We start from the raw sequence: 57,671 nt of genomic DNA, 5'->3' as shown, positions 1-57,671 counted from the left end.
AGGAGCCCGACGCGCTGTCGCCGCGGGGCCGCGAAGCGGTGGCTGGTGCCATCGCGGCCGTGGGCTTGCGGGGTTTCGAAGCGCGCCCCGCCACCGAATTGTCGGGCGGCGAGCGCGCCCGGGTGCTGCTCGCCCGGGCGCTCGCCACGCAAGCTCCGGTGCTTCTCGTCGACGAGCCCGTGGCGGCGCTCGATCCGCGCCACGAGCTGGTGGTGCTCGAGGTCCTGAAAGCCCAGGCGGCGGCGGGCGTAATGGTCGTCGCCATCATGCACAACCTGACCCTGGCGGCGCGCTTCGCCGACGACGTGGTGCTGCTGGATGACGGACGCATTCGCGCTCACGCGGCGCCCGAGGAGGTTTTCACACCCGGCCTTCTCGCCGCGAGCTTCGGCATCGCCGCCCACGTCACCCGCGAACCGGGCGGGCTGGTGATCGTCGCCGAGAGGCCCCTCGACCAACCGTAACGCAACGTTAACCCGCAACCCTCTCAGATTGACAAAGGTCCCCCCGCGGCAGATACCCCGCTCTCAGAATTCGACATGGGCTCATGACTCGCCAGGATCTCAAGAAAACCCTCATCATCGCGCATGATCTCGTGATGACGGCTTTTGCCGTCGTCGCGACCTTCTACGTGCGCTTCGACGGCTTTCTGCTCACCCAGCATCTGCGCCAGTTGCCCTATGTGCTGCCGCCCTTCGTGCTGTTTGCCGGATTCGTCTACTGGTTCTTCCAGCTCTACCGCTCCAAATGGCGGTTCGCGTCGCTGCCAGATCTCTACAACATCTTCCGCGCGTCGAGCGTGCTGGCGCTCACCCTGCTGGTGGTCGACTACATCCTGGTCTCGCCGCAGATTTTCGGATTCTTCTTCTTCGGCAAGATCACCATCGCGCTGTACTGGCTCATCCAGATGTTCTTTCTGGGCGGCCCGCGCCTCGCCTTCCGTTACGTCAAATATGCCCAATCCCGGCAGACGCTGCAGCGGCATGCCAACACCCCGACGCTGTTGCTGGGGCGTGGCAGCGACATCGAGGTGATGCTGCGGGCGATCGAATCGGGCGCGGTCAAGAAGCTTCAGCCCCAGGGTGTGCTGTCGTACCGGGCGGACGATCTCGGCCAGTCGATTCGCGGCGTACCGGTGCTGGGCACCTTCGCGGATCTAGACCAGGTGGTGCAGGATTTCCAGGAGCGCGGCGTGCCGATCCGCCGTCTCGTCGCCACCCCGAGTGCGCTGGCGCCAGAGGCCCATCCCGACATGCTGATCGCCCGCGCGCGCCGTCTCGGCCTGCCTCTGGTGCGCGTCACATCGCTCGGCGAAGGCATGCGGGATGCCGAGCTTGCGCCGCTCGAAATCGAGGACCTGCTGTTGCGGCCGACCGTGCAGATCGACCGCGCGCGGCTGGAGAATTTCATCCGGGGCAAACGCGTTCTCGTGACTGGCGGCGGCGGCTCCATCGGGTCGGAAATCTGCACCCGCGTGGTGGCGTTCGGCGCCAGCCACCTGCTGATCCTCGACAGCTCGGAGCCTTCTCTCTACCAGATCCTCGAAAATCCCACGATCCTGTCGAGCGACACGGAGGTTGAGGGCGAGATCGCCGATGTGCGCGACCGCGAACGCGTCCGCGAGGTCATGAACGAGTTTTCGCCCGACGTGGTGTTTCACGCCGCGGCGCTGAAGCATGTGCCCTATCTGGAAAAGAACTGGACCGAGGGTATCAAGACCAACGTGTTCGGCTCCCAGAACGTCGCCGACGCGGCCGTCGAGGCGGGGGCCGCCGCCATCGTTATGATCTCCACCGACAAGGCCATCGATCCCGTGTCGATGCTCGGCGCCACCAAGCGCTTCGCCGAGATGTACTGCCAGGCGCTCGATGCGGAGTTCATGGGCCGTGGCGGCTCGACGCGTCTGATCGCCGTGCGTTTCGGCAACGTGCTCGGCTCCGTCGGCTCCGTGGTGCCCAAGTTCAAGGCGCAGATCGCCCGCGGCGGACCGGTGACGGTGACCCATCCCGACATGGTGCGCTATTTCATGACCACCCGCGAAGCCGCCGATCTGGTGCTGACCTCCGCGTCGCATGCCGACAAGGAAGGCCGCGTGCTGCATGACGGCTCGAACCGCGACCAGCGCGCTTCGGTCTATGTGCTGAAAATGGGCCAGCCGGTGCGCATCATCGAGCTTGCCGAGCGGATGATCCGGCTTGCGGGGTTCGAGCCCGGCGAGGAAATCGAGATCGCCGTGACGGGAACCCGGGCCGGCGAGCGCCTGCACGAGATCCTGTTCGCCCGCGAGGAGCCCCGGGCCGAGATCGGCATCGACGGCGTCATGGCCGCGAAGCCCATCTTCGCCGACCGAGAGCGCGTCGACGAATGGCTGGATATTCTCGGCCGGGCGCTCGCGACCAATGACCGGCAGGAAGCCGAACGCGTGTTCGAGGAGGCGATTCCGGAATTCAGCCGCCGGGCGAAAACTCTCGAGCCAGACGTGCCAGTCCGTCTCGCGTCGAACTGACCGGCTGCCAGCCCAGGTCGATCAACGCATCGGGCAGCGCTACCAGCGAACCCGCCACCCGGTCGAACGCTTCCGACTTCCCCGCCAGCATGGCGCCGAGGCGCAGCAGGACCGAGGGCACCGGCACGAGGCCCGGACCGCGCCCGAGCCCCGAGCGCAGGGCGCCGACGATCTCGGCGATATTCAGCGGCTCTGGCTCGGCGACGATCAGCGGACGGCGCAACGGGCCCGGCGCGCGCAGCACCGCATCGACCGCGGAGGCGAGGTTGTCGAGGGAGAGCAGGGAGCGCCGCGCCCTCAACCCCCCCAGCGGCAGCGGCCAGGGCGATTGCGCGAGGCTCACGAGCGCCGCCATGTTGCCCTTGACGCCCGGCCCGTAGACCAGCACCGGACGCAACGCCACCCAGTCGATTCCCAGTGTTTCCAGGCCCTGCTCGGCTTCGAGCTTCGAGCGGCCGTAGGCGTCGGTGGGGTGCGGCTCATCGGCCTCCGTCACCGGCGCCAGGGCCACCGGTCCGGTCTGGGCGCGAATGGAGGACAGGAACACGAAGCGCTTCACATGGGCGCGCTCCGCCGCGCGGGCGAGGTTCAGCGTGCCTTGCGTGTTGATGGCGCGATAATCGTCCTCGGGTCTGCCCGACATGGCGTGGGCAAGGCCCGCCGAATGCACCACCGCATCCACGTCGCGCAACGCCGCCGCCATGTTGTGCGGCGACGCGATATCGCCGATGACGGCGCCGCTCGCGCCCTCCGGCACATCGGCGGGACGGCGCAGCAGTACGCGCACGCGATAGCCGCGCTTCGTCAAATCCGCCACCAGATGGCGGCCGATGAATCCGGTGGCGCCGGTGAGGGCGATGAGCGGGCCGTTCATTGCGATTGCTCCGGACGCTTCGTCGCAAAACGCCGCAGCAACGCGCCGACGAGGGCGCAGCCGATGAGGAGCGCTGCGACCTGCACGAACGGCGTGGGAGTGTGGATCGTCCAGGCCGCCAACGCCGCCAGCGCGAGATTGAGCCCAAACACATGCGCGCTCACCGCCATCACCGAATAACCGTTTGTCGTCGCCTGCTGGTAGAAATGGCTGCGATGCGCCTCCCACACCTTCTCGCGCCGCGCGAGGCGGCGCAGCAGCGTGATGGTGGCGTCCGCCAGATAGTAAAGCGGCAGCAGGATCGCCGCCGTAAGCGCGCCGGTGCCGGCAAGTTGTAGCAGAAGCCAGCCGACGCCGAGGCCGATGGGCAAAGACCCGACATCGCCGAGAAAGAGTTTCGCCACCGGCTTGTTGAAATACGCAAACCCGATGAGCGCGCCGCAAAGGGCGGCGGCGAGCAGCGCGGGAAGCGGCGCGAATCCCCACAGGCCGAGAACCGCCAGAAAGCCGGTGATGGGCACCATTTCGGCGACGGTGATCCAATCGAGTCCGTCCATGAAATTGACGAGGTTCACAAACCAGACGCCGCCGAGCAACAGAAAGGCGCGCTCGACGACCAGCGGAACCGCCTCGGGCAAGATGCGAACCTCCATTGTGAAGAGCACGGCCACGACCGCCATCACCTGGAGGAGAAGCCGCGGGCGCGCGGGCAACGGGCGAATGTCGTCGATGCCGCCGACGAGACCGAGCGTCACGAGAGCCACCGCGACGATCGCGAACGGGCCTGGCGATGCGCCGGCCCACAACAGCGCCGTCGCCGCGACCGCGAGCGTGGCCGCCATCACGGCGATGCCGCCACCCTGCGGCGTCGGAATTCGGTGGCTCGAACGCGCATTCGGGCGCGCCAATGCGTAGCGTAAGAGGAGCGGTTTCATCAGGACGATCAGCAAGACCGACATGAGGGCGGACGCGACGAGGGTGAGGACGATCAGCATATCAGTTGCCGTGATATCCCCGGTACCATTCCACGAACCTCCCGATGCCGTCCTCCAGCGAAATCGACGGCGCGAAGCCCACGGCGCGGTGCAGGGCCGACACGTCGGCGCGGGTCTCCAGAACGTCGCCGGGCGGCAGCGGGACATCGACTCGGTTGGCTTTTCGCCCGAGCGCTTTCTCGATCAGCGCGATCAGGGTGTTGACCTCCTCGGGCCGGTCGTTGCCGATATTGTAGAGCCGGTAGGGCGCGCTGCTGGTCGCCGGATCGGGCGCTTCCGCGTTCCACGAGGGGTCCGGCGTCGCATCGTGGAACGCGAGGCGCACGATGCCTTCCACGATGTCGTCCACATAGGTGAAATCACGCCACACCTTGCCCGCATGGGCGACGTTGATCTGGCGCCCCTCGGCGATGGCGCGGGTGAACGTATAGACCGCCATGTCGGGCCGGCCCCAGGGTCCGTAGACGGTGAAGAAACGCAGGCCCGAGACCGGCAATCCGAACAGATGCGCATAGGAATGCGCCATCATCTCGTTCGCCTTCTTGGTCGCCGCATAGAGGCTGATCGGATGATCGGCGGCGGCGTGTTCGCTGAATGGCAATTGCCGGTTGGCGCCATAGACCGAACTCGACGACGCATAGACCAGATGCTCGACGCCGCCGTGCCGGCAAGCCTCCAGCATGTTGGTGAACGCCACCATGTTGGACGCCACGTAAGGCTGCGGATCGACGAAGCGCACTCCGGGCTGCGCCGCCAGATGGATGACGCGCCGGAACCGGTGCCGCGCGAACAGGTCTCGCGTCGCTTCGGCATCCGCCAGATCCAACCGCTCGCCCAGGAAGGTGTTGTGCGGCAGGAGACGCGAAAAGCGCGCTTCCTTGAGGCTCAGGTCGTAATACGGCGTGAAGCTGTCGACGCCCACCACCTGATGGCCGTCCCGCAGGAGCCGCTCGGCCACATGATAGCCGATGAAGCCGGCCGCGCCGGTGACCAGGATGGGTGTTGGCATGGTTCGCCCGCTCGACGAAGGAGATGGTTGCCGGGTTTCCGGAGCACGATGCCGACACCGGCGACGGCCCCCGCGCTCTAGTGAGCCGGCACCTTAGCGGGAAGTGGCCGATCCGCAACCGGCTCGTCGGGTGCGAGCGGCGCGAAGGCGAGGGATTGCCGCTCCCGCGCGACGAAGGCGGTGGGCATGGCGAGTTGCATCTCGGCTTCGGCGGTGCACAGGAAGGCGTCGTCGTGGCCGGGAAAGATGTGGAAGATCGCGAGGGACTTCACGCCGGCGGCCTTCGCCAGTTCGACGCCCTTGTGCCATGTGGAATGGCCCCAACCCTGGCAGCGGGTGTATTCGGCATCCGAGAACATGCCGTCATAGATCATCAGGTCGGCATCCCGCACGAAACGGGTCAGGGCGGGATCCGGCCACGGTTCGGTGTGCTCGATATCGCTGATGTAGCAGACGACCCGGCCGCCATGGGTGAAGCGGTAGCCTGTCGCGCCGCCCGGATGGTTGAGGAGGTGCGTTTCCACCCGCGTGCCGTCGGCGAAGGACAGCGTGTCGCCCGCCTTGAAGCCGTGATGTTCGAATTGCGCCGGCAATTCGTCGAGAGTGACGGGAAACAGCGGCGGGGAATAGAGGCGGTCGAGCGACGCCTGCGCGCTCTCCCCGTCGAGATTGCCGCAGAAGGTGCGGATGACCCGGTCGGTGCTGAGAAGCGCCGGCTTGAAGAACGGCAGGCCGCTGATGTGATCGAGATGCAGATGGCTGAACAGAATGTCGACGGTGGCGGGCGCCGTGTTGGCAAGATGGGTCCCGAGCGCCGCCAGCCCCGTGCCCGCATCGATGATGAAAAGCCGCTCGCCGCAGCGAATCTCGATGCACGGCGTATGGCTGCCGAACGCGACGAATTGGGGACCCGAAGCGCAGGTCGAACCCCGGACTCCCCAGAATCGGATCTGGAGGTCACCAGAGGATAGGGCACGCCTCGTCATGTCGTGATCATCACCGATCCGGAAGCCATCGCATGTGCGCTGGCACACATGAGCAGATGGGGCCGGATGGTCAAGCGGCAATGCCTCATGCGCTCAAAGCCTCCGCGGGCGCCGCCGCCTGGCGCTGTTCGACCCGGGGCACCCCGCGTTCGAACCGCACGACGGCATCGAAGGGCGGCTGTTCCATTGCGGGGGTGATCTCCGGCGTGACGAGGACGAGGCCGCGCCCGATCAGCGAACGGCGCAGGTTCGTCACCAGCGCCTCGGCCGCTGCCGTGGGCAGGCCTTCGAGCGCCCGCTGCACCACCAGAATGTCGGGCCGCCGCACGAGACAACGCACCAGATCGATCATGGCGATCTCGCTCAAGGTGAGGTCGCCGCCCGGCAGGTCGATGGGCGTGTTCAGCCCGATCCGCGCCACTTCGGCGTCGAGGCCGCGATCGGTGAGGACCCGGCGGATGACCTCCTGGATCGCCGATTGCGCGCCCGCCTGATCGGCCGCCACGCGCCCGAACAGCAGGTTGTCCTGAACGCTCGCGGCGGCACAGAGGCGGGACGCATCGTAGAATTCGATGGCGGGCTGGAGGCTCACCGGCAGCATGCGGGCGAGATCCGCCCGCGCCGTCACGATGCGCGCCTCCAGGGCCTCCTCCACCAGGCCGAGGCGGTGGCGGCTTTCGTTGTAGCGAAGCGCCAGCCCGATCAGGCGCTCCTGGTCGCGTCCGGTCTGCACCCCGCGGCGATTTTCCCGGCGGCGCTCCACCAGATCCTCGAAATAGGGGCGGTCGGAGGCCGAAAAGAAGGAGAACCGTTCGAAAAGCGGGTGCCCGTCCGGGATCTCGGCGAAGATCTCGATCATGCTGGTGGCGATGGAAAGTCCCATGCGCGCCAACGGCTTGGTGAGGTCCTCGGCCTCCAGAATGGCCCGGATGAACGGGTGGCCGGCCAGCCGGTCCTCGCGGAACGTGTCGCCGATGGCCTTCCCGAACAGGAGGTTCTCGCCCACCGTCGCGTAGCGGTTGTAGCGATCCTTCTCGAACGGATCGACGAAGCGATCGAGGTCCTGGGTCACCAAAGCCGCCTGCACCGCGCGCCTTCCCTCCACGATGGCGGCCGCGAGCTTCTCCTCCCGCTTGGGGTCGAGGGTCCCGGAGAGACCGCGCGCGTGGGTCAGGCGATCGAGGCCCGTCGTCGCAACGGCCTCCGACAGACGGCTCTCGCCGTCCTCGTCGACGGCGCCATAGAGGAGATTGTCCCGCAGGGTGCCGGGGATCAGCACGGTCTCGCCGGCCACCGCGATGCGCCTTGCCCGCTCGGTCGCCGGTACGGCCGCCAGGTTGATGCCCCCGAAGGTCAGGTGGCCGGTCGACGGCGAGAGCCCGCCGCCGAGGACGGAAGCCAGCACCCGCGGGCCCACGTCCCCGTCGCCGGTCAGCGCCATGTGGGCGGGGAACGAGACCCGCAGGTCGAGGCCGGCAATGCGGGAGCCGGTCGACGGATCGAAGGCCGAGACGCCCTCGGCCACCAGCGCGCCGCTATGGGGCAGGGTCTGGGGCACGAGGTCGCGGAGGCGGGGCCGGATCGAGGTCAGCATCTCGCTCATGCCGGTGAGGAGCGCCTTCGTGCGTTCGACGACGCGGCGCCATTGCACGGATTCGCGCAGCGCAAAGGCCGCAAGGGCCGCCGCCAGCGAACTCGCCACGAGGGAGCCGGGGCTGGCGGACAACGCCGCCGCGTACCAGGCCGCCGCTGCGAGGACCGCCGTGGGGGCCAGAATGATCATCGCCACCGACAGGGCCTCGACGGCTGCGAGCCGGCGTTCGAGACTCTCCACCGGTCGGTGGCGCGAGGCGAGGGTAGTGGCGAGCCGTTCCCGCTCCAGCGATGCGGTGCCATGGGCGCGGATCGCCGGGACCCGGTGGCGGAGCTCCGCGAAGGTGCGGTCGATCATCTCGCCTTCGCGATCCCGCAGGCGCCCGATATCGATGCGAAGGCGAAGCCGGTGGGCGTTGAGGGCGGCGCCGAACAGGAGGACGAGCGCCAGCGCGAGGCCCGAATGCCAGTCGACCAGCAGCACATAGGCGAGGGCGAGCGCCACCATGCCGGTGAGGCGCACGGCCACCAGGAGCGCCGCGCCGAGTGCGCGACCCTCCCGCGACAATTCCTCGCCCGCCGCGTGATGCAGGGCCGCGACCTCCGTTTCGTCGGAGACCGAGGCCGCCAGCGACGCATCGAGCACCGCGGCGCGGATCCGCGTGATGACGTTCGCGCCGATCCCCACGATCAGCCAATCGATCAGGATGGCGAGAAACGCCATGACGAGCGGGATGATGACGATTCCGCCAATGGCCACCAGGGCGAGCGCGTCGGGCCTGAGCGGAAAGCCTTCGAGAACCACCAGCGGTCCGGCGGCGATCTCGCGCGGGAGGGGGATGGTGAGGCGCAGGAACCCCGCCGCGTCGGCGGCGACGTCCTCGGCCCGCATGGCGATATCGGTCGCGACCCGGATGAGATCGAGGCCGAACAGCAACACCAGTCCCGACAGGGTCAGGAGCCCGAACCCAAAGACGTGCCGCCAGGGGCTGGTCTTCCAGGCCAGGCGCAGTGGATCGCGCTCCATGATGTCTCCGTGGATCCAGACGGCGCAAGGTTAGCGAAGCTCGACGGTAAGGGCCAGAGCGGGCGGCCGGAAGCTTGACCTCTTCGCGCGCCTTCGCGCCACTATGCACGACCCCGTCCGGTCCGAAAGGTCGCGCCACCCCTCGTTTCCGGGGTTTTCGACTCTATCTTTGTGCCGTAACCGGTTTTTGTGTCGCGGTCGCGCGCCAAGGATTTTAAACAAGCCACGATGATTTCCGCCCGAACCCTCGACCCCGTCTTCCACCTGATCCTGGACCTGTCGGCCCACAAACCCGCGCCCGGCGTGCCGACTCGCCTGCGGGAGCTGTTTGGCGAATTGTCCGAGGTTGCGAGCGCCGAGGCGGCGCAGGAGGTCGAGGAGCTGATCTGGACGCTGTGGACCTCGCACGAGGATCGCGACGCCGAGGAAATCATGGCCGAGGCCATCGAGGGCATGGAAGTGGGCGCGCTCGACGCCGCCCGCATCCTCCTCGACGACCTGACGGAGCGCTATCCCGAATGGGCCGAGGCCTGGAACCGCCGCGCCACGCTGTGCTTCATCGAAAAACGCGACGTGGATTGCCTGGCGGATATCGAGCGCACGCTGGCGCTGGAACCGCGCCATTTCGGCGCCATCTCGGATTTCGGCCATGTGTGCCTGCGCAACGGTCATCTGAACGAGGCCCGCGCGGCGTTCCAGATCGCCCTGTCGATCCATCCGCACCTGGACGACCTCAGCGAGATCCTCGAGGACCTCGCCCCCCGCAACCTGATGCTGCACTGACGGCCGGCCGTCGCGGCCAAGCGCGACAATCGCACCGTTGAAAGGAGTGTCCGTCGGGGTACTCTGCCCGGATGTCCGACCTCGACTTGTCCGATTCGACGGCCCGCGATCCCGCGCAACAGGGCGCGCCGCAGCCGATCCTTCGCCCCGACGGCCGCCAATCCGCCGTGGCCTTGAAGGTCCAGCGCGGCGTGCGGCGGCTTTTCGCCCAGCTCGGGCACGCCACGCTGCCGGAGGTAACGCTTGCCAATGGCCGCCGCGCCGACGTGCTGGCGCTGTCCTCGAACGGCGTGCTGACCATCGTGGAGATCAAATCCTGCGTGGCCGATTTCCGCGCCGACCGGAAATGGCCCGATTACCGGGATTTCTGCGACCGTTTCTATTTCGCCGCGCCCGACACCATGCCGGTCGAGATTCTGCCGGAAGATTGCGGCCTGATCGTCGCCGATTCGTTCGGCGCGGCGATCATCCGCGATGCCTGCCACCATCCGCTGCCGGGCGCCCGCCGCAAGGCCGTGACCCTGCGTTTCGCGCATTCGGCGGCGCTCACGCTGCATCGCCTCGCCGACCCCGAATCGATGCACCAGGGTGGGTTCTAGGGTTTCTAGCGCGGCGCGCGCTTGGCGAGGATGCGCTGCAGGGTGCGGCGGTGCATGTTGAGGCGGCGGGCGGTCTCGGAAACGTTGCGGCCGCAAAGTTCGTAGACGCGCTGGATGTGCTCCCAGCGCACCCGGTCGGCCGACATGGGATTTTCCGGCGGGGTGGCGCGCTCGCCGGGGGTCGCCATCAGGGCCGCGTGGATTTCGTCCGCGTCGGCGGGTTTCGCCAGATAATCGAAGGCGCCCATCTTCACCGCCGTCACCGCCGTGGCGATGTTGCCGTAGCCGGTGAGGATAACGCCCCGCGATTCGGGGCGGCGGTTCTTGAGGCGCTCGATCACGTCGAGGCCGTTGCCGTCCGAGAGGCGCATGTCGATGACGGCGAAAGCCGGAGCTTCCGCCTCGATGGCGCTCAAACCCTCGGCGACGCTTTCGGCGACCCGCACCTGATAGCCGCGAGCTTCCATGGCGCGCGCCAGCCGGGTCGAGAACGGACGATCGTCGTCGACGATCAACAGGCTTTTGTCGGCACGCTCTTCGAACGCCAGCGGCGCGTCGGCCATCAGAACATCTCCCTGCATGTCGCCAAGCTCCTGTACGCACAACTCAGACGGTTGGATCTCCCATATGGGAATTGTTGCTCTCGTCCGGGAGAGTTCCCTTACGGTCGGCCTGCGGCGAAATTGCCGCACCTCTTTCAAACGCCTGGCGAAGCCAAACGATCCGCGCGACCGCGCCCGATTCCGGGAAACCCGCATTGGACAAGGTCAATTGCGCGCCCGAGCGCTCCAGCAGTGTCTTGGCGATGAAGAGCCCGAGGCCCAATCCGCCGCCTTCCTCGCTGTCCCCGACGCGGTCTGCCGCGCTGCGCGTGGTGACATAAGGCTCGCCGACACGCAGCAGGATGTCGGGTGCATAGCCCGGCCCGTCATCCCTGATCTCGATGACGACGTCGCGATCCGTCCAATGCGCCTCGAGGCTGACGAGGCTTTTTGCGAAATCCGCCGCGTTGTCGAGAATGTTGGACAGGCCGTAGACCACGCCGGGATTGCGCCGGACCATCGGCTCCGGGCCCTCCCCGCCGATCTTGACCGTGACCGCGAGGTCGAGCGCCCGCTGCGGCTCCACGAGTTCCTCCACCAGATGGCTGAGCGAGATGGTCTCGAGAAACGCCGAATCCTCCTGCCCCATGGAGGTGAGCTTGGTGAGGATGCCGCGGCAGCGCTCGACCTGTTCGCGCAGGAGCCGCAGATCCTCGGCCACCGCCCCGTCCTGGGGCAGGGAATGGTGCAGTTCCTTGACGACCAGCGCGATGGTGGCAAGCGGCGTGCCGAGTTCGTGGGCCGCCGCCGCCGCGAGGCCGTCGAGCTGCGAGAGATGCTGCTCGCGCGACAACACCCGTTCGGTCGCCGCCAGCGCCTCGGCGAGCTGGCGCGCCTCCTCGGCGACCCGCCACGCATAGATGCCCGTAAACACGGTGCCGAGCAGGATCGCGGTCCAGATCCCCGTCACATAGAGGAACGGCAGCGTCAGGGTCTGGCCGGGATACCACGGCAGGGGACGGTGGGTGAGGGCCAGCACGGTCGCCAATCCCACCGCCAGCAGGCCGAGCCCCAGGGTCCGCTCCGGCGTGAGCGCCGTCGCCGAGATGAGAACGGGGGCGAGAAACAGGATCGCGAACGGATTGGCGAGCCCGCCGGTGAGATAGAGCAAAGCCGCCAGCTGCAGGATGTCGAAGGCGAGGAGGATCGTCGCCGGATTGTCCCCGAGCCGGTGGCTGGCCGGAAACTCGATGCGCAGCAGCAGGTTGACGAAGGCCGACGCGACGATCGCCACGAAGCAGAGGCCGAAGGGCAGCGGAAAGCCGAGACCGAACCGCACGAGAGCCACCGCGAGCGCCTGTCCGGCGATCGCCAGCCACCGCAGGCGCACGAGTGTATCGAGGCGCAATTGCCGGGCATTGCGCGTCAGGGCCGTCGGTCTGATCTCTTCCATTGCCCAAGAGGATAGGGCCTTTCGGCGCGACGCCAAGAAAGACTTGACCGTTGGAAGACTTGACCGTGACGCGACTCGCCGGCCTCGGCCTGGCGGTCAGATTCGCTCCGATGCCCCGTGCGCCAGCCTGCTGTCGGCCGGCGCCTCCCCGCGATCGTCGAGACCGTAATCGCGCAGGATCGCGGCGACGCGCAGCCGGTAGTCGCGAAACACCCCGGCCCTGCCGGCGGCCTGCGTGCGGCGGTGCGACGGCAGGTTGCGCCATTGGCGCACGGCCTCCTCGTCGCGAAAGATCGACAGGGACAGGAGTTTTCCGGGCTCGGTGAGGCTCTGGAATCGCTCGACGGAGATGAACCCGTCGATGCGCTCCAGATCGGCCCGCAAGGCCGCCGCCAGTTCGAGATAATGCTGCGTGCGGCCCTCGGCGGGCCAGACTTCGAAGATGACGGCGATCATGGAATCACGAGCTTTCCGTGCGGCGCGGAGGCGAGGCGGAGGAAGATCCGGTCCTCGCGCCGGATGAAGTTTTCGGCCTTGGCGAATTCATAATTGGCCCGGCCCTCCGGATCCTCCTTCAGGCGGGCGCGGTAGCGCTCATATTCGGCAAGGCTGGCGATATTGTAGACTCCATAGGCGGTGGTTGCCGAGCCTTCATGCGGGGCGAAATAGCCGATGAGATCGGCGCCGCAGCGCGGGATCGCCTCGCCCCAGACCCGGGCGTAGTGTTCGAAGGCCGCCACTTTGAACGGGTCGATTTCGTAGCGGATGAAGCAGGTGATCATGAGAGTTTCTCCAACGATGAGGCGACCTCTCTAGCCGGTTGATCGACGACAAAGCTTCGGTTAACGTCGAAGTATGAAAGAAGGCCCCGTCATCGCTTCGGTCGCAGCCCTGCTGGGCGATCCGGCGCGCGCCAACATCCTCACGGCTCTCATCGATGGCCGGGCTCTGACGGTGAGCGAGCTGGCACGGGCCGCCGGCGTCACGATCCAGACTGCGAGCGGCCATCTGGCAAAGCTTGCCGATGCCCATCTGCTGGTGGGGGAAAAGCAAGGCCGCCACCGCTATTTCCGCCTGTCGGGGCCCGATGTGGCGCAGGTGCTGGAGGCTCTGATGGGCCTTGCCCAGCGCACCGGGGCGGTGCGTGTGCGCGTCGGCCCGACCGACGAGGCCCTTCGGTCGGCGCGGATATGCTACGACCATCTGGCGGGCGAGCGGGGCGTCGCCATGCTGGACAGCCTCCGCCGACGCCGCCTGATCGCCGGTGACGAGGACTTGGCGCTGACGTCGTCGGGCCGCGATTTCTTCGCCGATTTCGGCATCGACCTGCCGAGACTGGAGCGGGGCCGCCGACCGCTCTGCCGCGCCTGTCTCGACTGGAGCGAGCGGCGCAGCCATCTCGGCGGCGCGCTCGGCGCCGCGATTTTGGCGCAGCTGATGGACCGCGACTGGGCCCGCCGGGACGGGCGGACCCTGCTTTTCAGCCATGACGGCCTTAAGCAATTCGTCGAACACGTCGCGCCGCCGGATTAAAGTCGCGGGCACGTCCCCATCGCGAATCGGCCGATTTTCGGACATCGGCGGCAGATCACGGTCTTTTGGCGTCAATCCTTAGGAAAATTTGGGAAACTTGCTTTTGGATGAAGGAACTTACATTTTAGTCATAGGGTTGAGAATAAGCTCGAATCGCGTTGGCGACGAAATAGGGTGCTCTTCCCGCGGGGACATTTTAGATGAATCTTTCTTATTATTGGTATGAAACCGCCCATTGGTTGCTGGGTCCCGCGCGCGCAGCCTCCGACGCCACAAAATCCCTCATGGAGATTCCCGGCAATCTTTTGGGCGAAACGCCCTATGGCCGCACCGTGACGGCCGCCTGCGAATTGTTCGAGCGGACCACCCGGCGCTACGGCAAGCCGGCCTTCGGGCTTCCCACCACGACGATCGACGGAAAGGACGTGAAAGTCACCGAGCGGATCGTCTGGGAGCGGCCCTTCTGCGACGTGATCGCGTTCGATCGCGACCACAAGGCCGCGAAAAGCCAGCCGCGGCTTCTCATCATCGCCCCCATGTCGGGCCATTATGCCACGCTCCTGCGCGGCACCGTCGAAACCTTCCTGCCGACCCATCAGGTCATGATCGCCGATTGGGCGGATGCCCGCATGGTGCCGCTGGCCGAGGGACGCTTCGACCTCGACGATTACATCGATTACCTGATCGAGATGTTCCGCGCTTTCGGGCCTGACCTGCACGTGATGGCGGTCTGCCAGCCCGCCGTGCCGGTCATCGCCGCCATCGCCCGCATGGAGGCCGAGAACGACCCGAAGATCCCCCGCTCGATGATCCTCATGGGCGGTCCCATCGACACCCGCCGGTCACCGACCGCCGTCAACCTTCTCGCCGAGGAACGCGGCATCGCCTGGTTCGAGCGTCATTGCATCATGCGGGTACCCCCGTCGCATCCCGGGTTCTGGCGGAGCGTCTATCCGGGCTTCCTGCAGCTTTCCGGCTTCATGGCCATGAACCTCGACCGCCACGTGACGGCCCATTGGGACATGTTCAACCATCTGGTCGAAGGCGACGGCGATTCCGCCGAGAAACACCGGGATTTCTACGACGAATATCTCGCCGTCATGGATCTGACGGCCGAATTCTACCTCCAGACGGTCGACAAGGTCTTCGTGCGGCATGAATTGCCGAAGGGCGACATGATGCACCGGGACAAGCCCGTTGACCTTGTGTCGATCCGCCGTTGCGCCATCATGGCCATCGAAGGCGAGCGGGACGATATTTCGGGCGTCGGCCAGACGCTCGCGGCCCTCGACCTCACGCCCAATCTGCCGGCGGACAAGAAACTCTACCACCTTCAGAAGGGTGTGGGCCATTATGGCGTCTTCAACGGGTCGCGCTTCCGGTCTGAGATCGCTCCTCGAATCGCTGACTTTATTCGGCAGCATGCCGATTCAGAGAAGGCCGGACAGGTCGCCGCCTAGCCGTCAAGCCCCGGAGGACCCTCCCGGTCGGTTCCGCCCAGCGGCAAACGGCTGCGCTGACAGCGCGCCGCCGGCGGGGCAGATTGCGGACATGAAATTAGCCCTGTTCCGCCGGATCCCCGAGGATCCACTTCATCTCAAGGTCGCCCATGAAGGGCGCAACCTCAAGGTTGCGCTCAAGCGCCGTCCGACCGCCAAGCGCATCACCCTGCGGGTGTCGAATGCGTCGGGGGAGGTCGTGCTGACCATCCCCGAACGCACCAGCATCGACATCGCCCAGCGCTTCGCCGACAGCCATGGCGGATGGATCGCCACCCGCCTCGCCAAGGTGCCGACCCGCGTGCTCTTCGAGCCGGGCGCCCTCGTGCCCCTGCGGGGCGTGCCGCACCGGATCGTCCATTGGTCGGCCGTGAGGGGCGTCACCCACGCCACCACGGCGAGCGACGGCAGCCCGATCCTCGCGGTCTCAGGCGAAAGCAGCCATGTGGCCCGCCGGGTCCAGGACTTCCTGGAAGCCGAGGCCCGGCGGGATTTCGCCGCCTCGGTGAAACGCCACACCCAGACCCTCGGCATTCCCGCCAAGCGCATCACCGTGCGCGACACCAAGAGCCGCTGGGGCTCCTGCTCTGCCAACGGCGCCCTCAACTTCTCGTGGCGCCTCATCATGGCGCCGCCCTTCGTGCTGGATTATCTCGCGGCCCACGAGGTGGCGCACCTACGCGAACTCAACCACTCCCACCGCTTCTGGAAACTCACCCACCAGCTCTGCCCCCGCACCGAAGACGCGGAGAAATGGCTGAAGACCTATGGAGGGGCGCTGCACCGGTTCGGGTGAGGGCGTCGAAGGCCCTCGCGGGGAGTTTCATCCTGAAGCCCGACCCCTATCCCCGCGAGCCCATCGGCCTCGGTCTGTCTGGGTGAGCGCATGATCTCGCGGCTGACGGGTAGCCAACGTTACCCGTCCATGCTGTAGAGCCAAGCCGCACACCGGCGTTCAGGCCATGTCCATGCTCAAGCGCAACACGCTCGCTCTGACAATCGTCCTCGCGTTTCTCACCGCTTTGGGCCCGCTCTCCACCGACATGTATCTGCCGTCGTTGCCGTCGATCGCACAGGATCTGTCGGCGAGTGCCGGGCAGACGCAGCTGACGCTGTCGGTTTTTCTGTTCGGGTTCGCCGTCGGGCAGTTTTTCTACGGGCCGATTTCGGACCGGATCGGGCGAAAACCGGTGCTGCTCTTCGGGCTCGCGTTGTTCACGCTGGCAAGCCTCGGTTGCACCCTGGCGCCCGACATCCACACGCTGATCGGCGCGCGGTTTTTTCAGGCGCTCGGCGCTTCGGGGCCGATCGTGCTGGCCCGCGCCATCGTGCGGGATCTCTACGAGGGTTCGCGGGCCGGGCGGGAACTGTCCCGCATGGCCTCCATCATGGGCGTGGTGCCGGCCGTCGCGCCGGTGATCGGCGGATTGCTCGCGCCGTTCGGCGGGTGGCGCGCGACCTTTTTCGTCGCCATCCTGTGTGGCGTGGCGCTCACCGTCACGGTGGCGTTCCGCTTGAGCGAGAGCCTGCCCCGCAAAGCCGCGCAGGCGGTGTCGTTCGGGTCGATCCTGCGGGGATTCCGCAGCCTGCTCGAGCATCCCGGCTATCGGGTCTACGTGATGCTGTCGATGCTGGCCTATGGGGGCCTGTTCGCGTTCATTTCCGGCTCGTCTTTCGTGTTGCAGAACGTCTATGGACTCGCGCCGCTCGCCTTCGCGTTCTCCTTCGCCTTCGTGGTGGTGGGCTATATCGCCGGCACGTTCGTGGCGCAGCATTCGGTGGGCCGGCGCGGCCTCGACGGCACGATTCGCATCGGTGTCTCGTGCCTGGCGCTCGGCGGCGGCGCGATGATCGTGCTGGTGGCGGCGGGCGTCTCGTCGTTCCTCGCGGTCGTCGGCCCGATGGCGATCTATTGCGCGGGTGTGGGGCTCACCATGCCGCAGGCCATGGCCTCGGCCCTGATGCCGTTTCCGGACCGCGCCGGCACTGCCTCGTCGCTGCTCGGCATCTGCCAGATGAGCTTCGCGGCGCTTCTCGGAATCGCGCTCGGCCAGCATCTCGACGGCTCCGCGCTGCCGCTGCCGCTCGTCATCGCCAGCACGGGCTTTCTCGCGCTGGCGGTGTTTCTCGCAACGAAACGCGCGCGCACCCGCTAGGGTAGGACGACACGCGGCGCGGGAACGCCCCCAAATCCTCCCGGGACCCTCTTTCGCCCGGGATCAGATGATAATGAAATCTGCGTGGGAGATCGTCTTGAGGCCTTTGCTCATCGTGGCGATCTGCACTGCCGCGTGGCCGCCGGTCCCGTCGACATCGTAGAAGAGATTGCCCTTCTTCGAATCGAAGACGATGCGGTCTTCGGCATCCTTCGCCTTGGTGCCGATGACGAAAGCGTCCTTGTCCAGCATGCCCTTCTTGCCCACCGCCTTGAAGATGGACCGGGCCAGGTGGATGGTGTCGTCCGCCACGGAAAAGTCCAGCAGCGTGTCGATGTTCTGCTTGCTTGCCTTGCTGGAGAACACGAACACGTCCGCGCCCGCGCCGCCGCTCAGCACATCCTTGCCGAGGCCTCCGGTCAGAACGTCGTTGCCGTCGGCGCCCGAGAGCCTGTCGTTGCCACCGCCGCCCGAAATCGTATCGTTGCCCGCGCCGCCGCTCAGGTCGTCCACACGGCTGCCGCCGATGATGACCCGCCCGGGCTCGGAGGCCGGGGGCGGAGGTGGCGGCGGAGGCGGTGATGTCACAGGCACGTCCGCCACCGTGACGGTAACGCTCGACGAGGCCGTGTCGGTGCCGTCCGACGCCACGATGGCGTAGCTGAATGCGCTGTCGGCCGAGACCTGGATCAGGGCGTGATCGCGCACCCGGATTTCGTCGCCCACGATAGTGAAGCGGCCATCGGCGCTGACGAGACCGTTGGAACCCGCAAACGTGAACGACACCGCGTCCTCATCGGCATCCGAGGCCGACAAGGTGCCGATCGCCGCGCCCGTCGCAGCCACCTCGGTGATCGCACCGCCCGACAGAACCGGCGCGGTCGGCGCRTGGTTCACCGGCGGCGGCGGGGTCTCGTCCACATCCGTCACCGCGATGGTGAAATTCTTGTCGAACGTCCCGCCATGGCCGTCGCTCACCCGCAATGTGACCTGATGCTGCTGCGCCGTCTCGTAATCGAGCACCGCGCCGTCCGCCACCACCAGCGCGCCGTTGCGAATGGCGAAGCGGCCGCCCGCATCGTCGACGAGCGTGTAGGTCAACACGTCGCCGCTATCCGCATCCGTTCCGCTCAAGGTGCCGATCGCCGTGTTGCCGCTCGCGTTCTCCGCCACCGACGCGGCGCTCAGGCCGATATCGGTCGGCGCATGGTTCACCGGCGGCGGCGGGGTCTCGTCCACATCCGTCACCGCGATGGTGAARTTCTTGTCGAASGTSCCGCCATGGCCGTCGCTCACCCGCAATGTGACCTGATGCTGCTGCGCCGTCTCGTAATCGAGCACCGCGCCGTCCGCCACCACCAGCGCACCGTTGCGAATGGCGAAGCGGCCRYYCGCATCGTCGACGAGCGTGTAGGTCAACACATCGCCGCTATCCGCATCCGTCCCGCTCAAGGTGCCGATCGCCGTGTCGCCTTGCGCGTTCTCCGCCACCGACGCGGCGCTCAGGCCGATATCGGTCGGCGCATGGTTCACCGGTGGCGGCGGGGTCTCGTCCACATCCGTCACCGCGATGGTGAAGTTCTTGTCGAAGGTGCCGCCATGGCCGTCGCTCACCCGCAATGTGACCTGATGCTGCTGCGCCGTCTCGTAATCGAGCACCGCGCCGTCCGCCACCACCAGCGCGCCGTTGACGATCGCAAAGCGGCCGCCCCCATTGTTGAGCAGTACGAAGCTCAGCGGGTCGCCCGGGTCCGCATCGACGCCGGTCAACTGACCGATGATCGTGTTTCCGTTGGCGTTCTCCGCCACCGACGATGCGCTCAGCACGATATCCGTCGGCGCATGGTTCACCGGCGGCACGTCATCGGTCACCGTGATGGTCACGTCCGTCGGGGCGCTCAAGCCGCCTCGACCGTCCGAGGTCCGCACCGCATAGGTGAAGGTCGTATTCTGCGTTACCTGGATCAACGCATGATCGGCGACCTGAATCTGGCCGCCGACAATTTTGAAGCGTCCGTCACCGCTAACAAGGCCGTCGCTGCCCGAGAGCGCATCCACGAACAAGAAGCCAAGCGCGTCGCCGTCCACATCGGTCGCAGCAAGGAGGGCAACGACGCTATCGGTCGGCGCCGTCTCATTGACGGAGCCGCCCGACTGTTGAGGCGCGGTCGGTGCATGATTCTCAGGGGGCGGCAGATCCTCCAGGACGCTGCCGTCGCCGACAAGAATGACGTTCTCGATATTGGCGAGCTTGGTACGGCTGTAATTGGCCACCGACACATAGGCAGTGTCGACGCCATTGGCGGATGACCTCTCGAGCTCGGTGACGACATCGTCGAGCGAATCGACGTAATAGACGTCGTCTCCAGCGCCGCCCGCCATGGTGTCGCCGCCGAGGCCGCCGTCGAGCGTGTCGTCGCCGTCGCTGTTGTCCGACAGGATGTCGCCGCCGCTGCCGCCGAGCAGGATGTCGTTGCCATATCCGCCGTCGAGGGTGTCGTCTCCGTCACCGCCATCGATGGTGTCGCTGCCGGCGCCTCCGGCGGAGATCTTGTCGTTGCCGCCGAGGCCTCTGAGAACCTCCGAGTTGGCGTGACCGTTTATCTGGTCGCCGAAATTGCTGCCGATCAGCGGGCCGATCTTATTGGCCTTGTCGAGGGAATAGCCGTCAGGACCGTGTTTGTACACGTTGAAATCGCCCAAGTTGGCGATGATATATCCGTTGCGATTCTCGTAGCTGAGCGTGGTGCTCCAGTTTCCGTCGATGATGTCGTTGCCCTTGGTCCCCATGACCGTGTCGGAGCCGATAGTCGCCACGATCCTGTCGGTGCCGGCGCCGCCGATGATGTAATCGTTGCCCGCGCCGCCATCGATCGTGTAGGCGTTGCCCACGCCACCAAGGAAGATGTCGTCGCCGGCGCCGCCTTCGAAGTAATAGGTCAGATAGTTCATTCCGCCGTAGAACACGTCGGCCTTGGCCGTGCCGACGATCTTTTCGACCTGCACGTAGGTGTCGACATTGCCCGAGGTGTCGGTACCAGTGCCCGCCTGATAGGTGACACCCTCATAGGTCCAGGCCTGCGCGCTGAGATTCACTCGGATGCCCGCGCTGCCGGTTTCGGTTGCGTAGGAGACGGTGTCGGTTCCGTTGCCGCCGTTCAGAATATCGCTGCCGGCGCCGCCGAGGAGGGTATCGTTGCCGTCGCCGCCATTCAGGGTATCGTTGCCGCCTGCCCCGATGAGCGAGTCGTTGCCGCCCAGGCCATCGAGCTGATCGTTATCCGCACCGCCGGTCAGCGTGTTGTTACCTGCGTCACCGGCGACCACCGCGAGAGCGCTGAAATCGCCCGCGAGGGCGATTCTGGCATCGATGGGAGAGCCTGTGTTGTCGGCAGCCATGAGAATACCCCTTCGTGTGCAGAGCCCGTCATTGAGTGGACGCGAGGGCGCTATGGTTTAGATATGATGGATCATAACTAAACGGTCACGACTGGGAGCTCTTCAGACAGAGGGGAGTATTGAATTTCCGTAACGGCGTGTGATCGGTACACGTTAGAATGGAAAATATTCTACAGTAAGTGCAGTGTGAGGGCACAACCAAAGATAGAATATCGGTCCGCTTCGCACCTTTTTGCTTTTTTACAAAATGCCGTCTGCTTTTTTACAATCCGAAGAGCTTCTCAAAGAAATTCTTTTCCTGCCGTCCGCCGCGGCGCGGCTGCTGCGGCGGGATCCAGGCGGTCTCGCGTTGGGTGCCCGGCTGCGCGCCGGCCTCCGCCACCGGCACTTCGCCGGGCCGCAGGAATCGCTCGCTGCCCGGGAGAGCCACCGGCTTCTGGTCCTTCAGGGCGACCTTCATGAAATTGTGCCAGACTTCGGTCGGCAGGTTTCCGCCCGTCACGCGCTTCGTCAGCTCGCCGTCGTCGTTGCCGAGCCACACGCCCGCCACGAGATTGCCGGTGAAGCCGACGAACCACGCATCCTTGTAATCGTCCGTCGTGCCGGTCTTGCCGGCGAGCGTCCAGCCCGGAATCTGGGCTTTCCGGGCGGTGCCGATCACGAAGGTGCTGTGCATCATGTCGTTCATCATCGCGACCGTCATGGGGTCCATGACGCGCCCGAGCCCGCCGCCGTTGGGACGGCGGTAGATCACGCGGCCGTCGGCGGTCTTCACCTGCGCGATCACGTACGGAATGACGCCCTCGCCGCCATTGGCGAAGGCCGCATAGGCGCTCACCAGCTCGAGCGGCGTCACCTCGGAGGCTCCCAGCGCGAGAGACGGCACGGCTTGGAGCGGCGAGTTGATGCCGAGCTTCTGCGCCACTTGGACGACTGCCCTGGGCCCCACCTCGATGGCGAGCTTCGCCGCCACCGTGTTCAGCGACAGGGCGAGCGCGTCGCGCAGGGTGATCGCGCCGCGATAGCCGTGATCGTAGTTCTTCGGCGCCCAGCCCTTGTAGTTGACGGGCGAATCCTCCCGCACCGTGTTGGGCGTGAGCCCCGCTTCCATGGCGGCGAGATACACGAAGGGCTTGAACGACGAGCCGGGCTGGCGGCGCGCCACCGTGGCGCGGTTGAACTGGCTCGCCTCGTAATTGCGGCCGCCCACCAGCGCCCTCAAGGCGCCATCCGGCTGCATGGCCACGAAGGCGCCCTGGCTGACGTTGAACTTCTGCCCTTGCGCATCCAGCACGTCGACGAGGGATTTTTCCGCCGCGTTCTGCATCGCGGGATCGAGCGTTGTCGACACCACGATGTCGGATTCGACCGTGCCGACGAAATCGTCCAGCACGTCCATGACGTAATCGGCGGCGTAGTTCACCGAGCCCGCACCGGGTGCGCGGACGGGTTTGGCCGGCGCGCCGAGCGCCGTCTTGGTCATGCCGGGGGTGATGAAGCCGACCTCGTTCATGGCCGCGATCACGAGTTCGGCCCGCGCCTGCGCCGCCGCCGGGTTGCGGTTGGGCGCAAGCCGCGACGGGGCCTGCACGAGGCCCGCCAGGACGGCGGCTTCCGACAGCGAGACGTTGCGGGCCGACTTGTTGTAATAGCGCTGGGCCGCCGCTTCGACCCCGTAGGCGCCGGCGCCGAAATAGACCCGGTTGAGGTAGAGTTCGAGGATCTGGTCCTTGGTGTAGTTGCGCTCGAGCCAGAGCGCCAGGATCGCTTCCTGGATCTTGCGCGAGGCGGTGCGCTCCTGCGTCAGGAACAGGTTCTTGGCGAGCTGCTGGGTGAGGGTCGAGCCGCCCTGCGAGACGCCGCCGCGATTGACGTTGCGGTACATCGCGCGGGCGATTCCCACGGGATCGATGCCCCAATGGTCGTAGAAGCGCCGATCCTCGATGGCCACGAAGGCCTTGGGCAGGTAGGGCGGCAATTCGGCGATGGAGACGGTGCGGCCGCCGGTCTCGCCCTTGTTGGCGAGCAGCGACCCGTCGCTCGCCATGATGGCGATGTTGGGCGGGCGCTTGGGCACCGTCAGTTCGTCGATAGGGGGGAGCTGGGAGGCGTAATAGGCCACCACGCTGCCGACCGCGATCACTCCCCAGAGGCAAAGCACGATTCCCGCGTAGAACAGCTTGCTCCAGATCGAGCGGCCGCCGCGTTTGCGGGTGGATTTCCGTTGCCGCGACGGCGGACGGGACGTGCCCCCGCCGCCATTCCGAGACGTGCGCTTCTGCGCCATGTTGCCCCCTGCCCGATCTTCAGGCGATAGGCGGAAATCCTGCGCCTTCGCTTCGGTGGCGGGCGCGCCGAAGGTCGGCTCGCGCCTGTCACGTCCGTTCGCCACGTCAAACCCCTTGAAAACATGCGGCCGGTGATCCGGCTTTTCAGTTCCGCCTCTGAGGCACCGTAATTATGGCAGTTTAAGGGGCGGTTAAGCGCGACCGCACATTATAGCGCCAGTCCCCCGCGCCATGACTATGCGACCGCCATGTCGTGAATCCGCCGCAGGTCGCCGACGAAGGCCTCGTAGGCCCGGCGCTTGTCGGCCTCGTCCGGGATGCGCAGAAGGTAGGAGGGATGCACCGTGACGTAACCGGGACGGTTTTCGAAATGCGCCGGACCGCGCGCCTTGGTGACCGGCAGGGCCTTCCCCGACAAGGCCAGCAGCGCCGTGCCGCCCAGCGCCACCACGAAGCGCGGCTGCACCAGGTCGAGCTCCTTCATCAGGAAGGGCCGGTAATGCCGCACCTCCCCGGCCGTGGGCTTGGCGTGGATGCGGCGCTTGCCCCGCTCCTCGAATTTGAAATGCTTCACCGCATTGGTGAGATAGACACGGTCGCGGTCGATCCCGGCCTCGCGCAGGGCGCGCACCAGCAATTGTCCGGCGGGGCCCACGAATGGCCTGCCCTGCAGATCCTCCTGGTCGCCCGGCTGCTCGCCCACGAAGGCGATCGCGGCGCCTTCGGGGCCTTCGCCGAAGACCGGTTGCGTGGCGCCCGGCACGAGGGGGCCGGCCCGCGCGATGACGGCGTTGAGCTCCCCGATCGATTTCGGCTCCTGGTCCCACATGGCTTCGAGGGCCCGCTCGGGCTTGCGCTTGGCCGGCATCGTGGCCTCCCGGTCGATCATCCGCGCCGTCCGTTGCGGCGCCTCCCGTATCAACGCCGCGATGGAGGCGGCCTCCGGCATGTTGCGCCAGTATTTTTTCGGCATCTCGGCGCGCATGGCCTTCGGGTTGACCCGCGCGGGATTGAAGATGCTCTCATAGTAATCGCGCCAGCCCTCCTCGAACCGGTCTTCCGACGGCGCATCCTCCCGCCGCGCCGGCGGGCCGAAAATGAGCGTGGCGCGATCCCATCGCATCGAGCCGATGGGCGTCAGGATCGTCCAGTCGAGGGAGCGGAAGCGATCGACGAAGAAGGACGCGGTTGCCTCCAGGATGAAATGGTCCGGCTCGAACCAGGCGACGAAAAGCTCGCGATCCTCGCCCTCCACGCGGCGAAAGCGCAGGAAGGCGTGCATCTTGTGGAGATCGCGCCGGATCGTGCGGGCCATCAGGTCGAGCCGATGGACGAGCGGATCGCTGCCCACGTCGAGAAGATGGCGCTCGCCATGCAGCACGCGCCAGACCAACCGGTAGAGCAGGGCATAGCGCTCCGGATCGCGGTGGCACACCACAAGGCCGATGAGATCGCCGACGCGCCGCGGCAACGCGACCGCGGGCGCATCCGCAGCCGTCGCATCGCCGAAGAGATCGGGCGCATCCGCRCCTGTGAACACCACGTCGTCGGGGGGCACCCGCGCCGCCAGAAGCCCGCGCAATGCGCGTCGGAAACCGTCGAGATCGGCGCCGTCTTTGAGGACGACGCGGCGCGCGGCGTCCTGCTCCCGCGCCCTCATGCGAAAAGGCTCATCTGCATCGGCTTCTCGACGAGGCGCTGCCGCAAATTGCCGGCGTCGAGCTGCGCCTTCGGATGATGATCGAGCGCCACGAGAAACGCGCGGGCGCGCTTCAGCGAAGATGTCAGGCGGCCCACATCGCCGAGTCGCAGGGTGGTGTGCCGGCGCGCCGCGACGATCCGGTCGACCGCGCGCGCGCCGAGGCCCGGCACCCGCAGCAGCATCTCGCGGTCGGCCTTGTTCACGTCGACCGGAAACAAATGTCGGTTCTTCAGCGCCCAGGCGAGCTTCGGGTCGATGTCGAGATCGAGCATGCCGCCCGATCCGCCGGAKGCGATCTCGGCCACGTCGAAGCCGTAATAGCGCAGCAGCCAATCGGCCTGATAGAGCCGGTTCTCGCGCTGCATGGGCGGCGGCTTCAGCGGCAGGATGGCGCTCGAATCCGGGATCGGGCTGAAGGCCGAATAATAGACGCGCTTCAATTTGTAGGCGCCATAGAGCGTTGCGCTGGTGCCGAGCACCTGCGCATCCGTGGTGGCGTCGGCGCCGACGATCACCTGGGTCGATTGCCCGGCGGGCGAGAAGCGGCGCTTTTCCTCGCGCGCCTCGACGATCCGATCATGCATCTGCGCCATCGCGCCGCGAATGGAGACGCCGCTTTTTTCCGGCGCGAGTTTTGCCAGCGATTCCGTCGTCGGCAATTCGAGGTTGATCGACAGYCTATCCGCCCACAGGCCGGCCTGCTCGATGAGCCAGGGGCTCGCCTCCGGAATGGTCTTGAGGTGAATGTAGCCGCGGAATTTGTGAACCTGCCGCAATGTCTTCGCCACACGCAGCATCTCCTCCATCGTGTGGTCGGGCGTGCGGATGATGCCCGATGAGAGAAACAGGCCCTCGATATAGTTGCGCTTGTAGAACTCGATCGTCAGCGTCACGACTTCGTCGACGGTGAATTTCGCGCGCTTCACGTTCGACGAGCGGCGATTGACGCAATATGCGCAATCGTAGAGGCAATAGTTGGTCAGCAGGATCTTCAGGAGCGAGACGCACCGCCCGTCCGGCGTGTAGGCGTGGCAGATCCCCGCTCCCGTCGTCGAGCCCAGACCGTCGGGGCCGGCCTTGCGCTTCGGCGCGCCCGATGAGGCGCAGGACGCGTCGTATTTCGCCGCATCCGCCAGAATGCGCAATTTCCGCGACAATAGCTCGTCCATGGCCGGCCTTTCGGTTGGTTCATGGTTTGTTCTAGGGCAGCGCGATGACAAATACCAGATGGGCCGGAGGTCGCACCCTGCTCCTGCGATTCATCTCATCCCCCCTTCGACAATTCGCCTCTAACCCGCTAAGCGCGACAGGGCATGTCTGTCATCCGCTCTTCCCTTCTGGTCGGCGTCGCCGCGGGCGCGTCGCGGATCCTCGGATTCGTGCGCGATGTCCTGTTCGCGCAGGCACTTGGCGCAGGGCCCGTGGCGGATGCGTTCCTGGCGGCGTCCCGGCTGCCGAACCTCGTGCGCCGGGTGGTCGGCGAGGGCGGGCTGAACCCGGCTCTGGTGCCGGCTCTCGGCGGGCTCGACGGGCAGGCGGCGGCGAGAACCGCCGGCGACGTGGTGACATTGTTCGCCCTCGCGCTTCTCGCCCTGACCGGGGTGGTGGAAATCGGCGCCGGTTTGCTCGCCTTAGCGTTGGCGCCGGGCCTTGCCGACGAGCCCGACACCCTCGGCCTCGTGGCTCTTTACACCCGGCTGGCCTTTCCCTCGGTCATCGTCATCACGCTGGCGTCCATCGGCGCGGCCCTCCTCAACATCCACCGCCGCTATTCGGCCGCGAGCCTCGCGCCGCTCGCCGTGAATGGCGGTTTGATCCTCACCATCCTGCTGCTGGAGCGGCGGTTTTCCCTGCCGCTTTCGGAAAAGGCCGCCTGGCTGGCGGGGGCGTCCAGTATCGCCGGGCTGGTTCAGCTCATCATCGTCGCGCTCGCCATCCGAGGGGGCGGGCTGGTGCGCTTCGGCAAGCCGGTCTTGTCGCCGGCTTTGAAAAACCTGTTGCTGGCCGGTTTTCCGGCGCTCGTGGCGAGTGGGGCGGTGCAGCTTTTCGTGCTGGTCGGAACGCAGGTGGCCTCATTCTGGCCCTCCGGCGTATCGTGGCTCTATTACGCCGACCGGGTGGTGCAACTGCCCCTCGGGCTGATGGCGGCGCTGGCGAGCAGCGTCCTGCTGCCGGAACTCGCGGCGCGCTTCCGGACCGGCGAGCGGCGGCGGCTCCTCAACGCCCAGAACAGGGCGATCGGCCTCGGATTGCTGCTCGCTGTGCCCGCGGCCGTCGCGCTGTGGTGCCTCGCCGATCCCATCGCCTCGGTGCTGTTCCGGCGCGGCGCCTTCGACGATGCGGATGTGGCCGGCACCGCCCTCGTGCTGATGGGCCTCAGCCTCGGCCTGCCCGCCGCGACCCTCGCCAAGGTGCTGAGCCAGACGCTGTTTGCGAAAGGCGCGCTTCGGGGCACGGTGATGGCGGCCATCGCGGGGATCGGCACGACGGGCCTTTTCGCCTACGGATTCGGCACGATCTTCGGTGTCTTCGGCCTGGCGGTGGGGATCAGCCTCGGCTGCCTCGTCCATGCGGGCGTGCTGGCCTTTCTTCTCGCTCGTGCCGGCCTCTGGCTGCTTGATCGGGCACTCCTGCTCCGAACGCTTCGAATTGCCGGCGCGAGCCTGCTGATGGGAGCCGTCCTCGTGGCAGGGCGCCACGCGGTACCGGAACCGGGCTTCGTCGCCCTGGCCCTCCTGTGCGCAGGCGGGCTCGCGGTCTATGGAGCAGCCGCCTGGCTCTTCGGAGCGCTCACCCTTGGGGACCTCGCGCCTCTGGCCAAAAAGACCTAAGAGGCTTGCATCGCGGCAGCGCCCTGTCATAACCCGGCGGCGACGCGTTTGAGGAGTTCGATACAAGATGGCGATGTTCAAGGAACTGGTGTTTTCAGGCGTTCAGCCCACCGGAAACCTGCACCTCGGCAATTATCTCGGGGCGATCAAGCGCTTCGTGACGATGCAGGAGACTCATGACTGCATCTATTGCGTGGTCGACATGCACGCGATCACCATGCCGCAGAACCCCAAAGACCTGAACCGCCAGATCCGCGAAGTCACGGCGGCGTTCCTCGCGGCCGGCATCGATCCGGCGAAGCACATCGTCTTCAACCAGAGCCAGGTCTCCGAGCATGCGGAGCTCGCCTGGGTGTTCAATTGCGTCGCCCGCCTCGGCTGGCTCAACCGCATGACCCAGTTCAAGGACAAGGCCGGCAAGGACCGCGAGAACGCCTCCGTGGGCCTCTATGCCTATCCGGACCTGATGGCGGCCGACATTCTGGTCTACCGCGCCACGCATGTGCCGGTGGGCGAAGACCAGAAGCAGCATCTGGAACTGACCCGCGACATCGCGCAGAAATTCAACAACGACTGGTCGGAATCGATTGCCGAACACGGCTTCGGCGAGGCGTTCTTTCCGCTCACCGAACCGATGATCGCCGGGCCCGCGACCCGCGTCATGTCGCTGCGCGACGGCTCCAAGAAGATGTCGAAATCCGACCCGTCGGATTACTCGCGCATCAACCTGACCGACGATGCCGACATGATCGCGCAGAAGATCCGCAAGGCGAAGACCGACGCCGAGCCGCTGCCGTCCGAGATCGACGGGCTGAAGAGCCGTCCCGAGGCAGACAATCTGGTGGCGATCTACGCGGCGCTGACCGATGTCACGCCCGCCGACGTGCTGCGCGATCATGGCGGCTCGCAATTCTCCGGTTTCAAATCCGCCCTGGTGGACGTCGCGGTGACGCGGCTCGCGCCGATCGCCGACGACATGCGCCGCCTCATGGCCGATCCCGGCCATATCGAGGCCGTGCTGGCGGACGGCTCCGATCGCGCCCGGGTGATGGCCCGCGAGACCATGAACGCCGTCAAGGATATCCTTGGCTTCGTTCGCGCGCGCTGAGCCGCGGCCCTGGAAGGCTTGCTCTCCCTGGCGGCGCGGGGCAGCATCGCAGTTTCGCGGAGGGCAAGGCTTTGAGCGGTAAGCGCCAATCCTACGAGGCCGGACACCGGCCCAAATTCATGGTGGTGATCGACAAGACGCCCGAATGTCTCCGGGCCGTCCATTTCGCCTCCCGCCGCGCCGCCCGCACGGGCTCGAGCCTCGTGATGCTGGCGGTGGTCGATCCGCCGGACAATTTCGAATGGATCGGCGTCGGCGAGGCGATGATCGAGGAGGCGCGCGACGAGGCCGAGAAGCGCCTCGAAACCGCCGCCAAGGAGGCCCGCGATGCGGCGGGCGTCGACCCCGAACAGGTCATCCGCGTCGGCGAACGCGCCGCCACCATCGTCGGGCTAATCGACGAGGACGAGGACATCTCGTTCCTGGTGCTCGCCGCCGGGGCCAGCAAGGACGGGCCCGGGCCGCTGGTCACGACGCTTGCCGGCAGGGCCGCCTCCACCTTCCCCATCCCCATCGTGATCGTCCCCGGCGGATTGAGCGATGAGGAAATCGACGCGCTGGCGGGGTGAAGCCGGCGCTGCCACACCCCCCTTGGAAACGCGGGTTCGCGGGTCCACATCCAGCATGAAACCTGTTAGAACCATTCCAAGTCCCGGCGCGTTGCCGGAGCGATTCACTCATCTCGGCCGGCCTTGAACCGGCGCAGAGGACGAAAACGACCGATGTTCATTCAAACCGAAGCCACCCCCAATCCCGCCACTCTCAAGTTCCTGCCCGGACGAGTCGTGATGCCGGAAGGCACCTTCGAGGCCCGTGCCTCCGAGGAAGCCGGCGCATCGCCCCTGGCGGACCGGCTGTTCGCGATTCCCGGCGTCAGCGGCGTGTTCTATGGCCACGATTTCATCACCGTGACCAAGACCGACAGCGAGTGGCAGCATCTGAAGCCCGCCATCCTCGGCGCCATCATGGAGCATTTCATGACCGGCGCGCCGCTGTTTACCGCCGGTGCGGTGCTGAGCGAGAATGACGGCGAGGAATTCTTCGACGAGGACGACGCCTCGACGGTCGCCACCATCAAGGAATTGCTGGAGACCCGCATCCGCCCGGCGGTAGCCGGCGATGGCGGCGACATCACGTTCCGCGGCTTCAAGGACGGCGTCGTGTACCTCGTCATGAAGGGCGCGTGCTCGGGTTGCCCCTCGTCCACCGCCACTCTGCGACACGGCATCCAGAACCTCCTGCGCCACTTCCTGCCGGATGTGCGCGAGGTCCAGGCCGTTTGAACACCCATTCCCAAGTCGTGGCGAATCAGGCGGTCTTCGGGCCGCCTTTTTTATCGCGGCGGAGAGCCTGCCGGAGGCGGCGGCGCGGCGCCCTTCCCCTTCGGGCGCTCCGGCTCTAAACAGACGCCACCAGACGGAGACGAACATTGCGCGTTCTTGCCATCGATACCGCCCTCGGCGCCTGCTCGGCCTGCATCCTCGAGAGCGATACGGGCGAGATTCTCGCCCGCGAGACGATTCCGATGGAACGCGGCCACGCGGAGGCTTTGCTGCCGTTGATCGACCGGCTGATCTCCCATCTGGAGGGAGGCTTCGAGAGTCTCGGCCGCGTGGCCGTCACGGTCGGGCCCGGGAGCTATACGGGGCTGCGGGTGGGGATTTCGGCCGCGCGCGGAATCGGGCTTGCGGCCGGCATTCCGGTGGTGGGGGTTGCCACCCTGTCGGCTTTTCTCGCGCCCCTGATGGCGGGCGACAGCCGGGGCCTGTTCGTCAGCGCCATCGACGCCAAGCACGGCCATATCTACATCCAGGCCATCGCGTTCGGCGGCAAGATCATCATCGCGCCCTCGCTCATGAGCTATCGCGACGCCATCCGCCAGCTCGGCTCCGGGCCCCTGCTGATCGCCGGGACGGCCGCCGCCTCGCTCGCCGCCGAAGCGCGGGCGCAGGGGGTGGAGGCGCATGTGATCGAGGATTCGCCGGCACCCGACATCGCGTGGGTCGCCCGCCTCGGCGCCATCGCGGATCCGGCGAACGCCCTGCCCAAGCCGCTCTACCTGCGCGAACCCGACGCCAAGCCGCAGGACGGGGCCCGAATCGCCCGTCGGTGAGGGCGGATCATGAGCCTCTTCGGCCGCCTGTTCCCCCCGCCCCCCACCCGCATCGCGGCGCTCGACACGGCCAGCGCGGCGCGGCTTGCCGCCATTCACGCCACCGGTTTCGCGCGGCCATGGAGCACCCTGGAATTCGAGCGCCTGCTCGGGGAGCGGAACGTCGCCGCCGACGGGCTGCTGGTCGGGCAGGCCGGCACCGTCTGCGGCTTCGTGCTGTCGCGCAGCGTCATCGACGAGGCCGAGATCCTCACCGTGGCGGTCGCCCCGGAGATGCGCGGCCGGGGTTATGCCCGCCCGCTGCTGTCGGCCCATCTGGAGGGGCTTTCGCGGGCCGGGATCGCCCATGTGCATCTCGAGGTGGAGGAAGGCAACGCGCCTGCGCTGGCGCTCTACCGGCGGCTGGGCTTCGGCGAAATCGGCAGGCGTGCCGGCTATTACCGGAAGGCGGACGATTCGCACGCGGCGGCGCTCACCATGCGGCTCGACCTCTAGACCTGCCCCATCACATCCTTCGCCGCCGCTGTAGCCCGGGCCGTCGGCCTCCCGTATAAGCAACCACAAGGAGCGGCGTCAGACTTGGCAGGATCAATCACCAAAACAGCCAGAACCAGACGGCCCGACGCCATCGAGCGGGCCTGCCGGGACAAAGGCCTCAGGATGACCGGTCAGCGCCGGATCATCGCCCGGATTCTCGATTCGGCGCATGACCATCCGGACGTCGTGGAGCTGCACAAGCGCGCGGCCGTCATCGACGACCGCATTTCCCTTTCGACCGTCTATCGCACCGTCAAGCTCTTCGAGACGAAGGGCATCATCGAGCGCCTCGATTTCCGTGACGGGCGCTCCCGCTACGAGCAGGCCGCCCGCGAGCACCACGACCACCTGATCAATCTCGAAACCGGCGACGTGATCGAGTTTCAATCGGACGAGATCGAGGCCCTTCAGGTCGAGATCGCCCGGCGGCTCGGCTACAAGGTCATCTATCACCGGCTCGAACTCTACGCCGTGCCCAACGAAGAGGACGACGCGTGAGGCGCGCCGCCGTCGCGGTGCGGCTCGCGCTGCTGGGACTTTTCGGATCCGTGATCATCCCGCTCCAGCTGCTGGCGCTGCGATTCGGCTGGCCGATCCTGCATCGGCTGCCGATGCGGTTCCACCGGGCGTTCCTGCGGCTCTTCGGAATCCGCATCACCGAACGGGGACGTCCTCCCGGAGAGGTGCCGACGCTGGTTCTGTCCAATCACGTGTCGTGGCTCGACATCCCGGTCATCGGATCGCTGCATCCCCTGTCGTTCATCGCGAAATCGGAAGTCGAATCCTGGCCGGGGGTCGGCTTCCTGGCGAAGCTCCAGCGCACCGTCTTCATCGACCGCCAGCGCCGCAAATCGACCGCCGAGGTCAACGACGCACTCGCCCATCGGCTCGTCAAGGGCGAGGTCATGGTGCTGTTCGCCGAAGGGACCACCGGCGACGGCAACCGCCTGCTCCCCTTCCGCTCGTCCCTCGTCGGCGCCGCGCAGGCAGCGTTGGTTCATGACAGCGTCACCAGCGTGTTGCTGCAGCCGCTGGCGATCGCCTATACGCGCCGCAGCGGGATGCCGGTCACCCGCCGCGACCGGCCGTTCCTCGCCTGGTATGGCGACATGGAGCTGGCGCCGCATCTCGGCGAATTCCTGCTCGGCGGCGCCATCGACGTGGAGGTGACATGGGGCGAGCCCATTCCCTTCAACGGCAACCGCAAGGAGGCGACGGCGCTGGCCGAAGCGGCGGTGCGCGAGGCCGTGAACGCGCCGCTATTCTCTTGCAGCGTCAAACCGCGTAAAGAGGGTCGCGTCCCCACAACCGACAGGCAAATCGTTCCGTGAAGAAGGTCTACGTCAAATCCTATGGCTGCCAGGCCAACGTCTATGATGCGGAGCGCATGACGGACCTCCTGGCCGGCGAGGGCTATGGCGCGACCGACATCATGGAGGAGGCCGATCTCGTCATCCTCAACACCTGCCACATCCGCGAGAAGGCGGCCGAGAAGGTCTATTCCGAGCTCGGGCGCGTGCGCGACCTCAAGGCGGAGCGCCAATCGAACGGGCAGGAGACCAAGGTGGTGGTGGCGGGCTGCGTCGCGCAGGCCGAGGGATCGGAGATCCTGCGCCGCGCACCCTCCGTCGACGTGGTGGTGGGGCCGCAGAATTATCACCACCTGCCCGACCTGCTGCGGCGCCGGAAGGCGGTCGTCGACACCGAATTCCCCATCGAGGACAAGTTCGATCACCTGCCGAAGCCGACCCGCTCACAGATCGTTTCGCGCGGGGTGTCGGCGTTCCTGACCATCCAGGAGGGCTGCGACAAGTTCTGCACCTTCTGCGTCGTGCCCTATACGCGCGGCACGGAGGTCTCCCGTCCGGTTTCGCGCCTCGTCGAGGAGGCGACTCGGCTGGCGGAGGCGGGCGTGCGCGAACTCAGCCTGATCGGCCAGAACGTCAATGCGTGGCACGGCGAGGGACCGGACGGATCGATCTGGTCCCTGAGCCGGCTGCTCTATCGCCTGGCGGAGATCCCCGGCATCGCCCGGCTTCGCTACACCACGTCGCATCCGCGCGACATGGATGACGCGCTGATCATGACCCACGGCGACCTGCCGGCCCTGATGCCGTCGCTCCACCTGCCGGTGCAATCGGGCTCCGACCGCATCCTCGAGGCGATGAACCGCAAGCATCAGGCCGACGATTACCGCCGCATCATCGCGCGCATCCGCGAGCGGCAGCCGGGCCTCGCCCTGTCGTCGGATTTCATCGTCGGCTTTCCGGGCGAGACGGATGCGGATTTCGACGACACCATGCGTCTCGTGGCCGATGTGGGTTTCGCGTTCTCGTTCTCGTTCAAATACAGCCCGCGCCCCGGAACGCCCGCCTCCGAGCGGACCGATCAGGTGCCCGAACCGGTGAAGGCCGAGCGGCTGGCGCGGTTGCAAAAGCTGTTGGAAACGCAAAGGGTGGCTTACAATCACGGAACAGTCGGGCAGAGTCTGGACGTTCTCATCGAGAAGCCGGGGCGGCTTCCCGGTCAGATGGCCGGCAAGTCGCCTTATCTTCAGCCGGTCCAGTTCGACACCGACACGCTCCGCGTGGGCGACATCGCCAGGGTGCGAATCGTTCGGGCGGGCGGCGGCAGCCTGTTTGGCGAATTGATCAAGGCCGGCGACAGAGTCGCGGCGTAAAACGGGAGAGGCATTTGAGGCCAGCGGACAATGTGACCGCCAAAACGCAGAAGAGCCGGGGCCCTGCAAATCTGCATCCCGGCGTCGTCGAGGAAGCCGAAATCATCCTCACCTTCGACGATAACCGCCTCGCCAGCCTCGTTTTCGGACAGTTCGACCAGAATCTCGCCCATCTCGAACGACGCCTCAACGTCAAGGCGGTGGCGAACGGCAACCGGGTGACCGTGAAGGGCTCGCCCGAAAGCTCCGAGATCGTCCGCCGGGTGCTGGAAGGCTTGTACGAGCGCGCCCGCCAGGGCCGCGCCCTTTCGACCGGCGACGTGGACGGCGCCATCCAGGAAAGCACGCTGCAAGGCTCGCTCTTTCCTACCGCCGAAGCGGCTCCCGGGGGGCTGACCGCCTTCGACCAGATCGCCACCCGCAGGCGCGGGCCGGTGCGCGCCCGCAACGCCGCCCAGAACGACTACATCCGGGCGCTCAAGCAGCATGAGCTGATCTTCGCCGAAGGCCCGGCCGGCACCGGCAAGACCTGGCTTGCCGTGGGCTATGCGGTGTCGCTTTTGGAGAACGGACAGGCCGACCGGCTGATTCTCTCCCGCCCCGCCGTCGAGGCGGGCGAGCGGCTCGGTTTCCTGCCCGGCGACATGCGCGAAAAGGTCGATCCCTATCTGCGCCCGATCTACGACGCGCTCTATGATTTCATGGATGCGCGGCTGGTGGATCGCGGCCTGCAGACCGGCATGATCGAGATCGCGCCGCTCGCCTTCATGCGCGGACGGACTCTCACGAATGCGATCGTGCTGCTCGACGAGGCGCAGAACACCACCACGATGCAGATGAAGATGTTCCTCACCCGGCTGGGCGAGGGCTCGCGCATGATCGTGACCGGCGACCCGACCCAGATCGACCTCCCGCCGGGCCAGAAATCCGGCCTGATCGAGGCGGTGCGAATTCTCGACGGGGTCGAGGGCATCGCCCGCATCACCTTCAAGGAGCAGGACGTGGTGCGCCACGACCTCGTGCGCCGGATCGTCACCGCGTACGATTCCGATTTCCGCCAGGAACAGGGGAATCGCCGGCCGTGATCGAACTCGACATCATGGTGGAGGCAGGCGGGTGGAGCGCCGTCGAGGACGTCGAGGCGCTGGCGCAGAAGGCCGCCGAGGCCGCGAGCGTGGTTGCCAGGCGCGACGGAGAGACCCTCGAAATCAGCGTCATGCTGACGGATGACGCGCATATCCGCGACCTCAACCGGACATGGCGCGGCAAGGACAAGGCCACCAACGTGCTGTCTTTTCCCGCCCCCGAACCGCCGGGTTCCGCAGCGGCAGGCCCTCGCCATCTGGGCGACATTGCATTAGCGTACGAGACATTGGCGCGGGAGGCCGACGAGGAATCCAAGCCRCTCGCCCATCATTTTGCCCATCTGGTCGTCCACGGCGTTCTCCATCTTTTCGGCTACGACCACGAGGTCGAGGCGGAGGCGGAACGGATGGAAGATCTTGAAGTCAAGGCGCTGTCGACCCTTGGCATCGCCGATCCTTATCGCGATATGGCAGCTTGAACGGATGACGTTCGGCTGAAACTCAAACGTTATGAATGAAGATCGAAGTCGGAACGACCGCCCCCTCCGGACCTTCCCGGAGCCCGAAGGCTTGCGCGAACACTGGTACGACCGGGTTCTGACCCGCCTGGGCCTGAAGGCCCGCGAATCCTTCCGTCACGACCTCGAAGACGCCCTCGCGGAGACCGTGGAGGATGCGGATTTCTCGCCCCAGGAACGGGCGATGCTGAAGAACGTGCTCGGCTTCCACCGCATCCGCGTCGACGACGCCATGGTGCCGCGGGCCGATATCGTAGCGGTGTCGGCCGACACGCCGCTGGGCGACCTGCTCCATCTGTTCCGCACCGCCGGCCATTCGCGGCTGCCGGTCTATGGCGAGACGCTGGACGACCCCAAGGGCATGGTCCACATCCGCGATTTCCTCGATTTCATCGCCCAGCACGCCGATACCGGCGGGGCGGCGGACGAGGAATCCGGCGGCAGGACCCTGCCCGACGGCAAAACCTTCCCCAACAACAAGAGCCTGCCCAATCTGGGCCAGGTCGATTTCTCGGTTCCCCTCGCGGCGGCCGAGATCCTGCGGCCGGTCCTGTTCGTTCCCCGCTCGATGCCTGCCATCGACCTTCTGGTGCGCATGCAGGCGACCCGCACCCATATGGCGCTCGTCATCGACGAATACGGCGGCACCGACGGCCTCGTGTCGATCGAGGACCTCGTCGAGATGGTGGTGGGAGACATCGAGGACGAGCACGACGAATCGAGCGAGATGATGATCGTCGCCGAAGCCGACGGCACCTTCATCGCGGATGCCCGCGCCAGTCTCGACGAGGTCAAGGAAAGCCTCGGCATCGACCTGCAATACGAGGAGAGCGCCGAGGATATCGACACCATCGGCGGCTTCATCGTGACGCTCGCCGGCCGCGTGCCGGCCCGCAACGAACTGATCCTCGGACCGGGCAACCTCGAATTCGAGATTCTCGACGCCGATCCGCGGCGGATCAAGCGCGTCCGCATCTTCCGTCGCGAGTTCAACGGCGCGACCCCGGGCGAGAGCGGGCCGGCCGGCGCGGAATCCGACCCGGCCGAAAGCTCCGCCCTTCGATGACGACAATCGGCGACCGCGTCGCCCGCCTCACCGGCTGGCGTCGTGCGCTGGCGGCCGTGGCAGCCGGCGCCGTCGGCGCGCTGGCGATGCCGCCCTTCGGCTTTCTGCCGGCTCTCGCAATGTCGCTCTCGCCCGCGATCTGGCTGCTCGACGGCACCGGCCGCGACAGCCGGGCCGGGACATTTCGGTCAGCGGCGCTCGTCGGCTGGCTGTGGGGTTTTGGCTATTTCGTCGCCGGATTGTGGTGGCTCGGCGCGGCGTTTCTGGTTGAGGCCGATCAATTCGCCTGGGCGCTTCCTCTCGGGGTGCTGGGATTGCCGGCGCTCCTCGCATTCTTCTCCGCCTTCGGTTTCGCGCTCGCGCGCCTGTTCTGGACGCACGACGCCACGCGCATCCTCGCCTTCGCGGCGGCGCTGACCGTGGGGGAATGGCTGCGTGGCCATCTGTTCACGGGCTTCCCCTGGAACAGCCCCGGCATGGCTTTGGGCCAGAACATCTGGCTGATGCAGGGCGCCTCGTTGGTCGGCCTCTATGGCCTGACCCTGATCGCCATCGCACTCGGCGCCGCCCCGGCGGTTCTCTTCACCGGAGGGAGCCGCCGCCGGCGCTGGACGGCGCCCCTTCTGGCGCTCACGGCCCTCGCCCTGCTCGCGGGGTTCGGTGCGTGGCGAGTGCCGGCCGAACCCATTTCCGTTGTGGAGAACGTGTCCCTGCGAATCATGCAGCCCAACCTGCCGCAGGACGCCAAGTTCAACCCGCGCAACCGCGACGCCATCATGCGGCGCTATCTGGCGATCAGCCGCTATGCGGGACAGAGCGGCCTGACCCTCGATTCGGCCACCCACCTGATCTGGCCCGAATCGGCGTTTCCGTTCCTGCTTCATCGCGATCCCGCGGCCCTGGCGCAGATCGCCGGCATTCTCCCGGCGCGGGCGCTTCTCATCACGGGCGCGGCGCGGATGGATGCGCCGCTGCCGGGAGAGAGCGTCGGCAAGTTCTACAACGCGATCCAGACCATCGATCATCGCGGCACGATTCTCGAATCCTACGACAAGGTTCATCTCGTGCCGTTCGGCGAATACGTGCCGAATTTCCTCGATTCGCTGATCCGCCGCATGGGCCTGCGGCAATTCATCAGCATCCCGGGCGGTTTCGAGCCCAGCGAGAAACGCACTATTCTGTCGGTGCCGGGCCTTCCCGCGATCGCCGCGACAATCTGTTACGAGGCGATCTTTCCCGACGAATTCCTGCCCGACGGACCGCGCCCGGATCTCATCCTGAACGTCACCAACGACGCGTGGTTCGGCACCACCCCCGGCCCCTATCAGCATTTCGCCCAGAGCCGTCTGCGCGCCGTCGAGGAAGGCCTGCCGCTGGTGCGCGCCGCCAATACGGGAATCTCCGCCATCGTCGATCCGTTCGGCCGCATCGTCGCGTCGCTGCCGCTTGGAACCGAAGGCGTGCTGGATGGCGGTTTGCCACGTTCGTTGTCCCGTACGGTTTACGGCGAAAGTCGTAGGTTTGTTTTGACGGCCATGCTTGTGATCTGCTTAATGGCACCGGCCGTCCGCAGGCGACGGCAGGTCTCCCCAACCCCCCGCCCTACAACGCATGTACGGCCCGGACAGGAAGTCTGAACTGATGAAGAAGTCGACCGGTTCAATCGATATCGAAATCGGAAGCCGCGTGCGCATGCGCCGTATTTCCGTCGGTATGAGCCAGGAGAAGCTCGGCGACATGCTGGGTCTCACATTCCAGCAGGTTCAGAAATACGAAAAGGGCACGAACCGGATCAGCGTCGGCCGCCTGGTCGACATCGCCAAGATCCTCGGCGTGGACATCCACTTCTTCTTCGACGGCGTGAAGAGCGGCAAGGCCGATGCCGGTTTCGCCGAAGAGGAATCGCCACCCTACATTTCGGAGATGATGTCGACCCCCGAAGGTCTCCAGCTCATCCGCACCTTCACGGGGATCAAGAACCCGAAGGTCCGCAAAAGCATCGTCCAATTGGTCGCATCCCTCGCCGCGCAGGAGGAGTAGGGGCGTTCGGCAAAACGAACGCGTCCGCTTGACCTTTCCCCGTAGCTGCGGCAAGAGCTTGCGCAAAGCCCGCTCGCGCGGGCGTCCTGCTTTCCCCCGCGAAGGAATATGGTCGTGCGCCGTTCAAGCTATCTGTTCACCAGCGAGTCGGTTTCCGAAGGTCATCCGGACAAGGTCTGCGACCGCATTTCCGACGCCGTGGTCGATGCCTATCTGGCGGCCGAACCGGAAGCCCGGGTCGCCTGCGAGACCCTCGCGACCACCAACCGCGTGGTCATCGCGGGCGAGGTCCGCGGCCCCGATTCCATCACCAGCGAGCGCGTCATCGAGCTCGCGCGTGATGCCATCAAGGACATCGGCTACGAGCAGGAGGGCTTCCACTGGAAGACCGCCGACGTGTCGGTCTACCTGCACGCCCAGTCGGCGCATATCGCCCAGGGCGTCGATTCGGCCGGCAACAAGGACGAGGGCGCGGGCGACCAGGGCATCATGTTCGGCTATGCCTGCAACGAGACCCCGGCGCTCATGCCGGCGCCCATCTACTACGCCCACAAGATCCTCGAAGACCTCAACATCGCGCGCAAGTCCAAGGCCAACGGCGCCGCCATCCTCGGCCCTGACGCCAAGAGCCAGGTGACGGTGCGCTACGAAAACGGCAAGCCGGTCGCCGCCACCCAGATCGTTCTCTCGACCCAGCATCTCGACGAGAACCTCACCTCCGAGGGCGTGCGCGAGATCGTCGAGCCCTATATCCGCAAGACCCTGCCGCAGGGCTGGATCTCCCCCGATACCATCTGGCACGTGAACCCGACCGGCAAGTTCGTCATCGGTGGCCCGGACGGCGATTGCGGCCTGACGGGACGCAAGATCATCGTCGACACCTATGGCGGCGCTGCTCCCCATGGCGGCGGCGCGTTCTCGGGTAAGGATCCCACCAAGGTCGACCGCTCGGCCGCCTATGCGGCGCGCTACCTCGCCAAGAACGTGGTGGCGGCGGGCCTTGCCGATCGCTGCACGCTCCAGCTCTCCTACGCCATCGGCGTCGCCAAGCCCCTGTCGATCTACGTCGACCTGCATGACACCGGAAAGGTGTCGGAGGAGCAGCTCGAGGCGACCCTCATGGACGCCATGGACCTGTCGCCCCGCGGCATCCGCACCCATCTCGGCCTCAACAAGCCGATCTATGCCCGCACCTCCGCCTATGGCCATTTCGGCCGCCAGCCGGACGCGGATGGCGGTTTCTCCTGGGAGCGGACCGACCTCGCCGACACCCTCCGGGCCGCTCTCGGCTAGACACCATGTCCGACCAAGGGTCCGACCGCGCCGGCGCCTTCTTCGGGCGCCGGAAAGGCAAGCGTCTGCGCGCCTCGCACGACCGGCTCGTCCAGACTTTGCTGCCGTCCCTGCGGGTGCGGCTCGGCGATGCGCCCGGGGCGCTCTTCGGGGACCGCCCGACTGAAGCCACCTGGCTCGAAATCGGCTTTGGCGGCGGCGAGCACCTGGCCGCCCAGGCGCGGGCGCATCCGGCCATCAATTTCATCGGCTGCGAGCCGTTCGTGAACGGCATGGCCAAGCTTCTGGCGTCGATCGAGCAGGACAAGCTCGACAACATCCGCATCTGGGACGAGGACGTCACCGATCTCCTGCCGACGCTCCCCGATGCGTGCCTCGACCGGGTCTACATCCTTTATCCCGATCCGTGGCCCAAGCGCCGCCAGCGCAAGCGCCGCCTCGTTTCCGACGACACCCTGCGGGAGCTCGCCCGCGTCATGCGCCCGGGCGCCGAGCTTCGTTTTGCAAGCGACATCGACAACTACATCGGCTGGGTGCTGGCCCGCGTCCTGCGCTCCGCCGATTTCCGCTGGACCGCGAGCGGGCCCGACGATTGGCGCCGGCCTTACGCGGACTGGCCCGGCACCCGCTATGAGGCGAAGGCCATCCGCGAGGGCCGCGTACCCAGCTACCTGCGGGTCCTGCGCATCTAGATAGGCGACGGCGATTCCGGCTTAGACCCCCTTCCCGCGGGCCCCGGACGTGCAACCATCCTCTCCAAACGGAGGGGACAATGGCGTTCGGTGGCGTACATCCCGTGTCGACCGGGTCGCCCTATCTGGACGGCCTGTTCTCCGGCCAGCAATGGCTCGGCAACACCCTCACTTACGGCTTTGCCGCCCGCACTTCCGATTACGATGAAGGCTACGGCAACGGCGAGCCGGGCAGCAATTTCGCCGCTGTGGCGAATCCCATGATGGAGGCGTTCCGCACCCTCGTCGCGGGCCCCGCCGCGCTGACGCCCGTGGCCGGTTTCTCCCTGTTGACCTTCGACGAGGTGACGCCCGGGCCGGGCGCCGCAAAGCCCGACATCCTCATCGCGTGCTCGTCGATGCCGGCGACCGCCTATGCGTATTACCCGAGCCCTGAGCCGTATGGCGGCGATGTGTGGTTCGGCCAGACCTACGATTTCTCCACGCCCCTGGCCGGCAGCTACGCAGCGGCGACGGCGCTTCACGAATTCGGCCATGCCCTCGGCCTGAAACACCCCCACGATTCGCTCGGGCCGGACATGGCCGCCACGGTGCCGGTAGACCGCGATTTCCTCGAATACACCATCATGTCGTACCGCTCCGTCCAGGGCGGCTCGCTCCAGGGCGCCTACACCAACGAGGCCAATGGCTTCCCGCAGACCTACATGATGCTCGACATTCTGGCGCTGCAGACCCTGTACGGGGCCAATTTCGGGTTCCGGAGCGGCGACACCACCTATTCGTGGAACCCCTCGACCGGCGAGGCCACGATCGACGGTGTGGCCCTGGGCGCCCCGGCGGCCAACCGGGTCTTCTGCACCGTCTGGGACGGGGGAGGCAGCGACACCTACGATTTCTCCCAATATACCGGCGCGCTCACGATCGATCTCGAGCCCGGCGGCGCCACGGCGCTGCCCGTCGAGCAGCGGGCCCAACTCGCGCCCGGCATCCGGGCCGCCGGCAACGTCTACAACGCGCTGCTTTTCCAGGGCGATACCCGCTCGCTGATCGAGAACGCGCTTGGCGGCTGGGGCAGCGATACGATCCTCGGCAATGAAGCCGCCAACGGGCTGTTCGGACGGGGCGGTCACGACACGTTGGGCGGCGAGGAGGGCAACGACCGGCTGAGCGGGGGCAACGGCCAAGACCGGTTGATGGGCGGTGCCGGAAGCGACTGGCTTTCGGGCGGCGCCGGCTCCGACCTGCTCACCGGCGGATTCGAGGGCGACATTTTCGCATTCGACGCCCGCCCGCTGAGGACGAACCGCGACCGCATCGTCGATTTCAACGTCCGGGACGACACCATCTGGCTCGACGACGCCGTCTTCAAGACCGTATCGAAGGCGCACGACACGGCGCCCGGCAGGCTTCGGAAGAGCTTCTTCGCGACCGGCAGCACCGCCAAGGACGGCAACGATCACGTCATCTACGACAAGAAGGCGGGCGTGCTGTTCTACGACCCCGACGGCACCGGCCCCGACGCGGCGGTGCAGATCGCGACCCTGACCCGGAAACTCAAGCTGACGGCCGCGGATTTCTGGGTGTTCTAGGTCCCGCGAAGATGTCGCAGACGAGGCGCAGCCACGAGAGGGTGGAGGCGGCGATCACCGAAACGGACTTCTATATCGTGTGAGCGGGCGGGGGGGCCGCGCCGTCGGTCCGCCCCTTGCTTTTGCGGCGTTGAATCAGTATATCTGCCCCGTCAGCTCTGGTTGCAGTGTAAACTGCCTTGCAGGAGTGGACCCCGCCGGGTCCGCTCTTTTTTATTGCTTGGACGCCGGAGCGTGGAGATACACGAGCACCGATGACGAACGAACGCGACAAGCGTCTGATCACCGAAACCGGCGTCGCCGCGCGCGTCGCCGCGGTGGTGGAGCCTGCGATCGAGGACCTTGGCTTCAACCTCGTGCGGGTCAAGATCAGCGCCGAGAACGGCTGCACGGTGCAGATCATGGCCGAGCGTCCGGACGGCACCATGTCGGTGAACGATTGCGCCGCGATCAGCCGCGCGATCTCGCCGGTTCTCGATCTCGAGGACCCGGTGCCGCAGGCCTACCATCTCGAGATCTCGTCGCCGGGCATCGATCGGCCGCTGGTGCGCACCAGCGATTTCGAGCGCTGGACCGGCTATGAGGCCAAGATCGAGATGGCGGTGCCGCTGGATGGCCGCAAGCGTTTTCGCGGCTTCATCCGCGGCGTCGAGGACGGTCAGGCGATCATCGAGCTGCCGGACGTCAAGGAAGGCCTCGAGCCGATCGCCCGACTGCCGCTCACCGATCTCGCCACCGCCCATCTGGTCCTCACCGACGACCTGATTCGTGAATCGTTGCGCCGCGGCTCCGCCCCGCAGGATGACGACGGTGACGACGGCGACACCCAAGATACAAACGACACAAGCGTCGAGTCTGCGCCGAAATCGCGCGGCCGCGACGACGACCCATCGACGAAGGAGTAACTTCCATGGCTGTCAGCGCCAACAGGCTTGAACTTCTGCAGATCGCCGACGCGGTCGCCCGCGAGAAGGTGATCGACAAACAGATCGTGCTCGACGCTATGGCCGACGCCATCGCCAAGGCGGCACGCTCGCGTTACGGCGCCGAGACCGACATCCATGCGGAGATCAACGGCAAGACCGGCGAACTCCGGCTCTCCCGCCACCTTCTGGTGGTCGACGACGCGGCGCTCGAAAACGATTCCCGCGAGATCGCCCTGTCGGAAGCGCGCAAGCGCAACCCGGCAGCCCAAGAGGGCGATGCGATTTCCGAAACCCTGCCGCCCTTCGATTTCGGCCGCATCGCGGCGCAATCGGCCAAGCAGGTGATCGTCCAGAAGGTGCGCGACGCCGAGCGTGACCGGCAGTACCAGGAATACAAGGACCGCATCGGCGAAGTGGTCAACGGCGTCGTCAAGCGCGTCGAATACGGCAACGTGATCGCCGATCTCGGCCGTGGCGAGGCTATCGTTCGCCGCGACGAGATGATCCCGCGCGAAACCTTCCGCCCGGGCGACCGGATCCGCGCCTATCTGTTCGACGTGCGCCGCGAAGCGCGTGGCCCGCAGGTCTTTTTGTCGCGCACGCATCCGCAATTCATGGCGAAGCTGTTCGCGCAGGAAGTGCCGGAGATCTATGACGGCATCGTCACCATCCAGGCGGTCGCGCGCGACCCCGGATCGCGCGCCAAGATCGCCGTGATCTCCCGCGATTCCTCGATCGATCCCGTGGGCGCCTGCGTCGGCATGCGCGGTTCGCGCGTGCAGGCGGTCGTCGGTGAATTGCAGGGCGAAAAGATCGACATCATCCCGTGGTCGCAGGACCAGGCGACGTTCATCGTCAATGCGCTGCAGCCGGCGGAAGTCGTCAAGGTGGTGCTCGACGAGGATGCCGACCGCATCGAGGTGGTGGTGCCCGACGACCAGCTGTCGCTCGCCATCGGCCGGCGCGGCCAGAACGTGCGCCTCGCCTCCCAGCTCACCGGCTGGGACATCGACATCCTCACCGAGGCCGAGGAATCCGAGCGCCGCCAGAAGGAATTCGCCGAGCGCACCGAGCTGTTCATGAACGCGCTCGACGTGGACGAGGTCGTGGGCCAGCTCCTGGCCTCCGAAGGCTTCCGTACGGTCGAGGAGCTCGCCTATGTGGATGCGGGCGAAGTCTCGTCCATCGAGGGCTTCGACGAGGACACGGCGGCCGAGATCCAGGCGCGCGCGCAGGATTATATCGCGCGCATCGAATCCGAGAACGAGGCACGCCGCCAGGAACTGGGCGTCGCCGACGAACTCAAGGACATCGAGGGCATGACCACCGCCATGATGGTGGCGTTGGGCGAGAACAACGTAAAGACCCTGGAGGATCTCGCGGGCTGCGCCACCGACGATCTCGTCGGCTGGACCGAAGGCCGCGGTGCCGAGGCCGTCCGCTACAGCGGCTATCTCGACGGGTTCGAGCTGTCGCGGACCGAGGCCGAGGCCATGGTGATGGATGCGCGCGTCAAGGCGGGCTGGGTCGAGGCGCCGGTCGCGGGCGAGGAGGAGGCCGACGAGGCCCCGTCCGAAGCCGCTGCTTCCTGACCGGTCATGGCAACGCGAGGACAATGGATTTGGCGCGGCACGAACCGGAGCGGACCTGCATCGTTACCCGCGCGGCCTTGCCCGCCGCGGGCCTGATCCGTTTCGTCCTCGGACCCGACAACGCCGTCTATGCCGACCTGAAACACAAATTGCCCGGCCGGGGCGTGTGGGTGACCGCGCGCCGCGACCTGGTGCAGGAGGCGGTCAAGCGCCGCCTCTTCGCCCGCGCCTTCAAGGCCGAGGTGACGGTGAGCCCGACTCTCGCGGACGACATCGCGGCGTCGCTGCGGGAGGACCTCCGCCAGGGGCTGTCGCTCGCCAACAAGGCCGGCACCGTCCTCACGGGTTTTGCCAAACTCGACTCGGCCATCGCCGAAAAGCCCGTCATTGCCCTTATTCATGCCACGGAGGCGGCGGAAGATGGGCGAAGAAAACTCGCGAACCAGTTGCGTAAACGCCTCGGCGGGGCCATATCTGGCTTTCCGGTGATCCAAGTTTTGTCGAATGACGAATTGGGTTTGGCATTAGGCCGGGCAAATGTGATACATGCTGCGCTTGTCGCGGGCGCTGGAAGCGATGGCTTTCTCAACCGCTGGCATCGTTACCGTACTTATTGCGGCATCGAAGCCGAACCGACTGGCCTCGAGACCGAGACCGGCGAACCCACGATTACGCAACCCGCAGGATCTGAGCGGAATGAATGATACGAAAAATCCGGGCGACAAGACTCTCCACGTGTCGCCCAAGACGCTGTCTCTGAAGCGCCCCGTCGAACAAGGCGTGGTGCGCCAAAGCTTCTCCCATGGCCGCTCGAAGGCGGTGGTGGTCGAGACGGTCAAGCGTCGTCCCGTCRCTCCCGGCGGAGCTGTCGAGCAGAAGGCTGCGCCGCCACAGGCCGCGGCTCCGGCTCCGGCTGCGCCCAAGGTCGCACCTCAGGGTCGCGCCGGACGTGGCGGACCGGCATCCAGCGCGCCCCGCTCCGGCGTGGTGCTGCGGACCTTGTCCGATTCCGAACGGGATGCCCGCGCCAACGCATTGGCCGATGCCCGCCGCCGCGAGGAGGTGGATCGTTCTTCCCAGGAAGAGGAAGCCCGTCGCCGCGCCGAGCGCGATGCGGCCGAAGCGCAGGAGCGCGAAGCCGCCGAGGCCCGCAAGCGCGAGGACGACGACCGTCGCCGCCACGAGGACGAGCGCAAGCGCGTCGCCGAGGATCAGGCCCGCCGCCGCCTTGGCGAAGAGGCCGTGCCGGTTTCCGCGCCCCGTCAGGCCACCACTTCGGCTCCCGCCAATCGCGGCCCCTCGCAGGTTGCCCGTCCGGGCGGCGGCGAACGTCCGTCCGGCGATCGTGGTCCCCGTCCCGCAGGTGCGGGCGCCGGTCCGCGCAGCGGCTATGCGGGTCCGCGCTCCGGCGGCGGCACCGTCGGCGGCCGTCCGCAGAGCCTCAATCACATGGCGCGTCCGGCTCCGGTCGTTGCGCCCGATCCGACCACCGCGAAGCCGAACACCCGTTCGGCAGCGCCGGTGGCCGCACGCCCCGCCACCATCGAGGACGAGGATGGCGCCCGCGTTATCCGCCGTCCTGGCGTCGCGGCGAAACCCGCCACCGTTCTCAAGGCTCCCAAGGCCGCTCCAGGCGAGGAAAAGCGTCGCGGCCGCCTGACCGTGACGGCCGCGACTTCGGGCGAGGACGAGCGCACGCGCTCCGTCGCGTCGTTCCGTCGCCGCAACCAGCGCCTCACCGGCCATCGCCAGGTCGAGCAGAAGGAAAAGATCGCCCGTGAGGTGATCATTCCCGAGACCATCACCATCCAGGAACTCGCCAACCGCATGTCGGAGCGAGCCGTGGACGTGATCAAGATGCTGATGAAGCAGGGTCAGATGCACAAGATCACGGATGTGATCGATTCCGACTCGGCCCAGCTCATCGCCGAAGAGCTTGGACACACGGTCAAGCGCGTTGCCGAATCCGACGTAGAAGAAGGTCTGTTCCACACCGGCGAAATCGACGACAACCTGCAGCCGCGTCCTCCCGTCGTGACCATCATGGGCCACGTCGACCACGGCAAGACCTCGCTCCTCGACGCCATCCGCAAGACCAACGTGGTGTCGGGCGAAGCCGGCGGCATCACGCAGCATATCGGCGCCTATCAGGTGACCTCGCCGCTCGGCGGCAAGATCACCTTCATCGACACGCCCGGCCACGCGGCCTTCACCTCCATGCGCGCCCGCGGCGCCAAGGTGACGGACATCGTCGTGCTGGTTGTTGCGGCCGATGACGGCGTCATGCCGCAGACCGTGGAAGCCATCGCGCATGCGAAGGCCGCCAACGTGCCGCTGATCATCGCCATCAACAAGATGGACAAGCCGGACGCGAACCCGCAACGGGTGCGCACCGAATTGCTGCAGCATTCCATCGTGGTGGAATCGATGGGTGGCGACACCCTTGAATTCGAGGTTTCGGCCAAGACCCGCGACGGTCTCGAGACCCTCCTCGAAGGTCTGCAGCTCCAGGCCGAAATCCTCGATCTCAAGGCCAACCCCGATCGCTCGGCGGAAGGCACGGTCATCGAGGCGAAGCTCGATCGCGGTCGCGGTCCCGTGGCAACGGTTCTGGTCGAGCGCGGCACGCTTCGCACCGGCGACATCGTCGTGGCGGGCGCCGAATGGGGTCGCGTTCGCGCCCTCATCAACGACACCGGCGCCAACGTCAAGGAAGCCGCGCCCTCGGTCCCGGTCGAGGTTCTGGGCTTCAACGGCACGCCGGAAGCCGGCGATCGCGTCGCGGTCGTCGAGTCGGAAGCCCGCGCTCGCGAAGTCACCGAATACCGCACCCGGCAGAAGCGCGAGCGTCAGGCCGCCCGCACCGGCGCCGGCAGCCGCACGCTCGTGGACATGATGCAGGACCTCAAGGCCGGAGCCGGCCGCAAGGAATTCCCGCTCGTGGTTCGCGCCGACGTGCAGGGTTCGGCCGAGGCCATCGTCAGCTCGCTCGAAAAGCTCGGCACCGACGAGGTCAGCGCCCGCATCCTGCAATCGGGCGTCGGCGGCATCTCGGAATCGGACATCACGCTGGCGGAAGCCTCCGGCGCCATCGTCCTCGGCTTCAACGTGCGCGCCCACAAGGAAGCGCGCGAGGCCGCCGAACGGGCTGGTGTCGAGATCCGTTACTACAACATCATCTACGATCTCGTGGACGATGTGAAAAAGGCCATGTCGGGCCTGCTCGCACCGACGCTCCGCGAGGAGCGGCTCGGCGAGGCGCAGATCCTCGAGGTGTTCAACGTGTCGAAGGTCGGCAAGATCGCCGGTTGCCGCGTCCTCGACGGCGTGGTCCAGCGCGGCGCCCATGTGCGTCTCATCCGCGACAACGTGGTCATCCACGAAGGCCGCCTGAGCCAGCTCAAGCGCTTCAAGGACGATGCCAAGGAAGTCACGGCCGGCCAGGAATGCGGTATGTCCTTCGAGAACTACCAGGACATGCGCGCCGGCGACCAGATCGAGTGCTACCGCGTCGAGGAAGTGAAGCGCTCGCTCTAAGAAGCGCCTCACCCGATCCGTCAAAATTCATCGTCACCGGGACCTGTCCCGGTGACCCTGCTTTTTTAAGGCGCATGATCGATGCGCGGCCGACGCTTTTTCACCGGAGGTCTCCGGCGAGAGCAGACGGTCAATGGTCCGGTCCAATCCCGGAGGTTTAGAACAATGGCCAAACGTTTCGACCAGAACGCCGGACCGACCCAGCGCCAGCAGCGCGTCGCCGAACTCGTTCGTCACGCCCTCGCCGAAGTGCTGTCGCGCGGCGATGTGCAGGATCCGGTGCTCGGCAAACACGTCATCACCATTCCGGAAGTGCGCATGTCGCCCGACCTCAAGCTCGCCACCGCCTACGTCATGCCGCTCGGCGGCCGCGACGAGGATGCGGTGATCAAGGCGCTGGAGAAGAACAAGGTGATGCTCCGCAAGGAAGTGGCGCGCCGGGTCGCGCTGAAATTCGCTCCCGACCTGCGCTTCCATCGCGACGAGACCTTCGACGAGGCGGACCGGATCACGGCGTTGCTCCGCACCGAGAAAGTGGCGCGCGACACCGCCCGCCCCGAATCCGACGACGATCACGACGCGGAGGAGTAATCTCCGTGAGCGAAGCCCTCGCGGAAATGTCCGACGCCGTCGCGGCGGCACGACGGGGCATCGTCGACCTCATGGTGACGCCCACGAGTGCCGATCTGCGCGTCGCTTCGCGGGCGAATCCCTATCGGCTGTATGAATCCCTGCTGACGGTTCTGGCGCGCCTCGGATCCGGCGCAGTTTTCGCAGGATTGACCGCCCTCTTCCTGTGGTGGATGGGAACCGCCGAGGACAATGTGGTGCTTGCAGGCACCGCTTTGGCCGGCGGAGTGGTGGGCATCGCGGCGTTCCGGTTCGCGGTCGAGCACCAATGGAAAACCCGTCTTGCCCGGGACGTCGTGGCGCGGCGCGATCCCTACCGGCTGACGGGCGACGGGCATTCCCTGTCGATCGAGGACCAACACACCTTGCTGCGCATGAATCTCGACGGCCTGCGGCAGGTCGCCGAGACCCCGCACCACATCATCGTCTTCCACCGCCACGCCCCCGTCCTGGCCCTCCCCCGGGCGGCCTTTCCCCGGGCCGAAATGGCCACCGCGCTGACCGATTTTCTCCGCAGCCGGATCGATTCGGCCACCGGCCCCAGACCCAGAGACCCCTCATGATCGACGCACCCGCAAACCCTCAGCCGCCGCAGCGCCGTCCTCACGCGGACCGCCCCAAGAAGCGCGACGTGAACGGCTGGATCATCCTCGACAAGGGCGTGGGCATGACTTCCACTCACGCGGTCGCGGTGGTGAAGCGCGGGCTCTCGGCCAAGAAAGCCGGCCATGCGGGCACCCTCGATCCGCTTGCCTCCGGCATCCTGCCGATCGCACTCGGGGAGGCGACCAAGACCGTGCCGTTCATCATGGACGGTCGCAAATCCTACGTCTTCACGGTGGCGTGGGGTGAGGAGACCAATACCGACGACGCCGAGGGCGAGGTGGTGGGACAGACCGACCTGATCCCCGAACCCTCCGCCATCGAGGCGCTGTTGCCGCGCTTCATCGGGCAGGTGCAGCAGGTGCCGCCGCGCTTCTCCGCCATCAAGATCCAGGGCGAGCGCGCCTACGATCTCGCGCGCGACGGCGAGGTGGTGGAGTTGCAGCCCCGCACGGTGGAGATCGACCGCCTCGCTCTCGTGCACCACGAGGGCAACCGGTCGGTGCTCGAGGCCGATTGCGGCAAGGGCACCTATGTGCGCGCCATCGCCCGCGATCTCGGCCGGGCGCTCGGCTGCCTCGGCCATATCGCGGCTCTGCGGCGCACACGGGTCGGCCCCTTCACGGAGGCGGACGCGGTGGTGGTCGACGATCTCGCCACCGATCCGGCCGCCTTGCGGCCTGTGGAATCGGCCCTCCACGACATTCCCTCCATCGCCGTCAGCCGCGACATGGCCGGCCGCCTGATGCGCGGCCAGTCCATCATCCTGCGCGGCCGCGACGCTCCGATTTCCGGCAAGATCTACGCCACCTGCAACGGCGTGCTGGTGGCGGTCGGCGACGTCGAGAAGGGCGAATTGGTGCCTCACCGGGTTTTCAATCTGGGAGCTTGAGTTCCCTTGTGTCTCTTCCGGGCCGCATGCCGTATCGACGGTCGATCTCGCCCCCACCTCCAGCTCCTCGCCACGAGGTGGAAGAGAGTGCGGCGTGCCTCCGATCGCGAACCCCTCTGATTTCACTCGCACTTCACGGCTTTTCGTGTATGGTGCCGCCACTTCCCGCGGGCTGTGCCTCCGGGACGCGCTTGAGACAATGACCGCGCTGGACGACATCCCGGCCCGGCCATTCCAGGCGATATCGACCTGATTTCCAACGAAACGGGTCATTTTCAACGTCCAGACCGAAAGGATACACGATGTCGATTACGGCTGAGCGCAAGACCGCGCTTATCAAGGAATACGCTCAAAAGGCAGGCGATACCGGCTCCCCCGAGGTGCAGGTCGCCATTCTGACCGAGCGGATCAACAACCTCACCGGCCACTTCAAGAGCCACGCGAAGGATAACCATTCCCGCCGCGGCCTGCTGAAGATGGTGTCGCAGCGCCGCTCGCTTCTCGACTACGTCAAGAAGGGCGACGAGGCCCGCTATCGCAGCCTGATTGAGCGTCTCGGCATCCGCCGCTGAAGCTCGACGACACTTCCGTCCGGAGCCCGGCTCCGGACGGCCTCTCGCGCATGATCCGGCGAAGTGGAAACCGGTTCGCCGTTTAGGTCATGCGCAACGACAAAAGGGGTCGATGTCGACTCCTGGCGCTCGTGGGACGAGGTCCCCGCGCCTGTACGAAGAGGCGGACGACGCGATGACCATGGCAGGATCGCCAGTGGCTTCTGAGAGACCCGGATCGGGTCCCGGAGCCTCTGGCCGTCTTGCTCATGGCATCGCCCCCGCCACGTCATGAAAGACAACCGAATGTTCGATATTCAACGCGAAGAACTGATGTGGGCCGGGCGCAAGCTCGTGCTCGAAACGGGCAAGATCGCCCGCCAGGCTGACGGCGCCGTCGTCGCCACCTACGGCGAGACCTCGGTCCTCGCCACCGTCGTGTCGGCAAAGGAGCCCAAGGCCGGCATCGATTTCTTTCCGCTCACGGTGAACTACCAGGAGCGCACCTACGCGGCCGGCCGCATCCCCGGCGGCTATTTCAAGCGCGAAGGCCGCCCGACCGAGAAGGAAACCCTGGTTTCCCGCCTCATCGACCGCCCCATCCGCCCGCTTTTCGCCGGTGGCTACCGCAACGAGACGCAGGTCGTCGTGACGGTCCTGTCGCATGACCTCGAAAACGATCCGGACATCGTCGCCATGGTGGCGGCTTCCGCCGCTCTCACCCTCTCGGGCGTGCCCTTCATGGGTCCCGTGGGTGCCGCCCGCGTCGCCTTCATCGGCGGCCAGTACAAGCTCAACCCGCCGCTGCAGGAACTCGAGGAATCGACCCTCGACCTCGTGGTCGCCGGCACCGCCGACGCCGTCCTGATGGTCGAGTCGGAAGCCAAGGAACTCGCCGAGGACGTAATGCTCGGCGCCGTGATGTTCGGCCACAAGCATTTCCAGCCGGTCATCGACGCCATCGTGCGCCTGGCCGAGAAGGCCGCCAAGGAGCCGCGCGACTACCAGCCGGCCGACACGGCGGAAATCGAGGCGGCCGTTCTCGAAATCGCCGGCAACGACCTGCGCGAAGCCTACAAGATCACCAAGAAGCAGGACCGCTACACCGCCGTCGACGCCGTCAAGTCGAAGGTGATGGAAGCGCTCTGCCCGGCAGAGGGCGAAGCGAAGTTCAACCCCGAGAAGGTCAAGGCCGTCTTCAAGGACGCGCAGGCCAAGGTCGTGCGCTGGAATATCCTCGACACCTCGAAGCGCATCGACGGCCGCGATCTGTCGACCGTTCGCCAGATCGTGTCGGAAGTCGGCATCCTGCCGCGCACCCACGGCTCGGCGCTGTTCACCCGCGGCGAGACGCAGGCGCTGGTCGTCACCACGCTCGGCACCGGCGAGGACGAGCAATACATCGACCAGCTCGAAGGCACCCGCAAGGAAACCTTCCTGCTGCACTACAACTTCCCGCCCTATTCGGTGGGTGAGACCGGCCGCATGGGTTCGCCCGGCCGCCGCGAAATCGGCCACGGCAAGCTCGCCTGGCGCGCAATTCGCCCGATGCTGCCGCCGGCCCACGAGTTCCCCTACACCCTGCGCGTGGTGTCGGAGATCACCGAGTCGAACGGCTCGTCCTCCATGGCCACCGTCTGCGGCGCCTCGCTGGCGCTGATGGACGCGGGCGTCCCCTTGCGCCGTCCGGTGGCGGGCATCGCCATGGGCCTCATCCTCGAGGGTGAGCGCTACGCGGTCCTGTCCGACATCCTCGGCGACGAGGATCACCTCGGCGACATGGACTTCAAGGTGGCGGGCACCGAGGGCGGCATCACGTCGCTCCAGATGGACATCAAGATCGCGGGCATCACCGAAGAGATCATGCGCGTCGCGCTCGATCAGGCGAAGGAAGGCCGCAACCACATCCTCACCGAGATGAACAACGCGCTCACCGCGCCGCGCTCCGAACTCGGCGAGCATGCGCCGCGCATCGAGACGATGCAGATCCCCACCGACAAGATCCGCGAAGTCATCGGTTCGGGCGGCAAGGTCATCCGCGAGATCGTGGAGAAGACCGGCGCCAAAATCGACATCAACGACGACGGCCTCATCAAGATCGCGTCGGCCGACGGCAAGTCCATCAAGGCCGCCTATAACTGGATCCGCTCGATCGTGGCCGAGCCCGAGCTCAACACGATCTACGAGGGCACGGTCGTCAAGGTGATGGAATTCGGCGCGTTCGTGAACTTCTTCGGTTCGCGCGACGGCCTCGTCCACATCTCCGAACTCGCCAAGAACCGCGTCAACAAAGTCACGGACGTGGTCAAGGAAGGCGACAAGGTCAAGGTCAAATTCCTCGGCATGGACGAACGCGGCAAGGTCCGCCTCTCGATGAAGGTCGTCGACCAGGAGAGCGGCGAAGACATCACCGAGAAGCTGAAAGCCGAGCGCGAGGCTGAGAAGTCACGGGCTGCTGGGGAGTAAGAATTCCCGATCTCAAACGATCTTGAAAAGGCGCGGCTTCGGTCGCGCCTTTTTTCTTATGCTACGATCTTGATTGATCTTCGCAAAAGATGAGCGTCGCTCCGGGCCCGAGATTTCGAGTCTTTGCGTTTCCTTCTTTGCACAGGACTGGAAATCCTTGGGAGTCAGACTGCCAGACTGGGAATCTGGAAGTCACAAGTTGGAATCCTTTCGGGCCTTCCTGCCGAACCTGCCTGAACTGGTGACACAATGAACAACCCGTGGCTGAAAATCCCTCTGGAAGACTACGAWGGCCACATGGCGCTGCCTGACGTCGGGCAGGCCAAGATGCTCGCTCATGAGTTCCTAGAGATACTGACGGTCCATGCTCCCAAGTCGGCAGCAATCATCGGCTGTTCTGGGGGTAATGGTTTTGTAGAATCTGCCAACGCAGGAGTCAGGCGTCTTGTCGGCCTTGCATATAAACCCGACATTCATCGCCGATGCCGAGGCGCGCTACGCAGGTCACATGCCCGGCCTCGAGCTCTATTGCGCCGACATCCAGGGAGACATGCCAGAAATCGAGCCCGTCCATTTGGTCTACGCAGCTTTGGTTTTTGAGTATGTGGACATTGCCAGGGCTCTGAAGAACCTGCGGGACATTTGCTTGCCAAGCGGAATGCTAGCCGTTCTCTTGCAGTTACCGAAGGAAGGAATGGCGAGCGTGTCACCGTCTCCATTTGTGACATTGAAGGAGCTTACCTCGATCATGCGGTTGGTGCCGCCGGATGATTTCCGCAAGGTGGCGGAGGAGTCAGGCTTTAGCTTTCTCTCGCAAAAGCTCATCACCCTTGGAACTGGAAAGCAGTTCTCCTTGCAGATTTTCCATGTGTAGGGGACTTTACCCAAATGGGTGCTGCTCTCCGTTTTCCGGTGGTTAGCTCACCGTCAAGCACGGTTGGGCAGAGGACTGCAAATCCTTGCGCCTTCCAAAGCCAGACACGCTGCCTCATAATCTGGTTTCGGTGCTGGGACTGTCATGATCGCCGCATCCGCGTCGTCATGTTATCCGACGGTCGGCCGGGTACAAGAAGAGAGGCAGTCGGCCATGCGCGCCGGTCACCGACGATAACCCCAAGTTATTGTTAGAATAAGTCAATAGGCTCGCCATGCTTACCCGCGTCTTCGGCCTCTCCCGCCGCCCCTTCGATTCCCTCTCCGAGCAGGAGATCCTGGCGCTCGCCATCTCGTCCGAGGAGGATGACGGGCGGATTTACCGGGCTTATGCGGACGGCTTGCGGGATGGCTATCCGCAATCGGCAAAAGTCTTTGACGACATGGCCGACGAGGAGGACCGGCATCGGGGGGCGCTGATCGAGGCGCATCGCCGGCGGTTCGGCGACACCATTCCGCTGATCCGGCGCGAGCATGTGCGGGGCTATTACGAGCGAAAACCCGATTGGCTGGTGCGGCCGCTCGGCATCGACAAGGTGCGCGCCGCGGCCGAGGACATGGAGGCGCAGGCGCATCTCTTCTATGTGGAGGCGGCCAAACGCACCACGGACGCATCGACGCGACGATTGCTGGGGGATCTCGCGGCGGCCGAGCAGGGGCACCAGGTCCTCGCCCGCGAACTCGGCCTCGCCCACACGCCGCAAGCCGTGCAGGAGGACGAGCGCCAGACCGAACGTCGACAGCGCATCCTCACCTATATCCAGCCCGGTCTCGCCGGCCTGATGGACGGGTCGGTCTCGACCCTGGCGCCGATTTTCGCCGCCGCCTTCGCCACGCAGGACACCTGGCAGACGTTTCTCGTCGGCCTCTCCGCCTCGATCGGCGCCGGCATCTCCATGGGGTTCACCGAGGCCGCCCATGACGACGGCAAATTATCCGGGCGCGGCTCGCCGGTGAAACGCGGCATCGCATCGGGCGTCATGACGGCCGTGGGCGGGCTGGGCCACGCGCTCCCCTACCTGATCCCGCATTTCTGGACCGCCACCACGCTCGCCATCTGCGTGGTGTTCGTCGAACTCTGGGCCATCGCCTTCATCCAGAACCGCTACATGGACACGCCGTTCTGGCGCGCCGCCTTCCAGGTCGTGCTCGGCGGCTCGCTGGTCTTCGCCGCGGGCGTGCTGATCGGGAACGCGTAGCGGCGCGTGTCGCCAAACAGCCGTCGAGCCGCTAGAAACGGATTGTCGTTCCGTCCCACCCCCCGAGAAGTCACCTTGCGGCATCCTCCGACCATCACCCGCCTTGCCGATCTCGAAGCGCTCTATGACGATCCCGTGGAGGCCTCGCTGGTCAAGGAGGCCGACCGGGTCGTGCCGGTCTATCGCGCCTTCATCGAGGCGGCGCCCTTCGCAGCGCTGGCGACGAACGGGCCGGACGGATTGGATTGCTCCCCGCGCGGCGACGGTCCCGGCTTCGTGACGGTCGCGGACGAAAAGACCCTGCTCTTGCCTGACAGGCGCGGCAACAACCGCATCGATTCGCTGCGCAATATCGTCCACGATCCCCGCGCCGCGCTGCTGTTCCTCATTCCGGGCATCGGCGAGAGCTTGCGGGTCAATGGCCGCGCGGCGATCTCGACCGCGCCGGATCTTCTGGCGCGTTTCGCCGTCGACGGCCGCGCACCGAGGACCGTCCTGGTGATCGGCGTCGAATCGGTGTTCTTCCAATGCTCGCGCGCCATCGTGCGCTCGGGTCTGTGGAACGCCGATTCGCAGGTTGCGCGCGCGTCGCTTCCGAGCGCGGGCGACATGCTGGCGGCGATGAGCGGCAACCGGGTCGGCGGCGCGGAATACGACAAGACGCTGCCGGAGCGGGTGAGCAAGACGCTGTATTAGGTCGCGGAGCCTTGACCTCGGCGCACTCGCCCGCGACAAAGCGAGCGAACCTTTTCCGTCACCACCCGAGGATTCCCATGACCATCCAACGCATCAAGCCCGGCCCGCGCATGAGCGGCGCCGTCGTCCATGGCAACACCGTCTATCTGGCGGGACAGGTGGCGCAGAATGCGGCCGGCCAGAGCGTCACCGAGCAGACCAAGGACATCCTGTCGATCATCGATTCGCTGCTGGCCGAGGCCGGTACCGACAAGACCAAGCTGCTGATGGTCAATATCTGGATCACCGACATGGCGACCTTCGCGGAGATGAACGCGGTGTGGGATGCCTGGGTGGTGCAGGGCAGCACGCCGGCGCGCGCCACCGTGGAGGCGAAGCTCGCAGCGCCGCAATTCAAGGTCGAGATCGCCGTCATCGCCGCGAAGTAACTCCTCGGCGCACATACAAAAAAACGGGCCCGTGTGGGCCCGTTTTTCGTTCAACCGATTGCGCCTTTAAGGGCAGGGATGCCTGAGGCCGTCATAGCCCAGATAGGTGCCGCTGCGGTAATCGTAGGATTTATACCGCTGGGCACAATAGGCCGCCGAGCCGCCGCCGGGAGCCGCATAGACCGGCTGCTGCGCCGCAATCGCACCGCCGACGATCGCTCCGGTCGCGAGGCCAAGGGCCGCGCCACCGTAGCCGTAATTGTAGCCTCCGTAATACGGACGGCCGTAATAGCCGCCGCGATAATAGGGTCGCCCACCGTAAACGGGCCCGCGATAACCTCCGCGATAGGCGACGGCACCGCGACCGCCCGCGCCGCGATAGGCCACAGCGCCGCGACCGCCGGCTCCACGATAAGCGACGGCCCCACGACCTCCGCCACCACGATAAGCAACCCCCCCACGACCGCCACCGCGCCGTTGCACATAACTCACCTGGAGCTGTCCGGTCTCAAAAGCAGTCTTGAGGGCATCCTGGGAAACCGCCTGCGCGACGGCAGGCCTTGCATCGGCAAAAAGTGCCGCGGAGGCCAGAACCGCGGTCGCAGCAACGGCCATCATCAACTTGCGCATGGGAAACTCCATCTAATCCTAAGCGAACTCGGATGCGCCTAAGACGTTCCAGGGGCGAGTCGATGAGAACTCATTCTCGCGCGGAAGTGAGG

The 57,671-nt window shown here is 66.2% G+C and carries 52 protein-coding genes (1 of these 52 running past the window's edge); 38 read left to right on the top strand and 14 right to left on the bottom strand.

The genetic code is table 11. From position 1 onward, the window contains the following. A protein-coding gene (locus tag AC1DVM_RS02225) for an ABC transporter ATP-binding protein (RefSeq protein WP_477251658.1) crosses the window boundary here: on the top strand, nt 1–464 show its 3' portion. Its footprint begins 319 nt before the window's first position; only the last 464 of its 783 coding nucleotides appear in the window; the start codon falls outside the window, past its left edge; its stop codon occupies nt 462–464. 83 nt (nt 465–547) lie between these two features. Further along, nucleotides 548–2,506 (top strand): SDR family NAD(P)-dependent oxidoreductase, encoded by a 1,959-nt coding sequence (locus tag AC1DVM_RS02220; RefSeq protein ID WP_477251657.1) that lies wholly within the window; start codon nt 548–550, stop codon nt 2,504–2,506. Here AC1DVM_RS02220 and AC1DVM_RS02215 read toward each other — a convergent pair. The 5 genes from AC1DVM_RS02215 to AC1DVM_RS02195 form a co-directional block, all read right to left on the bottom strand. Then, on the bottom strand, nt 2,448–3,380 hold the full coding sequence (locus tag AC1DVM_RS02215; protein ID WP_477251655.1) for an NAD-dependent epimerase/dehydratase family protein: 933 nt from the start codon (nt 3,378–3,380) through the stop codon (nt 2,448–2,450). The genes AC1DVM_RS02220 and AC1DVM_RS02215 overlap by 59 nt on opposite strands. Beyond that, entirely contained in the window at nt 3,377–4,375 is a 999-nt protein-coding gene (locus AC1DVM_RS02210) for an MraY family glycosyltransferase (RefSeq protein ID WP_477251654.1), read from the bottom strand. Before AC1DVM_RS02210 ends, AC1DVM_RS02215 begins: the two co-directional genes overlap by 4 nt. Nucleotide 4,376: 1 nt before the next feature. After that, the gene (locus AC1DVM_RS02205) at nt 4,377–5,384 is read right to left on the bottom strand and encodes an NAD-dependent epimerase/dehydratase family protein (protein ID WP_477251652.1); all 1,008 of its coding nucleotides are present in this window, start codon (nt 5,382–5,384) and stop codon (nt 4,377–4,379) included. A 77-nt stretch (nt 5,385–5,461) separates the two neighbouring features. Next, nucleotides 5,462–6,370 carry an MBL fold metallo-hydrolase gene (locus tag AC1DVM_RS02200; protein ID WP_477251651.1) on the bottom strand — a complete coding sequence of 303 codons (909 nt, stop codon included), beginning with the start codon at nt 6,368–6,370 and terminating at the stop codon, nt 5,462–5,464. Between the two features lie 85 nt (nt 6,371–6,455). Then, the gene (locus AC1DVM_RS02195; RefSeq protein ID WP_477251650.1) at nt 6,456–8,990 is read right to left on the bottom strand and encodes an ABC transporter ATP-binding protein; all 2,535 of its coding nucleotides are present in this window, start codon (nt 8,988–8,990) and stop codon (nt 6,456–6,458) included. 228 nt (nt 8,991–9,218) lie between these two features. On the opposite strand from AC1DVM_RS02195, the gene AC1DVM_RS02190 reads away from it, so the two are divergent. Both AC1DVM_RS02190 and AC1DVM_RS02185 read left to right on the top strand, forming a co-directional pair. Next, entirely contained in the window at nt 9,219–9,773 is a 555-nt protein-coding gene (locus AC1DVM_RS02190) for a hypothetical protein (RefSeq protein WP_477251649.1), read from the top strand. Between the two features lie 71 nt (nt 9,774–9,844). Then, on the top strand, nt 9,845–10,372 hold the full coding sequence (locus AC1DVM_RS02185) for an MmcB family DNA repair protein (protein ID WP_477251647.1): 528 nt from the start codon (nt 9,845–9,847) through the stop codon (nt 10,370–10,372). Nucleotides 10,373–10,377: 5 nt separating this feature from the next. Here AC1DVM_RS02185 and AC1DVM_RS02180 read toward each other — a convergent pair whose 3' ends face one another. The 4 genes from AC1DVM_RS02180 to AC1DVM_RS02165 all read right to left on the bottom strand — a co-directional run bounded on the left by AC1DVM_RS02180 (nt 10,378) and on the right by AC1DVM_RS02165 (nt 13,149). Beyond that, nucleotides 10,378–10,953, bottom strand: a complete 576-nt coding sequence (locus tag AC1DVM_RS02180; protein ID WP_477251645.1) for an ActR/PrrA/RegA family redox response regulator transcription factor — start codon at nt 10,951–10,953, stop codon at nt 10,378–10,380. A 25-nt stretch (nt 10,954–10,978) separates the two neighbouring features. After that, nucleotides 10,979–12,367 (bottom strand): ActS/PrrB/RegB family redox-sensitive histidine kinase, encoded by a 1,389-nt coding sequence (locus AC1DVM_RS02175; protein ID WP_477251643.1) that lies wholly within the window; start codon nt 12,365–12,367, stop codon nt 10,979–10,981. 96 nt (nt 12,368–12,463) lie between these two features. Continuing rightward, nucleotides 12,464–12,823 (bottom strand): antibiotic biosynthesis monooxygenase family protein, encoded by a 360-nt coding sequence (locus AC1DVM_RS02170; RefSeq protein ID WP_477251641.1) that lies wholly within the window; start codon nt 12,821–12,823, stop codon nt 12,464–12,466. Next, nucleotides 12,820–13,149: an NIPSNAP family protein gene (locus AC1DVM_RS02165; RefSeq protein WP_477251640.1), complete on the bottom strand. Its 330-nt coding sequence runs from the start codon at nt 13,147–13,149 to the stop codon at nt 12,820–12,822. The genes AC1DVM_RS02170 and AC1DVM_RS02165 overlap by 4 nt, the downstream gene beginning before the upstream one ends. Before the next feature lie 73 nt (nt 13,150–13,222). On the opposite strand from AC1DVM_RS02165, the gene AC1DVM_RS02160 reads away from it, so the two are divergent. The 4 genes from AC1DVM_RS02160 to AC1DVM_RS02145 all read left to right on the top strand — a co-directional run bounded on the left by AC1DVM_RS02160 (nt 13,223) and on the right by AC1DVM_RS02145 (nt 17,555). Further along, nucleotides 13,223–13,900, top strand: a complete 678-nt coding sequence (locus AC1DVM_RS02160) for an ArsR/SmtB family transcription factor (RefSeq protein WP_477251638.1) — start codon at nt 13,223–13,225, stop codon at nt 13,898–13,900. A gap of 200 nt (nt 13,901–14,100) precedes the next feature. Then, a complete protein-coding gene (locus AC1DVM_RS02155) occupies nt 14,101–15,360 on the top strand; it encodes a polyhydroxyalkanoate depolymerase (RefSeq protein ID WP_477251637.1) in 1,260 nt (419 codons plus the stop codon). Nucleotides 15,361–15,451: 91 nt separating this feature from the next. Next, complete coding sequence (locus tag AC1DVM_RS02150; RefSeq protein WP_477251635.1) at nt 15,452–16,195, top strand: M48 family metallopeptidase; 744 nt, start codon at nt 15,452–15,454, stop codon at nt 16,193–16,195. A 166-nt stretch (nt 16,196–16,361) separates the two neighbouring features. Beyond that, complete coding sequence (locus AC1DVM_RS02145) at nt 16,362–17,555, top strand: multidrug effflux MFS transporter (RefSeq protein WP_477251633.1); 1,194 nt, start codon at nt 16,362–16,364, stop codon at nt 17,553–17,555. Between the two features lie 63 nt (nt 17,556–17,618). Here AC1DVM_RS02145 and AC1DVM_RS02140 read toward each other — a convergent pair whose 3' ends face one another. From AC1DVM_RS02140 to AC1DVM_RS02125, 4 genes are all read right to left on the bottom strand, one after another. Further along, entirely contained in the window at nt 17,619–20,954 is a 3,336-nt protein-coding gene (locus tag AC1DVM_RS02140) for a beta strand repeat-containing protein (protein WP_477251631.1), read from the bottom strand. A 262-nt stretch (nt 20,955–21,216) separates the two neighbouring features. Beyond that, nucleotides 21,217–23,346, bottom strand: a complete 2,130-nt coding sequence (locus AC1DVM_RS02135) for a transglycosylase domain-containing protein (protein ID WP_477251629.1) — start codon at nt 23,344–23,346, stop codon at nt 21,217–21,219. Between the two features lie 131 nt (nt 23,347–23,477). Then, the gene (locus tag AC1DVM_RS02130; protein ID WP_477251627.1) at nt 23,478–24,902 is read right to left on the bottom strand and encodes a UdgX family uracil-DNA binding protein; all 1,425 of its coding nucleotides are present in this window, start codon (nt 24,900–24,902) and stop codon (nt 23,478–23,480) included. Further along, nucleotides 24,899–26,113: a putative DNA modification/repair radical SAM protein gene (locus AC1DVM_RS02125; RefSeq protein ID WP_477251625.1), complete on the bottom strand. Its 1,215-nt coding sequence runs from the start codon at nt 26,111–26,113 to the stop codon at nt 24,899–24,901. The genes AC1DVM_RS02130 and AC1DVM_RS02125 overlap by 4 nt, the downstream gene beginning before the upstream one ends. A 144-nt stretch (nt 26,114–26,257) precedes the next feature. Here AC1DVM_RS02125 and murJ point away from each other — a divergent pair, with 144 nt between their 5' ends. From murJ to AC1DVM_RS01975, 30 genes are all read left to right on the top strand, one after another. Then, nucleotides 26,258–27,775, top strand: coding sequence for a murein biosynthesis integral membrane protein MurJ (gene murJ, locus AC1DVM_RS02120; protein ID WP_477251623.1), 1,518 nt, complete (start codon nt 26,258–26,260; stop codon nt 27,773–27,775). A gap of 67 nt (nt 27,776–27,842) precedes the next feature. Beyond that, on the top strand, nt 27,843–28,883 hold the full coding sequence (gene trpS / locus AC1DVM_RS02115) for a tryptophan--tRNA ligase (protein ID WP_477251622.1): 1,041 nt from the start codon (nt 27,843–27,845) through the stop codon (nt 28,881–28,883). A gap of 119 nt (nt 28,884–29,002) precedes the next feature. Continuing rightward, nucleotides 29,003–29,452, top strand: a complete 450-nt coding sequence (locus tag AC1DVM_RS02110) for a universal stress protein (protein ID WP_477251739.1) — start codon at nt 29,003–29,005, stop codon at nt 29,450–29,452. Between the two features lie 153 nt (nt 29,453–29,605). Further along, nucleotides 29,606–30,166: a NifU family protein gene (locus AC1DVM_RS02105; RefSeq protein ID WP_477251621.1), complete on the top strand. Its 561-nt coding sequence runs from the start codon at nt 29,606–29,608 to the stop codon at nt 30,164–30,166. 146 nt (nt 30,167–30,312) lie between these two features. Further along, complete coding sequence (gene tsaB, locus AC1DVM_RS02100) at nt 30,313–30,996, top strand: tRNA (adenosine(37)-N6)-threonylcarbamoyltransferase complex dimerization subunit type 1 TsaB (RefSeq protein WP_477251620.1); 684 nt, start codon at nt 30,313–30,315, stop codon at nt 30,994–30,996. A 9-nt stretch (nt 30,997–31,005) separates the two neighbouring features. Further along, on the top strand, nt 31,006–31,491 hold the full coding sequence (locus tag AC1DVM_RS02095) for a GNAT family N-acetyltransferase (protein WP_477251618.1): 486 nt from the start codon (nt 31,006–31,008) through the stop codon (nt 31,489–31,491). Between the two features lie 165 nt (nt 31,492–31,656). After that, the gene (locus tag AC1DVM_RS02090) at nt 31,657–32,031 is read left to right on the top strand and encodes a Fur family transcriptional regulator (protein WP_477251738.1); all 375 of its coding nucleotides are present in this window, start codon (nt 31,657–31,659) and stop codon (nt 32,029–32,031) included. Then, nucleotides 32,028–32,864 (top strand): lyso-ornithine lipid O-acyltransferase, encoded by an 837-nt coding sequence (gene olsA / locus AC1DVM_RS02085; RefSeq protein WP_477251616.1) that lies wholly within the window; start codon nt 32,028–32,030, stop codon nt 32,862–32,864. The genes AC1DVM_RS02090 and olsA overlap by 4 nt, the downstream gene beginning before the upstream one ends. Further along, nucleotides 32,861–34,213 carry a tRNA (N6-isopentenyl adenosine(37)-C2)-methylthiotransferase MiaB gene (gene miaB / locus AC1DVM_RS02080; protein WP_477251614.1) on the top strand — a complete coding sequence of 451 codons (1,353 nt, stop codon included), beginning with the start codon at nt 32,861–32,863 and terminating at the stop codon, nt 34,211–34,213. The genes olsA and miaB overlap by 4 nt, the downstream gene beginning before the upstream one ends. Nucleotides 34,214–34,227: 14 nt before the next feature. Then, on the top strand, nt 34,228–35,298 hold the full coding sequence (locus AC1DVM_RS02075) for a PhoH family protein (RefSeq protein ID WP_477251613.1): 1,071 nt from the start codon (nt 34,228–34,230) through the stop codon (nt 35,296–35,298). A gap of 14 nt (nt 35,299–35,312) precedes the next feature. After that, nucleotides 35,313–35,777 (top strand): rRNA maturation RNase YbeY, encoded by a 465-nt coding sequence (gene ybeY / locus AC1DVM_RS02070; protein ID WP_477251736.1) that lies wholly within the window; start codon nt 35,313–35,315, stop codon nt 35,775–35,777. A gap of 31 nt (nt 35,778–35,808) precedes the next feature. Next, nucleotides 35,809–36,882 (top strand): hemolysin family protein, encoded by a 1,074-nt coding sequence (locus AC1DVM_RS02065; RefSeq protein WP_477251611.1) that lies wholly within the window; start codon nt 35,809–35,811, stop codon nt 36,880–36,882. Then, on the top strand, nt 36,879–38,519 hold the full coding sequence (gene lnt / locus AC1DVM_RS02060) for an apolipoprotein N-acyltransferase (protein WP_477251609.1): 1,641 nt from the start codon (nt 36,879–36,881) through the stop codon (nt 38,517–38,519). The genes AC1DVM_RS02065 and lnt overlap by 4 nt, the downstream gene beginning before the upstream one ends. Before the next feature lie 4 nt (nt 38,520–38,523). Beyond that, a complete protein-coding gene (locus tag AC1DVM_RS02055; RefSeq protein WP_477251607.1) occupies nt 38,524–38,922 on the top strand; it encodes a helix-turn-helix domain-containing protein in 399 nt (132 codons plus the stop codon). 114 nt (nt 38,923–39,036) lie between these two features. Further along, nucleotides 39,037–40,215 carry a methionine adenosyltransferase gene (gene metK / locus AC1DVM_RS02050; RefSeq protein ID WP_477251605.1) on the top strand — a complete coding sequence of 393 codons (1,179 nt, stop codon included), beginning with the start codon at nt 39,037–39,039 and terminating at the stop codon, nt 40,213–40,215. A 5-nt stretch (nt 40,216–40,220) separates the two neighbouring features. Then, complete coding sequence (trmB, locus tag AC1DVM_RS02045) at nt 40,221–40,907, top strand: tRNA (guanine(46)-N(7))-methyltransferase TrmB (RefSeq protein WP_477251603.1); 687 nt, start codon at nt 40,221–40,223, stop codon at nt 40,905–40,907. An 80-nt stretch (nt 40,908–40,987) separates the two neighbouring features. Continuing rightward, the gene (locus AC1DVM_RS02040) at nt 40,988–42,496 is read left to right on the top strand and encodes a M10 family metallopeptidase (protein WP_477251601.1); all 1,509 of its coding nucleotides are present in this window, start codon (nt 40,988–40,990) and stop codon (nt 42,494–42,496) included. A gap of 254 nt (nt 42,497–42,750) precedes the next feature. Beyond that, nucleotides 42,751–43,401: a ribosome maturation factor RimP gene (gene rimP / locus AC1DVM_RS02035; protein ID WP_477251599.1), complete on the top strand. Its 651-nt coding sequence runs from the start codon at nt 42,751–42,753 to the stop codon at nt 43,399–43,401. A gap of 5 nt (nt 43,402–43,406) precedes the next feature. Beyond that, nucleotides 43,407–45,014: a transcription termination factor NusA gene (nusA, locus tag AC1DVM_RS02030; protein ID WP_477251597.1), complete on the top strand. Its 1,608-nt coding sequence runs from the start codon at nt 43,407–43,409 to the stop codon at nt 45,012–45,014. A 23-nt stretch (nt 45,015–45,037) separates the two neighbouring features. Continuing rightward, complete coding sequence (locus AC1DVM_RS02025; protein WP_477251595.1) at nt 45,038–45,718, top strand: RNA-binding protein; 681 nt, start codon at nt 45,038–45,040, stop codon at nt 45,716–45,718. After that, nucleotides 45,711–48,551 (top strand): translation initiation factor IF-2, encoded by a 2,841-nt coding sequence (gene infB / locus AC1DVM_RS02020; RefSeq protein WP_477251593.1) that lies wholly within the window; start codon nt 45,711–45,713, stop codon nt 48,549–48,551. The genes AC1DVM_RS02025 and infB overlap by 8 nt, the downstream gene beginning before the upstream one ends. 165 nt (nt 48,552–48,716) lie before the next feature. Beyond that, nucleotides 48,717–49,142, top strand: a complete 426-nt coding sequence (rbfA, locus tag AC1DVM_RS02015; protein ID WP_477251591.1) for a 30S ribosome-binding factor RbfA — start codon at nt 48,717–48,719, stop codon at nt 49,140–49,142. A gap of 5 nt (nt 49,143–49,147) precedes the next feature. Beyond that, nucleotides 49,148–49,744 (top strand): hypothetical protein, encoded by a 597-nt coding sequence (locus AC1DVM_RS02010; RefSeq protein WP_477251589.1) that lies wholly within the window; start codon nt 49,148–49,150, stop codon nt 49,742–49,744. Continuing rightward, nucleotides 49,741–50,676, top strand: a complete 936-nt coding sequence (gene truB / locus AC1DVM_RS02005; protein WP_477251587.1) for a tRNA pseudouridine(55) synthase TruB — start codon at nt 49,741–49,743, stop codon at nt 50,674–50,676. Before AC1DVM_RS02010 ends, truB begins: the two co-directional genes overlap by 4 nt. 302 nt (nt 50,677–50,978) lie before the next feature. After that, a complete protein-coding gene (gene rpsO / locus AC1DVM_RS02000) occupies nt 50,979–51,248 on the top strand; it encodes a 30S ribosomal protein S15 (RefSeq protein WP_477251585.1) in 270 nt (89 codons plus the stop codon). 285 nt (nt 51,249–51,533) lie between these two features. Continuing rightward, nucleotides 51,534–53,693: a polyribonucleotide nucleotidyltransferase gene (gene pnp / locus AC1DVM_RS01995; RefSeq protein WP_477251583.1), complete on the top strand. Its 2,160-nt coding sequence runs from the start codon at nt 51,534–51,536 to the stop codon at nt 53,691–53,693. A gap of 445 nt (nt 53,694–54,138) precedes the next feature. Continuing rightward, nucleotides 54,139–54,567 (top strand): class I SAM-dependent methyltransferase, encoded by a 429-nt coding sequence (locus AC1DVM_RS01990; RefSeq protein WP_477251581.1) that lies wholly within the window; start codon nt 54,139–54,141, stop codon nt 54,565–54,567. A 274-nt stretch (nt 54,568–54,841) separates the two neighbouring features. Continuing rightward, nucleotides 54,842–55,825, top strand: a complete 984-nt coding sequence (gene mbfA / locus AC1DVM_RS01985; RefSeq protein ID WP_477251580.1) for an iron exporter MbfA — start codon at nt 54,842–54,844, stop codon at nt 55,823–55,825. A 75-nt stretch (nt 55,826–55,900) separates the two neighbouring features. Continuing rightward, nucleotides 55,901–56,521 carry a pyridoxamine 5'-phosphate oxidase family protein gene (locus AC1DVM_RS01980; protein WP_477251579.1) on the top strand — a complete coding sequence of 207 codons (621 nt, stop codon included), beginning with the start codon at nt 55,901–55,903 and terminating at the stop codon, nt 56,519–56,521. 77 nt (nt 56,522–56,598) lie between these two features. Next, nucleotides 56,599–56,949: a RidA family protein gene (locus AC1DVM_RS01975; protein ID WP_477251577.1), complete on the top strand. Its 351-nt coding sequence runs from the start codon at nt 56,599–56,601 to the stop codon at nt 56,947–56,949. A gap of 66 nt (nt 56,950–57,015) precedes the next feature. Here the strand turns inward: AC1DVM_RS01975 and AC1DVM_RS01970 are convergent, their stop codons facing one another. After that, nucleotides 57,016–57,579 (bottom strand): BA14K family protein, encoded by a 564-nt coding sequence (locus AC1DVM_RS01970; RefSeq protein ID WP_477251576.1) that lies wholly within the window; start codon nt 57,577–57,579, stop codon nt 57,016–57,018. Between the last annotated feature and the right edge of the window lie 92 nt (nt 57,580–57,671).

Source organism: Microvirga sp. P4_A5, assembly GCF_056402495.1.
This window is presented reverse-complemented; position numbering and strand designations above follow the sequence as displayed.

Excerpts from the sequence above, each read along its gene's own strand:
- AC1DVM_RS02205 (WP_477251652.1), bottom strand. The coding sequence starts at position 5,384 with ATGCCAACACCCATCCTGGTCACCGGCGCGGCCGGCTTCATCGGCTAT.
- AC1DVM_RS02025 (WP_477251595.1), top strand. The coding sequence starts at position 45,038 with ATGGATTTGGCGCGGCACGAACCGGAGCGGACCTGCATCGTTACCCGC.
- AC1DVM_RS02210 (WP_477251654.1), bottom strand. The coding sequence starts at position 4,375 with ATGCTGATCGTCCTCACCCTCGTCGCGTCCGCCCTCATGTCGGTCTTG.
- trmB (WP_477251603.1), top strand. The coding sequence starts at position 40,221 with ATGTCCGACCAAGGGTCCGACCGCGCCGGCGCCTTCTTCGGGCGCCGG.
- AC1DVM_RS02185 (WP_477251647.1), top strand. The coding sequence starts at position 9,845 with ATGTCCGACCTCGACTTGTCCGATTCGACGGCCCGCGATCCCGCGCAA.
- AC1DVM_RS01975 (WP_477251577.1), top strand. The coding sequence starts at position 56,599 with ATGACCATCCAACGCATCAAGCCCGGCCCGCGCATGAGCGGCGCCGTC.
- murJ (WP_477251623.1), top strand. The coding sequence starts at position 26,258 with ATGTCTGTCATCCGCTCTTCCCTTCTGGTCGGCGTCGCCGCGGGCGCG.
- AC1DVM_RS02175 (WP_477251643.1), bottom strand. The coding sequence starts at position 12,367 with ATGGAAGAGATCAGACCGACGGCCCTGACGCGCAATGCCCGGCAATTG.
- AC1DVM_RS02065 (WP_477251611.1), top strand. The coding sequence starts at position 35,809 with ATGAATGAAGATCGAAGTCGGAACGACCGCCCCCTCCGGACCTTCCCG.
- rbfA (WP_477251591.1), top strand. The coding sequence starts at position 48,717 with ATGGCCAAACGTTTCGACCAGAACGCCGGACCGACCCAGCGCCAGCAG.
- AC1DVM_RS02095 (WP_477251618.1), top strand. The coding sequence starts at position 31,006 with ATGAGCCTCTTCGGCCGCCTGTTCCCCCCGCCCCCCACCCGCATCGCG.
- mbfA (WP_477251580.1), top strand. The coding sequence starts at position 54,842 with ATGCTTACCCGCGTCTTCGGCCTCTCCCGCCGCCCCTTCGATTCCCTC.
- AC1DVM_RS02160 (WP_477251638.1), top strand. The coding sequence starts at position 13,223 with ATGAAAGAAGGCCCCGTCATCGCTTCGGTCGCAGCCCTGCTGGGCGAT.
- AC1DVM_RS02215 (WP_477251655.1), bottom strand. The coding sequence starts at position 3,380 with ATGAACGGCCCGCTCATCGCCCTCACCGGCGCCACCGGATTCATCGGC.
- AC1DVM_RS02145 (WP_477251633.1), top strand. The coding sequence starts at position 16,362 with ATGTCCATGCTCAAGCGCAACACGCTCGCTCTGACAATCGTCCTCGCG.
- truB (WP_477251587.1), top strand. The coding sequence starts at position 49,741 with ATGATCGACGCACCCGCAAACCCTCAGCCGCCGCAGCGCCGTCCTCAC.
- AC1DVM_RS02040 (WP_477251601.1), top strand. The coding sequence starts at position 40,988 with ATGGCGTTCGGTGGCGTACATCCCGTGTCGACCGGGTCGCCCTATCTG.
- AC1DVM_RS02200 (WP_477251651.1), bottom strand. The coding sequence starts at position 6,370 with ATGACGAGGCGTGCCCTATCCTCTGGTGACCTCCAGATCCGATTCTGG.
- AC1DVM_RS01970 (WP_477251576.1), bottom strand. The coding sequence starts at position 57,579 with ATGCGCAAGTTGATGATGGCCGTTGCTGCGACCGCGGTTCTGGCCTCC.
- AC1DVM_RS02170 (WP_477251641.1), bottom strand. The coding sequence starts at position 12,823 with ATGATCGCCGTCATCTTCGAAGTCTGGCCCGCCGAGGGCCGCACGCAG.
- AC1DVM_RS02190 (WP_477251649.1), top strand. The coding sequence starts at position 9,219 with ATGATTTCCGCCCGAACCCTCGACCCCGTCTTCCACCTGATCCTGGAC.
- AC1DVM_RS02195 (WP_477251650.1), bottom strand. The coding sequence starts at position 8,990 with ATGGAGCGCGATCCACTGCGCCTGGCCTGGAAGACCAGCCCCTGGCGG.
- AC1DVM_RS02220 (WP_477251657.1), top strand. The coding sequence starts at position 548 with ATGACTCGCCAGGATCTCAAGAAAACCCTCATCATCGCGCATGATCTC.
- AC1DVM_RS02165 (WP_477251640.1), bottom strand. The coding sequence starts at position 13,149 with ATGATCACCTGCTTCATCCGCTACGAAATCGACCCGTTCAAAGTGGCG.
- AC1DVM_RS02105 (WP_477251621.1), top strand. The coding sequence starts at position 29,606 with ATGTTCATTCAAACCGAAGCCACCCCCAATCCCGCCACTCTCAAGTTC.
- rpsO (WP_477251585.1), top strand. The coding sequence starts at position 50,979 with ATGTCGATTACGGCTGAGCGCAAGACCGCGCTTATCAAGGAATACGCT.
- AC1DVM_RS02055 (WP_477251607.1), top strand. The coding sequence starts at position 38,524 with ATGAAGAAGTCGACCGGTTCAATCGATATCGAAATCGGAAGCCGCGTG.
- rimP (WP_477251599.1), top strand. The coding sequence starts at position 42,751 with ATGACGAACGAACGCGACAAGCGTCTGATCACCGAAACCGGCGTCGCC.
- trpS (WP_477251622.1), top strand. The coding sequence starts at position 27,843 with ATGGCGATGTTCAAGGAACTGGTGTTTTCAGGCGTTCAGCCCACCGGA.
- AC1DVM_RS02090 (WP_477251738.1), top strand. The coding sequence starts at position 31,657 with ATGACCGGTCAGCGCCGGATCATCGCCCGGATTCTCGATTCGGCGCAT.
- pnp (WP_477251583.1), top strand. The coding sequence starts at position 51,534 with ATGTTCGATATTCAACGCGAAGAACTGATGTGGGCCGGGCGCAAGCTC.
- nusA (WP_477251597.1), top strand. The coding sequence starts at position 43,407 with ATGGCTGTCAGCGCCAACAGGCTTGAACTTCTGCAGATCGCCGACGCG.
- AC1DVM_RS02155 (WP_477251637.1), top strand. The coding sequence starts at position 14,101 with ATGAATCTTTCTTATTATTGGTATGAAACCGCCCATTGGTTGCTGGGT.
- AC1DVM_RS02180 (WP_477251645.1), bottom strand. The coding sequence starts at position 10,953 with ATGCAGGGAGATGTTCTGATGGCCGACGCGCCGCTGGCGTTCGAAGAG.
- AC1DVM_RS02150 (WP_477251635.1), top strand. The coding sequence starts at position 15,452 with ATGAAATTAGCCCTGTTCCGCCGGATCCCCGAGGATCCACTTCATCTC.
- AC1DVM_RS02110 (WP_477251739.1), top strand. The coding sequence starts at position 29,003 with ATGGTGGTGATCGACAAGACGCCCGAATGTCTCCGGGCCGTCCATTTC.
- lnt (WP_477251609.1), top strand. The coding sequence starts at position 36,879 with ATGACGACAATCGGCGACCGCGTCGCCCGCCTCACCGGCTGGCGTCGT.